Annotated in this window: 39 protein-coding genes and 1 tRNA gene; 15 read left to right on the top strand and 25 right to left on the bottom strand. The window is 58.1% G+C overall.

The features are described 5' to 3' along the window. The first annotated feature begins 793 nt into the window (after nucleotides 1–793). On the top strand, nucleotides 794–1,213 hold the full coding sequence (locus tag D7X94_RS12935; RefSeq protein ID WP_147401732.1) for a phage tail tape measure protein: 420 nt from the start codon (nucleotides 794–796) through the stop codon (nucleotides 1,211–1,213). A gap of 157 nt (nucleotides 1,214–1,370) precedes the next feature. Here the strand turns inward: D7X94_RS12935 and D7X94_RS12930 are convergent, their stop codons facing one another. From D7X94_RS12930 to D7X94_RS12900, 7 genes are all read right to left on the bottom strand, one after another. Next, complete coding sequence (locus tag D7X94_RS12930) at nucleotides 1,371–1,784, bottom strand: hypothetical protein (RefSeq protein ID WP_120428097.1); 414 nt, start codon at nucleotides 1,782–1,784, stop codon at nucleotides 1,371–1,373. Between the two features lie 130 nt (nucleotides 1,785–1,914). Then, nucleotides 1,915–5,415 carry a helicase-exonuclease AddAB subunit AddA gene (gene addA, locus D7X94_RS12925; protein WP_158591022.1) on the bottom strand — a complete coding sequence of 1,167 codons (3,501 nt, stop codon included), beginning with the start codon at nucleotides 5,413–5,415 and terminating at the stop codon, nucleotides 1,915–1,917. Nucleotides 5,416–6,034: 619 nt separating this feature from the next. Next, nucleotides 6,035–6,823, bottom strand: coding sequence for a flavodoxin family protein (locus D7X94_RS12920; RefSeq protein ID WP_120428095.1), 789 nt, complete (start codon nucleotides 6,821–6,823; stop codon nucleotides 6,035–6,037). Nucleotides 6,824–6,830: 7 nt separating this feature from the next. Further along, nucleotides 6,831–7,256, bottom strand: coding sequence for an aspartate carbamoyltransferase regulatory subunit (locus D7X94_RS12915; RefSeq protein WP_120428094.1), 426 nt, complete (start codon nucleotides 7,254–7,256; stop codon nucleotides 6,831–6,833). Continuing rightward, the gene (pyrB, locus tag D7X94_RS12910) at nucleotides 7,250–8,197 is read right to left on the bottom strand and encodes an aspartate carbamoyltransferase (RefSeq protein WP_120428102.1); all 948 of its coding nucleotides are present in this window, start codon (nucleotides 8,195–8,197) and stop codon (nucleotides 7,250–7,252) included. The genes D7X94_RS12915 and pyrB overlap by 7 nt, the downstream gene beginning before the upstream one ends. Before the next feature lie 75 nt (nucleotides 8,198–8,272). Then, on the bottom strand, nucleotides 8,273–9,022 hold the full coding sequence (locus tag D7X94_RS12905) for a YebC/PmpR family DNA-binding transcriptional regulator (protein WP_120428093.1): 750 nt from the start codon (nucleotides 9,020–9,022) through the stop codon (nucleotides 8,273–8,275). 139 nt (nucleotides 9,023–9,161) lie between these two features. Further along, nucleotides 9,162–9,749, bottom strand: coding sequence for a flavodoxin family protein (locus tag D7X94_RS12900; protein ID WP_158591021.1), 588 nt, complete (start codon nucleotides 9,747–9,749; stop codon nucleotides 9,162–9,164). Between the two features lie 417 nt (nucleotides 9,750–10,166). On the opposite strand from D7X94_RS12900, the gene recJ reads away from it, so the two are divergent. The 7 genes from recJ to D7X94_RS12865 all read left to right on the top strand — a co-directional run bounded on the left by recJ (nucleotide 10,167) and on the right by D7X94_RS12865 (nucleotide 19,228). Then, the gene (recJ, locus tag D7X94_RS12895) at nucleotides 10,167–12,215 is read left to right on the top strand and encodes a single-stranded-DNA-specific exonuclease RecJ (RefSeq protein WP_158591020.1); all 2,049 of its coding nucleotides are present in this window, start codon (nucleotides 10,167–10,169) and stop codon (nucleotides 12,213–12,215) included. 41 nt (nucleotides 12,216–12,256) lie between these two features. Then, complete coding sequence (locus D7X94_RS12890) at nucleotides 12,257–14,470, top strand: RelA/SpoT family protein (RefSeq protein ID WP_120428090.1); 2,214 nt, start codon at nucleotides 12,257–12,259, stop codon at nucleotides 14,468–14,470. A 173-nt stretch (nucleotides 14,471–14,643) separates the two neighbouring features. Further along, complete coding sequence (locus D7X94_RS19545) at nucleotides 14,644–14,775, top strand: hypothetical protein (protein ID WP_279221789.1); 132 nt, start codon at nucleotides 14,644–14,646, stop codon at nucleotides 14,773–14,775. Nucleotides 14,776–15,003: 228 nt separating this feature from the next. After that, nucleotides 15,004–15,657 (top strand): CPBP family intramembrane glutamic endopeptidase, encoded by a 654-nt coding sequence (locus D7X94_RS12880; RefSeq protein WP_120428088.1) that lies wholly within the window; start codon nucleotides 15,004–15,006, stop codon nucleotides 15,655–15,657. Between the two features lie 617 nt (nucleotides 15,658–16,274). Then, nucleotides 16,275–17,750 carry a coproporphyrinogen dehydrogenase HemZ gene (gene hemZ, locus D7X94_RS12875; RefSeq protein WP_120428087.1) on the top strand — a complete coding sequence of 492 codons (1,476 nt, stop codon included), beginning with the start codon at nucleotides 16,275–16,277 and terminating at the stop codon, nucleotides 17,748–17,750. Next, complete coding sequence (locus D7X94_RS12870; protein WP_120428086.1) at nucleotides 17,722–18,675, top strand: uridine kinase family protein; 954 nt, start codon at nucleotides 17,722–17,724, stop codon at nucleotides 18,673–18,675. The genes hemZ and D7X94_RS12870 overlap by 29 nt, the downstream gene beginning before the upstream one ends. A gap of 127 nt (nucleotides 18,676–18,802) precedes the next feature. Then, complete coding sequence (locus D7X94_RS12865) at nucleotides 18,803–19,228, top strand: zinc ribbon domain-containing protein (protein WP_199715115.1); 426 nt, start codon at nucleotides 18,803–18,805, stop codon at nucleotides 19,226–19,228. A 178-nt stretch (nucleotides 19,229–19,406) separates the two neighbouring features. On the opposite strand, the gene glgA is transcribed toward D7X94_RS12865, so the two are convergent. From glgA to D7X94_RS12815, 10 genes are all read right to left on the bottom strand, one after another. Next, nucleotides 19,407–20,834 (bottom strand): glycogen synthase GlgA, encoded by a 1,428-nt coding sequence (glgA, locus tag D7X94_RS12860; RefSeq protein ID WP_120428085.1) that lies wholly within the window; start codon nucleotides 20,832–20,834, stop codon nucleotides 19,407–19,409. Between the two features lie 39 nt (nucleotides 20,835–20,873). Continuing rightward, entirely contained in the window at nucleotides 20,874–21,989 is a 1,116-nt protein-coding gene (glgD, locus tag D7X94_RS12855) for a glucose-1-phosphate adenylyltransferase subunit GlgD (RefSeq protein ID WP_243111312.1), read from the bottom strand. A gap of 212 nt (nucleotides 21,990–22,201) precedes the next feature. Then, nucleotides 22,202–23,416, bottom strand: a complete 1,215-nt coding sequence (locus D7X94_RS12850; RefSeq protein WP_120428084.1) for a glucose-1-phosphate adenylyltransferase — start codon at nucleotides 23,414–23,416, stop codon at nucleotides 22,202–22,204. A 286-nt stretch (nucleotides 23,417–23,702) separates the two neighbouring features. Then, entirely contained in the window at nucleotides 23,703–25,820 is a 2,118-nt protein-coding gene (gene glgB / locus D7X94_RS12845; protein WP_330558217.1) for a 1,4-alpha-glucan branching protein GlgB, read from the bottom strand. A 217-nt stretch (nucleotides 25,821–26,037) separates the two neighbouring features. Further along, nucleotides 26,038–26,979 carry a sugar phosphate nucleotidyltransferase gene (locus tag D7X94_RS12840; protein ID WP_120428083.1) on the bottom strand — a complete coding sequence of 314 codons (942 nt, stop codon included), beginning with the start codon at nucleotides 26,977–26,979 and terminating at the stop codon, nucleotides 26,038–26,040. A 182-nt stretch (nucleotides 26,980–27,161) separates the two neighbouring features. Then, nucleotides 27,162–28,439, bottom strand: coding sequence for an LCP family protein (locus tag D7X94_RS12835; protein ID WP_158591019.1), 1,278 nt, complete (start codon nucleotides 28,437–28,439; stop codon nucleotides 27,162–27,164). A 50-nt stretch (nucleotides 28,440–28,489) separates the two neighbouring features. Continuing rightward, nucleotides 28,490–29,680 (bottom strand): LCP family protein, encoded by a 1,191-nt coding sequence (locus D7X94_RS12830; protein ID WP_120428081.1) that lies wholly within the window; start codon nucleotides 29,678–29,680, stop codon nucleotides 28,490–28,492. A gap of 31 nt (nucleotides 29,681–29,711) precedes the next feature. Next, nucleotides 29,712–30,146 (bottom strand): GtrA family protein, encoded by a 435-nt coding sequence (locus D7X94_RS12825; RefSeq protein ID WP_120428080.1) that lies wholly within the window; start codon nucleotides 30,144–30,146, stop codon nucleotides 29,712–29,714. 114 nt (nucleotides 30,147–30,260) lie between these two features. Beyond that, nucleotides 30,261–30,749, bottom strand: a complete 489-nt coding sequence (locus tag D7X94_RS12820; RefSeq protein WP_120428079.1) for a hypothetical protein — start codon at nucleotides 30,747–30,749, stop codon at nucleotides 30,261–30,263. Nucleotides 30,750–30,920: 171 nt separating this feature from the next. Continuing rightward, nucleotides 30,921–32,276, bottom strand: a complete 1,356-nt coding sequence (locus tag D7X94_RS12815; protein ID WP_120428078.1) for an MATE family efflux transporter — start codon at nucleotides 32,274–32,276, stop codon at nucleotides 30,921–30,923. Between the two features lie 148 nt (nucleotides 32,277–32,424). On the opposite strand from D7X94_RS12815, the gene D7X94_RS12810 reads away from it, so the two are divergent. Together D7X94_RS12810 and D7X94_RS12805 are read left to right on the top strand one after the other, a co-directional pair. After that, nucleotides 32,425–33,027: a TetR/AcrR family transcriptional regulator gene (locus tag D7X94_RS12810; RefSeq protein WP_120428077.1), complete on the top strand. Its 603-nt coding sequence runs from the start codon at nucleotides 32,425–32,427 to the stop codon at nucleotides 33,025–33,027. Between the two features lie 39 nt (nucleotides 33,028–33,066). Next, nucleotides 33,067–33,651, top strand: a complete 585-nt coding sequence (locus tag D7X94_RS12805) for an MBL fold metallo-hydrolase (protein ID WP_158591018.1) — start codon at nucleotides 33,067–33,069, stop codon at nucleotides 33,649–33,651. 317 nt (nucleotides 33,652–33,968) lie between these two features. On the opposite strand, the gene D7X94_RS12800 is transcribed toward D7X94_RS12805, so the two are convergent. From D7X94_RS12800 to D7X94_RS12760, 7 genes are all read right to left on the bottom strand, one after another. Next, nucleotides 33,969–34,571, bottom strand: coding sequence for an ABC transporter ATP-binding protein (locus D7X94_RS12800; protein ID WP_120428075.1), 603 nt, complete (start codon nucleotides 34,569–34,571; stop codon nucleotides 33,969–33,971). After that, on the bottom strand, nucleotides 34,561–35,490 hold the full coding sequence (locus D7X94_RS12795) for an ABC transporter ATP-binding protein (protein WP_120428074.1): 930 nt from the start codon (nucleotides 35,488–35,490) through the stop codon (nucleotides 34,561–34,563). Before D7X94_RS12795 ends, D7X94_RS12800 begins: the two co-directional genes overlap by 11 nt. Nucleotides 35,491–35,509: 19 nt before the next feature. Further along, nucleotides 35,510–36,286, bottom strand: coding sequence for an ABC transporter permease (locus D7X94_RS12790; RefSeq protein WP_120428099.1), 777 nt, complete (start codon nucleotides 36,284–36,286; stop codon nucleotides 35,510–35,512). Nucleotides 36,287–36,330: 44 nt separating this feature from the next. Then, entirely contained in the window at nucleotides 36,331–37,326 is a 996-nt protein-coding gene (locus D7X94_RS12785; RefSeq protein ID WP_120428073.1) for an ABC transporter permease, read from the bottom strand. A 29-nt stretch (nucleotides 37,327–37,355) separates the two neighbouring features. After that, entirely contained in the window at nucleotides 37,356–38,978 is a 1,623-nt protein-coding gene (locus tag D7X94_RS12780) for an ABC transporter substrate-binding protein (protein ID WP_120428072.1), read from the bottom strand. A gap of 824 nt (nucleotides 38,979–39,802) precedes the next feature. After that, nucleotides 39,803–40,216, bottom strand: coding sequence for a DUF3842 family protein (locus D7X94_RS12765; RefSeq protein WP_120428069.1), 414 nt, complete (start codon nucleotides 40,214–40,216; stop codon nucleotides 39,803–39,805). 91 nt (nucleotides 40,217–40,307) lie between these two features. After that, nucleotides 40,308–41,225 (bottom strand): diguanylate cyclase, encoded by a 918-nt coding sequence (locus D7X94_RS12760; RefSeq protein WP_120428068.1) that lies wholly within the window; start codon nucleotides 41,223–41,225, stop codon nucleotides 40,308–40,310. A 687-nt stretch (nucleotides 41,226–41,912) separates the two neighbouring features. On the opposite strand from D7X94_RS12760, the gene scfA reads away from it, so the two are divergent. The 5 genes from scfA (at nucleotide 41,913) to D7X94_RS12730 (ending at nucleotide 46,403) form a co-directional block, all read left to right on the top strand. After that, nucleotides 41,913–42,062: a six-cysteine ranthipeptide SCIFF gene (scfA, locus tag D7X94_RS12750; protein WP_120428067.1), complete on the top strand. Its 150-nt coding sequence runs from the start codon at nucleotides 41,913–41,915 to the stop codon at nucleotides 42,060–42,062. Nucleotides 42,063–42,483: 421 nt separating this feature from the next. Next, a complete protein-coding gene (scfB, locus tag D7X94_RS12745; RefSeq protein ID WP_120428066.1) occupies nucleotides 42,484–43,860 on the top strand; it encodes a thioether cross-link-forming SCIFF peptide maturase in 1,377 nt (458 codons plus the stop codon). A gap of 280 nt (nucleotides 43,861–44,140) precedes the next feature. After that, nucleotides 44,141–44,914: a hypothetical protein gene (locus D7X94_RS12740; protein WP_120428065.1), complete on the top strand. Its 774-nt coding sequence runs from the start codon at nucleotides 44,141–44,143 to the stop codon at nucleotides 44,912–44,914. Then, nucleotides 44,911–46,257 (top strand): amino acid decarboxylase, encoded by a 1,347-nt coding sequence (locus D7X94_RS12735; RefSeq protein ID WP_120428064.1) that lies wholly within the window; start codon nucleotides 44,911–44,913, stop codon nucleotides 46,255–46,257. Before D7X94_RS12740 ends, D7X94_RS12735 begins: the two co-directional genes overlap by 4 nt. 70 nt (nucleotides 46,258–46,327) lie before the next feature. Then, nucleotides 46,328–46,403: transfer RNA gene (locus D7X94_RS12730), tRNA-Thr, on the top strand. A 158-nt stretch (nucleotides 46,404–46,561) separates the two neighbouring features. On the opposite strand, the gene D7X94_RS12725 is transcribed toward D7X94_RS12730, so the two are convergent. Then, the coding region (locus D7X94_RS12725; protein WP_147401731.1) for a tyrosine-type recombinase/integrase at nucleotides 46,562–46,951 on the bottom strand (390 nt) is incomplete at its 5' end.

The raw sequence follows: 46,951 nt of genomic DNA, 5'->3' as shown, positions 1-46,951 counted from the left end.
AGAAAACTCATGAGACACAACGAAGCCGGGCTTTCTCCTTGCGCACCCTTGGCGTTGTGTCCATTATAGCATTCCTCCGCCCTCTTTGGAATATAAAAAGCAAATTAATTCTGAAAAATTCACGGAAATTCTTTCTATTTCTCTGGAAACCATGCTATAATGTACGCAAGGCATACATTGCGGAGAAGCCCTGAGATGCGAAGCATCTCTCTTTTCCGGCGGAAAAGCATCAGACTTCTCCAAGCAGATTTATGCTATAATATCCGCAGAATATTTCAGTAAAGCCGGATTTGCGCGGCAAAGCAATAAATCGCGCAGGCGATTCGGCAACACGCAAAACAAATTTTTTACAGGTTTTGAGAGTCATACGGAGTGGCCTCCGGCCGCCAGGGTCTCACCCTGGACTGGACCAAACTTTTTGAAAAAAGTTTGGATCAAAAACTTTTAACCCTGGTTGGCTTTTGCGCACTCAGCTGACCAGCGTAAAAGTTTTGTAGACTTCGCGTAGCGAATGTTTTACTTTTCTCAAAAGTGGCGGGGTGTGGAGCAGCGCTCCACGAATTTGCCGTAGCCTCCGATCTATGGCGGCGGAGGCCACACAGTATTACTCTAGAAAAGTATACTTTTTAAGACCTTGGGGACGCTGTCCCCAAACCCCTGCGGCCTTTAAAAAGGCCGGCGAAACTTTTACCCACTCCTCGCTTCGCCCGTCGTGAACGTTTTCAGTGTTTTAGCTTAGCTAGCCAGCGTAAAAGGTTTGTCCACTTTTTCAAAAGTACCGTAGCCGCGTCCTTTGCGGCGGAGGGCATTTCTGCGGTGCAGAAAACCACCGGCCTTCGGATTCGCCCTGTGGGACACCTTCGGCTATGACCTGCAGGAATCTGCCCGGACGGCCAACGCCTTAATGAAAAATTTCGGCCTTTCCGCAGACGAATTTGCGAGTGGGCTGATCAGCGGTTCCGAAGCCGGTGTTTTTTCGATTGACAAGGTGGGCGACGCGGTAAAGAAATTTAACCTGCGCGTGATCGACGGCAGTAATACCACCACCGAAGGCTTTCAGGCCCTCGGCATGGACGCGGACACTATGGCGGCCCGGTTTGCCGCTGGCGGGGATTCGGCAAGGGTCCCAGTCAGGGGCCTCGACCTCGCCGCTGGTCACGTCATAGGCCATGTCTTGCAGGTCGCTGGAGATGCCCCAGATTTTGAATCTTGACATTGTTAGCATAAAACGTGGAGCGATTCCAAGAGTTTATGGTGTTGTAGCGGTAGTGACGGGCAAGGAAACCGGTCATGGCCTCCTGGCTGCGCTTGTTGACTTTTTGGTACAACATGGCGTTCCTCCTTTGAGCCCGGTGAGGGGCCGGATAATTTCAGAGGAACACCCGGCACTGTGAGATGCAAAAAAGGAGCCTACCTGGAATTGGCCTGCTCCTCTTTTGAAAATGTCTTTCGTTTGTATAGAATCCAAAGGTCAGCGGGATGCCACCGCAGCAGTCCGCTTGCTTTTGCTGGCCTTGGTCAAACTGGTGTACGGCCCCATTAGCAAGGAAACTGGGCTTCAGGCCTTCCTCAATCCACATGTCGATAGCCTCCGCCAAAGTCAAATTGGACGCCTGCGTCACAAACAGTCTGTTCTCGTAATCGTCCATGGCCTTGCGCATCATCCGCTCTGTCTCAGCCTTGCTCTCCGTACCGGCCCGCTCAATCTGCCTTGGCTTCCCGTCCTCGCCGGTTATAGTATCATTTTTCCGGTCCCTTTTTCTACAAACAGAACCCTTTGCCATAATAAAGCCTTCCTTTCGGATATGGAAAACGGCACCGTCTGCGGTGGCTGGGTGGACGAGCACACAGCCGGACGGGAACTTTGAGCTGGGCTCCTCCGCCCGGCGATGGTGGGTTCCGGTCCCCAGGGCCTCACCTAACGTATTCTTTTCCGCTGCTCTCGCTTAGCCAGGTGGAATAGAGGATCATCTCTCCCACAGGGAGGCCGGTGACCTCCTCCATGGCAAAGGCGTATAAACGGATCTGCACCCCATACCGCTGCCAAAGCTCCTCCACATCCTCCACCCGGTCGGTTTTGAAATCGATGATGTGCAGCCGGCCCTCTTCCAGAAAGGTGCAGTCCACGGCCCCCTGCAAAACCACCGGCTCTCCCCGGGCCTCTGTGCCGGGCTGGGCCATCTCCGCCGGAATCGCCGCCGTAAAGCGCCGCTCCTTCACCACCTCTTCCGAGGCCAGCACCCGCCGGCCCAGCTGCCCCCGAAAAAAGGCCCGCACCCGTTTCACATCCACGGCGTCTGCCTGCTCCGGGGTAAGATACCGCAGCTCTTTGAGCCGCCGGATCTCTCCCTCCGGGTCTCGGGCAGCGGCGGGGAAGTCCGCGAACTGCATAAACTCGTGGAGGGCGATTCCCCGCTGGGCGGGAGTCATGCCCTTTTCCCCCAGCCAGGCGGGCTTTGACAGGTTCAGTTCTCGGCTTCCCCCTTGCTTTGCCGCCAATTTAGAGGCAGACACCTTCGCGGGCACGTCCAGGCTCTCCTCATGGGGGTAGACAAAGCCCGTCCGGGCCTTCACCTTCTCATAGAGATCCCGGTCTGGCGGGCAGGCAGGCTTCTCCTCCTGCTCCACCTGGATTTCTCCCGGCTCATAGCGGCTCAGTCCGATCACCCAGGGGGTGTAGTCCTCCCGCTCCACAGCGGCGTCTGACGCCCCGCCCGCCCGGCGCAGAGCCTCGCCGTCCGGATGGCGCAGGGCGCACATCATTAGCCATTCCCCGGCATTTTTCGCCTTGCGCACAGAAAAGGCCCCTGGTTTTCCACCGCCCAGTCCCATGGCGGCTTTCTCCAGCACAGCATCCATATCCCGGCCGGAGGACACCAGGATCAGCTTCTCCTTGGCCCGGGTCATGGCCACATACAGCACCCGCAGCTCTTCGGCCCCGGCAGACCGGGCGGATTCCAAGGCAATGGCCTCCCTGGCGGTGGTGGTATACCTGGCCCCGCTTTTCGGGTCCTTCAGCTTGACCCCCAGGCCCAGCTCCGGGTGAAGAAGCACGTCGCCGGTCTGGTCCCCGACGAAATTCCGGCCGCAGCCAGCCACAATGCACACCGGGAACTGCAGGCCCTTGGACTTGTGGATGCTCATAATGCTCACTCCGCCCCTGCCCTCCGGCTGGAGCTCGGCCCCCTGTAAGTCAGAGCCGCTGTCCCGCAGCCGGTCCAGAAAGCGCACAAAGCCCGAGAGTCCATGATAGCCGGAGCTCTCGTATTCCTGGGCGTACCGCTGCAATAGCAGGAGGTTTTCCAACCTACCGGAGCCATCCTCCATGGCCAGTACCATATCCATATAGCCTGTGCGGCCATACAGGGCCGTGAGAAAGGCGTCGGCGGGCATGGTGGCGGCTAGATCCCGCAGGCGGCGCAGTTCCTCCAGCACCCGGGCGCAGCGGGGGTCTGTCTCGCCCGCCCGGTTCAAAGAGGTATAGACGGAAACCTCCTTTTCCTCCGCCCGCAAACCGGCGGCGTCCCCGGCGGAAAAGCCGCAAAGGGGACTCATGAGCACCGCCAGCAGGGGGATGTCCTGGTTTGGGTTGTCGATCACCCGCAGCAGCGAGAGCATGGTCTGCACCTCCGCCGCGGCGAAAAAGCCCCCGCTCACTGTGGCCCGGGCAGGAATGCCCAGCCGCTTCAGCTCCTGGGCGTACACATGGGCGTATTTGTTGGCGCTTCTCAGCAGAATGCAGAAGTCCCCGTACCCGGCGGGGCGCTCGGTCTCGCCCTCGCTGACGGTGAACCCGCCCTCCACCATGGCCCGGATCCGCCCGGCGATGTAGGCCGCCTCCGCCGTCTCCGCCGGGACGCTGCCCCGAGAGATAAACTGAACTTCGGTTTCGCAGCCGGGCTTCTCCCGGTAATCCGCGCCGCAGACCAGCCGCTCCTCCCCGGTGTAGTCAATGTCCCCGGCCTCCCGGCTCATCAGCTGGGAAAAGACGAAATTCACCGCGCCGGTCACCTCCCGGCGAGAGCGGAAGTTCCTGTCCAGAACAATGCAGGCGGGGTAATGGTCCAGGGCCCGGTCATATTTCTCAAACGCCCGGCGACACCGGAGGAAGATCTCCGGCATGGCCCGGCGGAAGCCGTAGATGCTCTGCTTTACGTCTCCCACCATGAAGAGGTTCCGGCCCTGATCCGACACCGCCCGGAAGATGGAGTCCTGCACCTCGTTGATGTCCTGATACTCGTCGATCATAATCTCGTCGAACCGGGCGGCCACCTCACGGGCGGCCTCTGTGGGATTCCCCTCCCCGTCCAGGAACAGCTGGATGGCGTAGTGCTCTAGGTCGCTGTAGTCCAGGAAGCTCTTGTCCCGCTTCTTCTGCTGGTAGCGCCCGGCAAAATCCAAGGTCAGTTCCCCCAGGCTCCGGAGGAGAGGAGCGGCGGACTCCAGCTCCCGGAGGCTCTCCGCCCGGGAAACCCTCAGCAGCCGGGAGAGGCCCTCCAGGGCCTTTTTGACCTCCTTACGGCAGTTTTCCAGGCGGAGGGCCAGGGGATCCTCCTTGGCCCCGGCGGGAAGTCGCTTGGTCCGCCTGGCCGGGGCGAAAGTTTTTTGCAGCAGGGCGGCGGTGTCCCAGTCCCCCTCTTTAGCGGCGGAGGCCAGGGCAAGGCAGGCCTGCCGGTCCGTCTGGAGCACGGGGGCATAGCTCTCACCGATCTCCCCGGCCCCCTCGCAGAGGCCCAGCCCGCCCCCCAGAAGCCCGGCGCAGTACTCCGCCGCCTCCCCAGCATATTCCAGAACCACCCGCTCCCAAGGGGACGCGTCCCCGGCGGAGGCCATTGCCACCTTTTCCGCCAGCCACTTCTCCGGGAAGGGATGGCTCTGCATGAACCGGTACAGGGCAAGGGCCATCTGCATCAGCCGGTGGTCGTCCCGCTCGGCGGCAAAGGCGTCCGCCAGCTCTCGGGCCGCGCCGCCGCTGTCGAAGAGCCGGGACATGGCCTCCTCCAGGGCCTCGTTCATCATCTCCTCCTCCCGCTTGTCCGAAAGGATCTTGAACTCCGGGGAGAGGCCCAGCAGGTGGAAGAACTCCCGCACCATCTCCGCGCAGAAGCTGTCCACTGTGCCGATATGGGCCTGGCGCAGCAGGATGCTCTGGCGGCGCAGAAGCGAGTCCCTGGGATTCTGACGCAGCATTTCGAAAAGCCGGGCCTCCAGCCGGGCGCGCATTTCCGCCGCCGCCGCCTTGGTGAACGTGACGATGAGCAGCCGGTTGGCGGGGGTGGGGTCCTCCCGGCAGGTGAGCCGTTCTACCGCCCGCTGGACCAGCACCGCCGTCTTTCCCGAGCCCGCCGCAGCCGCCACCAGCACCGTCCCCCGTCGGGACTCCACCGCGTCCCGCTGGCTCTGGGTCCACTCCACAAAACCGCCCCCTTGGAATTTGCCTCCACAAGGTCGTGGGGTTTCACCCCACACCCCACAAACTTTTTGAAAAAAGTTTGATCAAAAACTTTTACCCACTCCTCGCTTTGCTCGTCGTGAACGTCTTACGGTTTTCGCAAAGCTACAACACATTACGCGGTCAAGGGGCGTTAGGCCCCTTGTGGGGTTTGGGGCAAAGCCCCAAGGTCTTGCCCTTGACCTTAACACCTGAGAAAACAACGCAGGAAGATAGGGAAACAGTCCAGTGGACTGTTTCCCGTAAGAAACCCACGTATGGGGTTTCTTATCCCGACTGCGGAGCAGGCGGGACAATCCCTTGGAAACCGGAACCAGCCAGCGGCTTCCCATCCCGGCTTTCGCCTTCTGCCGTCCCCGCGTGTGAATAGTCAGCCCAACGCACTCCGCCTGGGGCGCGTTTCAAAAAGTACAATATTTTTTAACGCGCCCCAACCCCGGTGCGCGCTCAGCACCCAGCTTGGCAGAGTTTTGCTTTGCAAAACGGAAAGATAGACCGAGCCGTGCGAGTGTCTATCTTTTTGACACCATGACGAAGCCCAGCTTTATCCTATCACCATTCTTGGCGTTATGTGCCGCAGATCTACTTCCTATACGTAACCACCATGGACTTCGCCAGCTTTTTCCCCAAGAGAAAGATCAGCCGCCCAAACAGCTTTCTGGCGGGGGTCAGGGGAATCCCCGGCGCGTAGCTCATGCCCAGGTATTGGGGCCAGAAGCGGTTGTCCTCCGTGGGATACTCCCCGCCGCTGTTCCCCGCGCACATGGCCTGGAACAGGTTGAAGGGGATCAAAACCCCAAAGCCGGGAACGTGCATCTTCCCGGACCGCAGGTCGCGGTAAAATCGTTCTGTGACGGCATGCGTCTTTCCCAGGTCCTTCTCCGTGGGCCGGTAGGCGTTCCAGCTCAGCGCCGCCACGGGCAGCTGGTAGCATCGGTTGAAGCCCCACCCGGAAAGTACGGCGGCCAGAGCCTTTGTGGCGCCCCTGGCGCCGATGCCCCCGGTGGTGCTGATGACGAGGGCTTTCTTTGTGAAATACCTGGGCCGGTGGAGCAGGAACGCCATATGGTCCGTGAGGTTCTTCAGAATGCCCGGCAGATGCCCCTGATAGCACGGCACGGAAAAAATCACCCCGTCGCACTCCTCCAGCAAATCCATCACCGGTTGGATGGCCTCGTGATGGGGGCAGGTCCCAGGGCCTTTGCGAAAGCAGCTGCTGCACCCTGTACAGAAGGGAAGGCCAAGCTGGGAGAGCTGTACCTCCCGGAACAGAATGGCCGGGTCCAGGGCCTTCAGCATCTCCTTGGCCTTTTCTGTGAGCAGCCAGGTGTTTCCCTTGCGGGGTCCGCCGTTGACGATCAGGATTTTCACGGGGCCCTCACCCCTCCTCGCTGAGGAGCTGTTCGCAGTACTGGCAGCGGTAGCGGTGCTTCTCTCCGTCGCAGAGGTAGAAAATCTGGTCCACGTCCTCCACGCTGGTGATGCACCGGGGGTTCTTGCAGCTGACGATGTTCACCAGCCGCTGGGGCAGCTGGGGGCGCTTCTTCTCCAGGAGCTTCCCGTCCCGGATCACGCACACCGTGGCGTGGTCGTCGATGAAGCCCAGCACGTCCAGGTCCACGTCCATCACGCCCTCGATCTTGATGATGTCCTTGCGCCCGAACTTGCTGCTGCGGGCGTTGCGGATGATGGCCACGCAGGTGTCCAGCCTGTGGAGCTCCAAGAGCTCGTATACCCGCATACCCCGCCCGGCGGTGATGTGATCGATGACAATGCCGTTCTCGATGCTGTCGATGTTCAGCATGGTTCTCCCTCCTTCTCCAGAATGTCCGGCTCCAGGCCCAGCAGAGACAGAATCAGCGCCATGCGCACGAAAACCCCGCCCCTGGCCTGCTGGAAGTACAGGGCCCTGGGGTCCTGGTCCACCTGCTGGTCGATCTCGTTCACCCGGGGAAGGGGGTGGAGCACCGCCAGGTCCGCCTTGCCCATGCGCAGCTTCTCCGGGGTGAGGATGTAGGAGTCCTTCAGCCGCACGTAGTCCTCCTCGTTGAAGAACCGCTCCCGCTGGACCCGGGTCATGTACAGCACGTCCAGTTCCGGCATAACTTCCTCCATCCGCCGGACTTCGGTGAAGGGATGCCCCGACGGTCCCAGCACCTCCTTGAGGATGTACCCCGGCGTCCGCAGCTCCTCCGGAGAGATGAGCACAAACCGGATGCCCTCGTACCGTACCAGGGACTTGATGAGGGAGTGGACCGTGCGGCCGAATTTCAGGTCCCCGCACAGGCCGATGGTCAGGTCTCCCACTTTCCCCCGGCAACGCCGGATGGTGAAGAGATCCGTCAGGGTCTGGGTGGGGTGCTGGTGGCCCCCGTCTCCTGCGTTCACCACGGGAATCCGGGAGTACCGGGCCGCCACAAAGGGCGCGCCCTCTTTGAAGTGCCGCATGGCGGCGATGTCCGCGTAGCCGGAGATCATGCGGATGGTGTCCGCCACGCTCTCGCCCTTTGCCGCCGAGCTGCTCTGGGCGCTGGAGAAGCCCAGCACCTGCCCCCCCAGCCGGAGCATGGCCGATTCAAAGCTCAGCCGGGTCCGGGTGCTGGGCTCGAAAAACAGGGTGGCCAGGATTTTCCCCGCGCACCGGTGGGCGTATTCCGAAGGCTTGTCCATGATTGTCTCCGCCAGCCCCAAGAGCCGGTCTGTCTCCTCCCTGGTGAAATCCAGTGGATCGATTAAATGCCGCATCGCGCCGCCGCCTTTCTCAAAAAATTCCGCCGCAAAAGGCCGTGGGCAAACCAATTACCCACGGCCTCCCCGCCGTCAATCTTCCTCGTCCTCATCCTCCGGGGCGTCCCAGTTGTGCCAGACGTTTTGCACGTCGTCGTTGTCCTCCAGGAGGTCCAGCATCTTCTGCATTTTGACCACAGTTTCCTCATCAGAAATGGCTGTGTAGGTGTCGGGCACCATCTCCACCTCGGCGGAGACAAACTCGTAGCCCTTCTGCTCCAGATCCTCCCGGACCCCGCTGAAGTCGCCGGGCTCGGTGGTGATCTCGAACACGTCCTCATCCGCCGCGAAGTCGGAGGCGCCGGCCTCCAGGGCGTCGGCCATCACCGTATCCTCGTCTAGGCCCTCGCGCTCCACCACGATGACGCCCTTCTCCTTGAACATAAAAGAGACGCAGCCCGTGGTGCCCAGGTTTCCGCCGTATTTGTCAAAGGCGTGGCGCACGTCTGCTGCGGTGCGGTTGCGGTTGTCCGTAAGGGTCTCCACGATCACCGCCACCCCGCAGGGACCGTAGCCCTCGTAGGTGATGTTCTCATAGCTGTCAGCATTGCCCTCGCCTGCGGCTCGCTTGATAATGCGCTCGATGTTGTCGTTGGGCACGTTGGCCGCCTTGGCCTTGGCGATGCAGTCCTTCAGGCGGGAGTTGGCCGCCGGGTCCGCGCTGCCCCCCTCTTTCACCGCCACCGCCAGTTCCCGACCAATCTTGGTAAAGACCTTAGCCTTGGCGCCGTCGGCCTTCTCCTTTTTCCGCTTGATATTGTTCCATTTTGAATGTCCAGACATAGTAAAACCGCCTTACTGTATAGTATCTGATCTATATCTATCATAAATCTGCTTGGAGTTTTCCGGTACTTTCGAGCAACAAAAGACGAGCCTTACAGGCAAGAGGGAAACTCCGAATGTACGCTCTGCGTACATTATATCACATTTCTCCCAGGATTTCAAGAGCCAGGGCCCGGGCTTTTTGCTGGGCGGTTCCCAGGTTTTCCCGGCCCCGGTCCGTGCCCGCCCAGACCGCGCAGCCCCGCAGGGTGGTATTCATCACGCTGAAGGCCCGCTCCAACTGATAGGCGCAGACCTCCACGGGGAAATCCTCCTCTCGTCCCATAGAGAGCAGCAGCGCCGCTTCCCGGTGCTTTTTGACGGGGGGCCGTTTCCCCAGGGAAAACCTGGCCTCAAAATACCGCTGGGTGCGGTCCAGCAGGGCCTTCATGGGGGCGGGGAACGAGGCGTTGTACACCGGGGCGGCCACTATCAGCAGGTCGGACCGGCGCAGGGCCTTGTCGAAGCCGTCCAGGTCCGGGAACTGACAGGCCTCCTTTTTGGCGCAGGCTCCGCAGCCTGTGCAGGGGTGGGGATTCATGGCGTACAGGTCCATCTCCTCCACCAGCCAGTCCTTGCAGTCCCGGAAAACCTCCAGAAAGCTCCCCAGAAGCATCCGGGTGGAGCCGTGGCTGTGGGGGGACCCGAACAGCACCAGCGCGTGTTTTTTGCGATCCAATATGTTCATTATTGCCTCCTTGCGGACCGGTTCCGACTCTGTTTTTATATACTTTTTGAGAGATCGCGTGCGTAGCCCCTTGCCTTTCATAAGGTGTATTCTTCCTGGAGTTTTCGAGGACCAGGGGACCGATTGTCCCCCAAATAAGCGCTCTGCGTACATTATATCATGTTCTGCGAAGATGTCAAATAGAAAGGCCGGCGCGGCACAGGACGCCTTCCGAAAAAACCGGGCAAAATATCCTGGTTCTCTTGCAAGTTTCCCAAAACCATGGTAAAATATATTGTTATATAGTCAATGAGCTTGAAAGTAGTCTTTTCAAGATTACAGATAAAGGCAACAACTTTATCTGCTTGTGATTTTGATACGTTTGAAGTGTTTGACTATAAACCCATTGGATATCTGGGATCTCAAGGTGGATATATTGTGAATATAAAGTTATGGGATCTACCGCCCTTGGATAAAGAGGCTGCGGTAAATCTGGCGAAGGACTGCGGTATCCCGCCTCTGCTGGCGGCGCTTTTTATGGTTCGGGGTTTTTCTGATCAAGAAGGGGTCTCCCGCCTGCTGAGCCGGGAACGGCTCTCGGACCCCTATCAGATGAAGGATATGGACCGGGCTGTGGCGCGGATTCGCCGCGCCCTGGAAGATTTTGAGAAAATCGCCATATATGGGGACTACGACGCGGACGGGGTCACTGCCACCGCCATCCTCTACACCTATCTGCGGGGCAAAAATGCCGACGTCTCCTTCTACATCCCCCAGCGGGACGGAGAGGGATACGGCATGAACCTCTCTGCGGTGGACACCCTGGCACGGGAAGGCGTGGAGCTGATCATTACCGTGGACAATGGGATCTCCGCCAACCAGGAAATCGCCTACGCCAAGAGCCTGGGAATTGATGTGGTGGTCACGGACCACCATCAGCCCCATGAGGAAATTCCAGAAGCCGCCGCCGTGGTGGACGCCCATCAGATGGACGACCAGAGTCCTTTCCGGGAGCTCTCCGGGGCCGGGGTCGCCCTGAAGCTGCTCATCGCCCTGGAGGACGGAAACGCGGAAGCCATCCTGGCTCAATATGCCGATCTGGCCGCTGTGGGCACGGTGGGGGACTCCGTCCCCCTGCTGGGAGAAAACCGCCAGATCGTACTGGCGGGCCTGGAGCAGATCAACCAGCGCCGGCGTCCCGGCCTGGACGCCATTCTGGACTTAAACGGCGATGGGGCCACCTCTACCAAGCTGGCCTTTTCCGCCGTACCCTGTATCAACGCCACCGGCCGCATGGGCGCCCCGGAACGGGCGGTCCGGCTGCTCACCTATGAGGACAGCCAGAACGCCCTGGCCCTGGCGGAGGAGCTGCGGGGGGACAACCGGCGGCGGAAGGCCGTGGAGGCCCAGCTCACCGCCCAAGCCTGCCAAATCGTGGAGGAAAACCCTGGACTGGCCGCAGAACGGATCCTGGTCGTGGCCGGGGAGAACTGGCACCATGGGGTTGTGGGCATTGTGGCCTCCCGCCTTACCGAACGCTATGGCAAGCCCTGTTTTGTGCTCTCCTGCGAGGGGGACTCCGCCCGGGGCAGCGGCCGCAGCGTGGAGGGCTTTTCCCTGTTCCAGGCGGTGAGCGCCTGCAAGGATCTGTTGGAACGGTACGGCGGACATCCCATGGCGGCCGGCGTCACTCTGCCGGTGGAGAATATTCCGGAATTTGCCCGCGGGTTGAACCGGTTCGCTCAGCTGAACTGCCCAGAGATGCCTGCCCTCACTCTTCGGCTGGACTGCTCCCTGAAACCCGCTGCCATCAATCTGGAAACCCTGGCCGCGCTGGAGCCTTTGGAGCCCTTCGGCGCGGGGAACGCCCAGCCCCTCTTCGCCATCTGCGGCGTGGAGCTGAAGGGGGTGCGCCCGGTAGGCAGCGCGGGGATTCACTCCCGCCTTCTCTGCCGGCGGGACGGCCGCAGCTTTCAATGCGTACTGTTCGGGGTGGGGCCGGGAGATTTTCCCTATCCCCTGGGGGCCCGGATTGACTTGGCCGTAAATTTACAGCTGAACACCTATCGGGGAGAAAACAGCGTGGAAATTTTAGTGCGGGACGTGAAGCTCAGCGGGCTGGATCAGAGGGCCTGTCTGAAGAGCCTGCGGATCTATGAAAAATTTCTCCGCCAAGAGCCCCTCTCCCCCCAGGAGGCCCAGGAGCTCTCTCCCACCCGGGAACAGCTGGCGGTTTTGTATAAGACCCTGCCTTTAAAGCCCGGTCCGGCTTTGGGCGCGGAATTGCTGCTAAGCAGCTTAGCCCCCCAGGGCTTTACCCTGGGAAGGCTGCTGTTCAGCCTGGACCTGCTGCGTCAGGCGGAGCTGATCCAGGGCGGGGTGCGGGGGAATTTCATCTCTGCCGGCCGGATCCCCGTTGAAAGCAAGGTGGATATTTTCGCAAGCCCCATGCTTGCCCAGCTGAAAGACCTGCAAAAAGCGGTATAGGCAGCCTGAGGCCCGCCGTTTTGAAAAAGGAGGAGTATTGTATGCCAGCGGTAAGACAGATCAGCACCTATGAGGAGCTACAGCAGATTATCAAGGAGAGCGGGAAGGAATTCGACCGGGTGTTGATCGGGCAGGCTTACCGGCTGGCCGAGCGGATGCACCGGGAGCAGAAGCGCAGCTCCGGCGAACCCTATATCATCCATCCCCTGTCCGTGGCGGCGGTTCTGGTGGATCTGGGCATGGACACCCAGTCCGTGGTGGCCGGCCTGCTCCATGACGTGGTGGAGGACACAGAGTACACCCTGGAGGAGATCGTGCAGGAATTCGGCCAGGAGGTGGCCCTGCTCATTGACGGGGTCACCAAGCTGGACAAGATTCCCTTTTCCTCCCGGGAGGAGGAGCAGGCGGAAAACCTGCGGAAAATGCTGATGGCCATGGCCCAGGACATCCGGGTCATCATTATCAAGTTCGCGGACCGGATGCACAACCTCTCCACCCTGGAATTCATGTCTCCCCAAAAACAGCGGGACAAGGCCCGGGAATGCCTGGAAGTCTACGCCCCCATCGCCCATCGGTTAGGTATGCGCACTGTGAAGGAGACTATGGAGGACGTGTCCCTGAAATATCTGGACCCCGCCGCCTATCAGGAAATCGAAGATTACCTCACCTCCCGCAGCACTACTCGCAGCCAATTCATCCTGGGGCTCAAGGACCAGCTCCGGGAGCGGCTGGAATCCGCCGTGCCCCAGGTCTATATTGAGGGCCGGGTGAAAAGCATCTACAGCATCTATCGGAAAATGTTCATCCAGGGCAAGGAGTTCGAGGAGATCTACGACGTGTTCGCCATGCGGGTGATCGTGGACACCATCGAGGACTGCTACAACGTTCTGGGCGTGGTCCATGACATGTTTACCCCCTTGCCAAACCGCTTCAAGGACTATATCTCTACCCCGAAACCCAACATGTATCAATCCCTGCATACCACGGTCATTACCAAAGCCGGGGTGCCGTTTGAGGTACAGATTCGCACCTGGGAGATGCACCAGACAGCCGAATACGGCATTGCGGCCCACTGGAAATACAAGATCGGCATGTCCGCCAAGCAGGCCGACAACCGCTCGCTGGACGAGCGCCTCTCCTGGATCCGCCAGATGCTGGAGAACCAGGCGGACACCGAGGATATCACCGATCTGGTCCACTCTATCAAAAGCGACCTGATTCCCGAGGAGGTGTTTGTGTTCACCCCCAAGGGGGACGTGGTGAACCTGCCCCAGGGCAGCAGCGTCATCGACTTTGCCTATGCCATCCACAGCGCCGTGGGCAACCGGATGGTGGGCGCCAAGGTGGACAAGAAGATCGTGCCCTTGGACTATAAAGTAAAGACCGGGGAGATCATCGAAATCCTCACCAGCAAGGAGACCCGGGGGCCCAACCGGGACTGGCTGACCATGGTGCGCACCAGCGAGGCCCGCAGCAAGATCCGGGCCTGGTTTAAAAAGGAGCGTAGGGAAGAGAACATTGTAGAGGGCAGGGCTGAGCTGGAGAGGGAGCTCCGCCGCAGCAGCATTCCCATAACTCCGGAGCTGATGAACTATATGGTGGAGAGCATCGGCAAGCGCCACAACTGCTCCACCGCCGACGATCTGTACGCGGCCATCGGCTATGGCGGGGTACAGATCTGGAAGGTGATGCCCCGGATTCGGGAGGAGCACCAGCGCATGGTAAAGGCCGCCGCTCCCCAGCCCTTCAACCAGGACCTTCCCCCTCTGGTACAGAACACCCCCGCGCCTTCTAAGAAGGTGGCCAGCGGGGTGCTGGTGGATGGGATGGACAACTGTCTGATCAAGCTCTCCCGCTGCTGCAATCCCCTGCCAGGGGACGACATCATCGGCTTTATCACCCGGGGCTTCGGCGTTTCCATCCATAAGCGGAGCTGCCGCAACGTTCCCCAGGACCTGTCCGACTGTGCCGAACCGGAGCGCTGGGTAAATGCTCACTGGGAGGGCGATGTCAAGGATGATTTTAAGTCCACCCTGCATATTGTAGCAGTGGACCGGGGCGGGCTGTTGTTCGACGTGACCCAGCAGCTCTCCAACATGAACATTTTTATCCACTCCCTGAACTGCCGCCAGGAGAAAGGAGGCCCCAACGCGGTGATTTCCGCCACAATCTCTATCAACGGCCTGCAGCAGCTTCAAAACATTATTGACCGGCTGTCCCGGATCAAAGGGGTTCTGTCTATTGACCGCACATGACGCCCAGCTTGACATGTATTGATGGGCAAAATAGCGCGGTCAAGGGGCATTAGGCCCCTTGTGGGGAGGGCCTTGCCGAATATGCACCCGGAGGCCTTCTATCGCTTGCAAATTCACATTCCTTGTTTAGAAGTAATACTATTGATTTTATTTTTCGAAGGAGAAACATGCTGATGAAAACACCTATTGATTTAGAAAAAATGAAAGATCAACCATGCAACTCGTTTGAAAAGGCTTTTGTGTTTTTTATGGATAGGCTGGAAGATTATTATAATAAGCAAGGTGAATGGAAAAGAACGAATTAAGAAGGAGTTGTCCGGTTGGGATGTGAAAGCCAAGAAACAAATTATCAATATTTTGATTGCAAGATTGAGCACGACGCTTCAAGGGTTCGACCCAGCAGATTTACTTGATTTGATATAGTGTTAATTAGACATCATACACTGTTCTGTAAGGGAGGAAGTTACAAGAGTATTTTCAAGGGGAACATAAAAGCAAATTGGGAGAAAAATTTTACGCCAGGGGGTGGTCCTGTGGATTCGGTCAATGTGAAGCCCGGCGGTGTGTTTTTGTGGGCAGGGGGCTATTTCGGCATCCTGCTGCTCTGCGCCTTTCTGGACGTGGCAGTATGGCGGAAGCTCTTTCCCGGCCAGGCGCATATTCTCAGTTTGGCGACGGAAACCGTTAGCTTTCTGGGTTTTGTCCTTTTGCTGGGCCGGAGCGGGTTTCCCCTCCGGCCGTTGGAGGGATTCAGCCTTTGGGGCGCGGCGCTGGCCCTGTTCTGCGCAGGATTCTTCTTTCTGGCGCTGGACAAAGGCCTGGACCCTTTGCTGGACCGGCTGTTCCCCCAGAGCAGCCAGGGCTATGAGGAGAGCCTCTCCGGCCTGCGGGCCCATCCTGTGACAGGGATGCTTCGGGTATGCCTTCTGGCCCCGGCCATGGAGGAGCTTCTCACCCGGGGGATTCTCCTGGGTGGGCTGCGGGAGGCATGGGGCTGGCCTCTGGCGCTGGCGGTATCCGCCGGGGTGTTTGCCCTGCTGCACTTCAATCTGGTGCAAACCCTCTCCGCCCTGGTGTGCGGGCTGGTCCTGGGCCTGCTCTATCTCTGCACCGGGTCGCTGTTGTGCTGCTTCCTGGCCCACGCGGCGTATAATCTGATCTCCATGTTTTTTTGTATGGGCGCGTAGCACATGACGCCAAGCATGGCGAAAGGATAGAGCTGGGTTTCGCGGTAGTGTCAAAAAAATAAACACTCGCGCAGCTCGGTTTATCTTTCCGTTTTGCTTCGCAAAACTCTGCTGGGCTGAGTGCGCATACACACAGAGCTGGCTTTCTCCGGAACTAGGAAACTTTTTTCTCAGTTGCAAAAGAGATCCATCTCGCCGTGCGAGATGAACTCTCCGTTTCCTCTTGCCGATGTTTTGCAAAGCAACAGTTAATCGAGTGAAACGAGGATTAACTGTTATTCACCACTTCAAAAAATGCGCTTCTCTGGTGTTAAGGTCAAGGGCAAGACCGTGGAGCTCAAGAGTTCGCATAGCGAACTCTCCCACACCACGCCAGGGGCCTAGACGCCTGAGACTTGGCTATGCCAAGTCTTGGACCGCGTAATGCGTTGTGGCTATGCGAAAACTGTAAAACCTTCACGACGAATGAAATGAGGAGTGGGTAAAAGTTTTTGATCAAACTTTTTGAAAAAAGTTTGTGGGGTGTGGGGGCGACAATCGCCGGTGGCGATTTCCCGTCGCCGACCGAGGCGGCAGCCGAGACAACCCCATGACCTTAAGAGAAAGGGGTGTTTCTCATGCTTCTCACGCTGACCGGTCACAGCTTCCGCTTTGAGTGCGAAAACCTGTGCCGGGTGTTCTTCCCCTATAGCCCCGTGCGGGTGCCCGAGGAGCCCGAAGAGCCCGCGCCAGGCGAGTCCTGGGCCGAGACGCGGGTGGTTCAGGAGCCCTCCGGCGGCTGGTGCTATACGGTCCGGGCCAGCGACGGGCGGGATGTGGCGGAGCGTCAAACGACCTCCCCCGAGCTGGCCGAGTATCCTCTAACCCGCCTGTTATACGAGGTTCTCTCTGGACTGACCGGAATTTCCCCTGCCTGGGGAATGCTCACCGGCGTGCACCCGGTGAAGCTCCTGCGGCAGCATGTGGAGCGGTTGGGGTTTGAGTCCGGGGCAGAGGACTACCAATCCAAATGGCTGGTAAGCCCCGCCCGCGTGGACCTGGCGAAGCGGGTGCTCTCTGCCCAAAAAGAGGCGGTGGACTGCCTGTCTCCCCAGAGCTTCAGCCTCTATGTGGGGATCCCCTTCTGTCCCACCCGCTGCGCCTATTGCTCCTTCATCTCCCAGGACATGCAGAACGCCAAAAAGCTGGTGGAGCCCTATCTCCGGCTGCTCCACCAGGAGCTGGAGCGCACCGCCCAGATCGCGGAGGAACTGGACCTGGAGCTGGTTTCCGTCTATGTGGGCGGCGGCACGCCCACCACTCTTTCCCCTGAACAGCTGGAGGCCTTGTGCGGGAAGATCACCTCCCTCTTCTCCTTCGGCCGTTGCCGGGAGTTCACTGTGGAGGCGGGCAGGCCGGACTCCATTACCCCGGAAAAACTCCTGGCGCTGAAGGACGCGGGGGTCACCCGGATCAGCATCAACCCCCAGACCATGTCCGACCGGGTGCTGGAAAACATCGGCCGCCGCCACACCGCCCGGGACGTGGAGGAGGCCTTCGCCCTGGCCCAGAGCCTGGGCTTTGAGGACATCAACGCGGATCTGATCGTGGGCCTGCCGGGAGACGATTTTCCGGGCTTCCAGGAGACCTTGGACCGGGTGCTGGGCCTGGGGCCCTCCAGCGTTACGGTTCACTCCCTAGCCCTGAAGCGCAGTGCCGCTATGGTCACCGAAGAGGCTGACCTCAGCCTGCACAAGCGCCCCCGGGAAACCGCCGCCATGGTGGACCACTCCATCCGCCGCCTGACCGGGGCGGGCTTCGAGCCCTATTATCTCTACCGCCAGACCCGCATGGCCGGAAACCTGGAGAATACCGGCTGGGCAAAACCCGGGTGCGTCTGCCGCTATAATATCTACACCATGGACGAGAGCGGCTCTGTTATCGCCTGCGGCGCGGGCGGGACCAGCAAACTCAAGGATCCCTATTCCAGCAATCTGAAACGGGTGTTCAACTTTAAATTTCCCTTTGAATACATCTCCCGCCATCAAGAAATTTTGGAGAGAAAGGACCAGGTGAAAGAAATCTATGAGCAATTTTGCCAGCGGCTACATTAAGTACATCAACCATCTGGAACAGATCAACGACGCGGCCATCAGCCATCCCGCCCGGATGATCCAGGAGGTGGAGGGCTCATACCGGGAGCATCTGCGGAACATCGCCCGGAACATCACAGAACGCCCTTCGCCGGTACGGATCGTCATGCTCTCCGGCCCCAGCAGCAGCGGCAAAACCACCACCGCCCACCTGCTGCGGGACTATCTGGGAGACTTTGGCGTGCGGGCGGTGATTATCTCCCTGGATGACTTCTATCTGGGCCGAGACCGGGCCCCCCGCCTGCCTGACGGCAGCTTCGACTACGAGACCGTGGCCGCCCTGGACGGGGACCGGATCCGCCAAACCCTCCAGAGCGTGGTGGGCTCCGGGGAGTTCACTGTGCCCCAGTACAGCTTCACCCTGGGCCGCCCGGACGGCCCGGACAGGGAATACAAGCTCTCCCAGGAGGACATCGCCATTGTGGAGGGCATCCACGGCCTGAACCCGGTGTTCACCAGGGACCTGCCCGAGGACGCCTGCATGACCCTCTATGTGAGCGTGAAGCAGCAGATCAAGGACGTGAACGGGGAGGTGATCTCTCCCTGGGACCTTCGGCTGGTGCGGCGAATCGTCCGGGACATCCAGTTCCGCAATTCTCCCGCCGAAAATACCCTGGCCATGTGGCCCCAGGTGGTGGAGGGGGAGAACCGTTACATCCGCCCCTACCGCATCAGCGCCGACTACACGGTGAACTCCATCCATATCTATGAGCCCTGCGTTCTGCGCACAGTGGCCATCCCCTTGCTGCGGGCCATTGCCGCCGACAGCCTGCACTATAAGAAGGCCCGGGACCTGGAGTCCCGGCTGATGCGTTTTGAGCCGGTCAGCCCGGACCTGGTCCCCAAGAATTCTATGCTGCGGGAATTTTTAGGCGGGAAAGACTAAGAACCTGGAATTTAAAGAATTCTTAAACATTTCGAAAGAGAATTCCGCTTTACTTTCCCTTGCGCACTTGCTATAATAAAAACAGCCAGAGGGAAATTCCCTCGAAACATAAAAAGGAGGACTTAACATGGGCATTTTCGACGATGTAGTTGTCAACGCGAAATCCGCTGCGGAAGCTGTAGGCCGCAAAGCCGGCCAGTTGGTAGACGTTTCCAAGCTGCGCATCGGCGCGGCGGAAGTAAACGCGGAAATTACCAAGCGTTACGAGGCTCTTGGCCAGTATGTATACGAGAACTGCCGCAGCTCTCTGGTAGCCGACCCGGAGGCCTTTGGAAAGATCACGGAAATTGACGAGCTGAAGGCCCAGGCCGCCGCCATTGCCAAGGAGCTGAACGACAAGCAGAACAAGCTGGCCTGTCCCTCCTGCGGCAAACAGTGCAGCAACACCGACACTTTCTGTAGCTGTTGCGGCGCAAAACTGGTTGTAGAAGAGGCGGCCGCCGAACCTCAGCCTGAAGCGCCTGAGAACCACGAGGAGCCTCCCCAGGAGTAAGGGGCAGCGTTCTTCGCCCGTGGACGGGCATCATCAGAAAAATCAACACAGCAAAAAGGGAACCGGCTGACTCATTCTGAAATCAGCCGGTTCCCTCTTTCTATTCATTACAGTTAGCACGGTTCAAAAACGGCGGGTTTTTCGCATCCCGTTCAGCTGGCCGCCGGCATGCTTTTTCTCAGTTCTCCATAATCTGCTTATAGAGCTTGATATACTCGCCGGCCGATTTGCCCCAGCTGTTGTCGCACTCCATGGCCCGGTCTACCAGCACGCCCCAGCCCTTTTTATCAGAGTTGTAGGCGTAAATGGCCCGGTGCAGGCTGTGGAGCATATCTCCCGTGTTATAGGTCATAAAGGTGAATCCGTTGCCCTGACCGTCGCCGCTGTCTGTGATGGAATCCTTCAGTCCGCCGGTTTCCCGCACCACCGGAATGGTGCCATACCGCAGGGCGATCATCTGGGACAGGCCGCAGGGCTCGGACTTGCTGGGCATCAGGAAGATATCCGCCCCGGCGTAGATTTTCCGGGACAGCTCGGGCACAAAGCCCAGGCACAGCACAAACCGGCCGGGATACTTCTCCTGCATCCACTTAAAGTAATTTTCATACTCCAAATCGCCGCTTCCCAAAATGACAATCTGAGCGTTGGAATACTCCATCACATTGTCTACCGCCTCTTTCACCAGATCCAGGCCTTTGTGGGACACCAGACGAGTCACCATGCCGACCACCGGCACGTCCGGGTCCACCTCGATGCACAGCCGCTCCTGGAGCTTCTGCTTATTCACAGCTTTGCCGGCCTTGTCCGCCTTGCTATAATTGGCAAAGAGGTCCTTATCTGTCTCCGGGTCATAGTTCACCGTGTCGATGCCGTTCAAAATGCCGGACAGCTTCCAGGAGCGCTCCCGCAGAATGGGGTCCAGCTTGTGAGAGAACCAGGGGTCCAGAATCTCCTGGGCATAGGTGGGGCTCACAGTAGAGACCCAGTTGGCGCACTCGATGGCGCCTTTCATCAGATTCACGTCCTTGTTGAACTCCAAGAGCTGGCTCTCATAGGACGGGATGCCGAACACGTCCTCCAGAATATCCTTGCCATACTGGCCCTGATACTGGATATTGTGGATAGTGAAGAGGGTCTTGATCCCGGAATACCACTCGTTGTTGGCATAGAAGAGCCGGTAATAAACCGGAACCAACGCGCACTGCCAGTCGTTGGCGTGAATCACATCCGGTTTATAGTCGATATAGGGCAGCATCTCCAGAATCGCCCGGGAGAAGAAGGCAAACCGCTCCGCGTCGTCGAAGTGGCCGTACAGGCTGCCCCGCTTAAAGTAATACTGGTTGTCGATGAGGTAATAGGTCACGCTGCCGATCTTCGCCTCGAAAATTCCGCAATACTGTCTCCGCCAAGCCACCGGCACCGAAATGCTGGTGATAAACTTCATCTGATCCCGCAGCTCCTGGGACACGTTGTCATACAGGGGGATGACAACCCGGCACCCCACCATGCGGGCGCGCAGGGCCTGTGGCAAAGATCCGGACACATCCGCCAGGCCGCCGGTGGCGGAAAACGGAAGCGCTTCGCTGGCACAGTACAAAATCTTCATGATAGTTTTCCTTTCTGTATCTGCCTCGAAAAGAGGTTCTTATACCTTGCTGCCCTTGCTCACATAGACCGGATAGCTCTGGTAGCCAGCCATGGTGCGGTTCATCTCAAACTCCACATCCTTGTCCGCCACCACATAGTCCAGCTTTGTTCCCTCGCCGATGACGCAGTCCTGCATAATCACGCAGTTCTTCAGCTTGGCGCCCTTCTTCACCTTGACGCCTCGGAACAGAACGCAGTTTTCCACCTCGCCGTCGATCACGCAACCGTCGGCTACAATAGAATTGCTCACAGAGGAACCCAGGCCGTATTTGGCGGGCATATCGTCCCGCACCTTGGTATAGACAGGACGGTCCTGGGGGAACAGCTGGCCGCGGATCTTGGGGTCCATCAGGGCCATATTGGCGTCGAAATAGTCTTTGAAAGACGTAATCGTATAGGCGGCGCTGGTGCACTCATAGGCGTATACCTTCAGCTCCTTCAGGTTGCGCTGCACCAGATCCCGGTCGAAATCGTACAGGTTGCGGCTCATGCAGTCCTCCACCATGTCTATCAGCTTCTGGCGGCGCATGATGCACTTTCCAAAGCCGTAGTTGCAGTTGGTGTCGCTGCCCCGCTTAATCAGCATGTCCCGCACAAAGCCCTCCGGGTCCACGGTGTACACCACATTTTTGTCCGTGTCGGGAGAAGTGCCGTGGCGGTAGATAATCGTAATGTCCGCGTTCTTCTCTGTATGGAAGCGGAACACGTCCCGATAGTCAATGTTGGAGACGGTGTCGCAGTTGGAAATAAGCACATACTCTTCCTTTGAATTCTTCAAAAACCGGTGGATGGATGCCAGACTAGACACCATGCCGTCGGTACGGGCAGTTTCCGCGCCAAAGGGCGGCAGCAGATACAGCCCCTCTCTCTTGCGGGACAGGTTCCAGGTCTTGCCGGAGCCCAGATGGTCCATCAAAGACTGGTAGTTCTCTTCCGTAATCACGCCCACCTTGTTGACGCCGGAATTCACCAGATTAGAGAGGGCGAAATCCACCAGGCGGTAGCGCCCGCCATAGGGGATAGAGGCCATCACCCGATTTTCCGTCAGTTCTCTTACACGCTCCTCGTGCACATAGGCAAAGAGGATGCCGATTACATCATTGCCGCGCATCATATAGACCAGCTCCCTTTCATTTGGGTTAATTTATTGAACCTGTATTCACAACCTGCACGTACCGTCTGAACGGTCTTTTTCGCCCCATTCGTTGTTAAATTTGTTTGCCATACAGCTAGTATATCTGCACAAATTTGCCTAGAATGGCGCAAAGAATCCTCGCTCATCCGGCAATTTCGCCTATAAATGCAGGTTCTTGGGGTACACCACTTTCAGTTTTTCCCCACATCCTCGGCGTCCAGCATCTCCTTGGGAGCCACGCTGCCGCCCGGGGGAACCTTGCAGCCGGGGCCGACCACCGCCACGCCCCATTCATCCTTGTTTTCCACATTTTCGGGCCGCTGGCCGATCACCGCTCCCGCGCCCACCACGGCGTTTTCCGCCACGATGGCATACTGCACCCGGGCGCCCTCTTCAATGCGGGCGCCGGGCATGATGATGGAGGAATGGACCTCCGCGCTGGGAGCTACGTACACGCCGGCAAAGAGGATGGAGAATTCCAGGTCGCCGTACACGTTGCATCCCTCGGCAATGGTGGAATTCTGCACATGGGCGCCCTTGGCAATATAGTGGGGCGGCATCACGGGATTGCGGGAATAGATGCGCCAGTCGGGATCGCTCAGGTCCAGGGGGACGTTGGGGTCCAGCAGGTCCATATTGGACTCCCACAGGCTGTCGATGGTGCCCACGTCCTTCCAGTAGCCCTCAAAGCGATAGGCGAACATCTTCTCTCCGGAATTCAGCATGGCGGGCAGAACATTTTTGCCAAAGTCATTGGAGCTCTTGGGGTCCTCCTCGTCGGCCAAAAGGAACTTGCGCAGCTTTTCCCAGGTAAACACATAGATGCCCATATTGGCCAGATCGTTCTTGGGCTTCTTGGGCTTCTCGTCGAATTCGTAGATGGAGTCATCGTCATTGGTGTTCAGAATTCCAAACCGGCTGGCCTCGGCCATGGGCACCTGCTGCACGGCAATGGTAACGGCGGCGTCCTTCTCCTTATGGAAAGCGATCATCTTAGAGTAGTCCATTTTATAGATATGGTCGCCGGAAAGCACCAGCACATATTCCGGGTTGTATCTCTCGATAAAGGGAATATTCTGGGTGATGGCGTTGGCGGTGCCCTTATACCAGTCTGTCTTTTTCCGCTTCTCATAGGGAGAGAGCACATGAACGCCCGCGTTCATATTGTCCAGGTCCCAGGGCTGGCCGGAACCGATGTACTCGTTCAGCTCCAGGGGCTGATACTGGGTGAGCACGCCCACCGTCTCAATTCCGGAATTCACGCAGTTGGAAAGGGGAAAGTCAATAATGCGGTACTTTCCTCCGAAGGGCACCGCAGGCTTGGCGATATCCTTTGTCAATACGCCCAAGCGGCTGCCCTGGCCGCCCGCAAGCAGCATGGCTACGACCTCTTGTTTGGGTAACATTGTACGTCCTCCTAATTACTATTTTTAATATATGGCAGAGCTTGCCGGCAAAACCCGAACGCCTCCCATTGCCGGGTAGGACTCTCTTGAGAATTCTTGAAACGTGCCCGCGCCGCGTCCCGGGGGATTCCTTCGGAAGCCGCCTGCCGCTGCGCAAACGCGCCACACGTCCGGTTTTTCGCACAAGCTCTTTGAAAGCTCCCATGAAAACAGCGCTGATTCCGCAAGTTCTTCTTATGGGACGCGTTCAGTCCAGGTGCTTCGCGCACGCCTTACGCGCGCGCCTTCAGGCCTCCGCCTGTGTTGAAGCCGCTTTGGCAGCCTGTGCCGAAGCCGCCTTAGAGGCTCCTGCCGTGGTCTGGGGCTTTTGCTCCTCTTTCTCCTTGGCCTTGGGTTTCACGGCGGGTTTTACGCACTCCAGGAAGAATACCGTGTTGGCCGGCAGAGTGAGTTCTATGCACTGCTCGCAGCCGTGCATGGACTCGTCAATGGTCTGGATGTTCTTTCCATTGGTCACGCCCTCGCCGCCGAATTCCTTGTTGTCAGAGGTGAACACCTCCGCCCATGTGCCCCAATAGGGCACGCCGATCCGATAGTGCTCCCGCTGCACCGGCACGAAATTGCACACGCACACCAGCTCGTGGCCGTCTATGGACTTGCGCCGGAAAGCAATGACGCTCTGGGTATAGTCGTCGTTGGAGATCCACTCAAAGCCGCCCCAGTCAAAGTCAATCTCCCACAGCTCCGGCCGGCTGAGGTAGAAATGGTTCACTGCCTTAAAGAAGTTCTGGGCGTCCTGGTGCTCCTTATATTGCAGCAGGCCCCATTCCAGCTCCTTCTCGAAGTTCCACTCGTTCTTCTGAGCGAACTCGGTTCCCATAAACTGGAGCTTCTTGCCGGGATGGCCCATCATATAGGTGACAAAGCAGCGCATTCCCGCCGCCTTCTGCTCGTCGGTGCCGGGCATCTTATTGATCAGCGAACCCTTGCCGTATACCACCTCATCATGGGAGATGGGCAGGATAAAGTTCTCAGAGAAAGCATAGAAGAAGGAGAAGGTGAGGGAGCTGTGGTTCCCGCTGCGGAACAGGGGATCCATGGACATATACCGAAGCATGTCGTTCATCCAGCCCATATTCCACTTGTAGTTGAAGCCCAGGCCGCCTATAAAGGTAGGCTTGGAAACCATGGGCCACGCGGTGCTTTCCTCGGCGATCATCATCGGGTCCTGTACCTCGGCGAACACAGCCTCGTTCAGGGCCTGAAGGAACGCCACGGCCTCCAGATTCTCCTTGCCGCCGTCCTTGTTGGGGATCCACTCCCCGTCCCGGCGATTATAGTCCAGGTACAGCATGGAGGCCACCGCATCCACCCGCAGGCCGTCCACATGATATTCCTTCAGCCAGAACACCGCGCTGGAGATCAGAAAGCTCATGACCTCCGGCCGGCCATAGTCAAAAACCAGCGTGCCCCACTCCTTATGCTCTCCCTTACGGGGATCCTCATACTCATAGCAAGGGGTGCCGTCAAACTTGGCCAGGCCCGCCGCGTCCCTGGGGAAATGGGCGGGAACCCAGTCCATAATTACGCCGATGCCGGCCTCGTGGCAGCGGTCTACAAAGCGCATAAAGTCTACCGGCTGGCCATAGCGGGAAGTAGGGGCAAAATATCCCATCACCTGATAGCCCCAGGAGCCGTCATAGGGATATTCTGTGAGAGGCATAAACTCAATGTGGGTGAATCCCATATCCTTGACATAAGGGATCAGCTCGTCCCCCAGCTTGTCATAGGAAAACACGCTGCCGTCGGCGTATTTCCGCCAGGAGCCCGCATGTACCTCATATATGTTTACAGGCAGGTTATAATGCTTCTTCTGCTGCTTTTTCTTTTGCCAGGCAGAATCCTTCCACTGATACCCTTCCAGCTCATACCAGCGGGAGGCTGTGCCCGGGCGGGTTTCCGTATGGCGGGCAAAGGGGTCCGCCTTGTAGGTATCCTCTCCTCCGGCGGTCTTTACATAGAACTTGTACATTTCGAAGGGCTGAAATTCAAAATCGGTGTAGCCCTCCCAAACGCTGTCGTCCACCTTTTTCAGGGGATACTTGGCGTTATCCCAATTGCAAAAATTTCCTACCAGGGAAACAGCCCTGGCATGAGGGGCCCAGACTCTTGCCACCATGCATTTTTTACCGTTGCGGGTGGCCTTGTGCACGCCCATATATTCATATACGCGGCGGTTTTTCCCACTGTGGAACAGATAGAGGGGAACCTGCGAAGGATCCAGCTTGGTCTCTGTAACCTCCATTTTTTCGGTGCCGGGCTTTTCTGTGTTCATGGCTGCTATCACTTTCCTTTCCTGGGCGGAAATTGTGCCGTTATTCCAGAACCGCCCGAATAGTTTCAAAATCTATCCTTATTATCATACCATACTTTGGGAAAATTTCAAGTGCTTTTTGGTGATTTCTAGGGAAGATTTAATGAAAAAGCTCTAATCTTTGTAAACTCTAACAAGGTTTGCTCAAATTCTCTGTCTATAGTCACAGAATCCAAAAAAGCGCGCTTTTTTGGGCGGGGGCTGAGACAGTCAAAAAAGCTCCCCACAAAGGGGAGCTTTTAACATTTCATTCCCAAACCGGCGAGGGATACTCTCCCTTTGCGGTCATTTCTGCCAGGGCATCCACCACGGACTGCCGGTCCACCTTATAGGTAACGCCGTACCATCTGTCTCGAGTCTCCAACACATGCACCTGCGCCCGGCCATCCTGCACCATAGCATCCACAGCAAAAGGCAGATAGAACTCTGCTTTCAGCGGATTCTCAGGCAGGGTCTCTTGAAAGAACCGGATGAACTCCACCTCCATCTCCTTCGTAGTCCCAGGGACAAACCCCCAGATAGACATAGAGACTGGCGTATCCGGCGGCAGGATGGTCCAGGTCTTTCCCTCATCCTCGGTATACCCGATCTTCCCCTCTGGCAGCTTGGCGATCTTTGTGCGCTCGGTCACGCTTTGGAGCATGCCATCCTCCACCTGGCACACGCCCCGGGACACTGTGCCGTGGTCGGAAACCGTGTTGCGTACCTGGTAGCCTACCATGGCCAGATCCATCTTTCCGGCGGTCCCGGGTCTGCTGAGAAAATCATAGATTTTCTGGTAGGCCTCCCGGCCATAGAAATCATCGGCGTTGATCACAGCGTAAGGCGCGTCTCCCCAGACCTCCGCCACCTTCCGGGCGCCGGTTAAAGCCGCGTGGCCGGTCCCCCAAGGTTTTTCCCGGCCCTGGGGGACGGCTCTGCCCGCCGGAATATCGTCCACGCGCTGAAAGGCGAACTCCACCTGCATGTGCTTCTCCACAGGAGCGGTGATTTCCCGGCGGAACGCCTCTTCCATCTCCTCCTTGATTACACAAACCGCTCTGCGGAACCCGGCCCGCCAGGCGTCGTAGAGGGAATAGTCGATGATTCTTTCGCCCTTGGGGCCCACAGGCTCAATCTGTTTCAGGCCGCCTCCGCCGTAGCGGCTGCCCAGGCCCGCCGCAATAATCACCAGTACAGGTTCGTTCATGTTTCTGCCTCCTCGTTTGATTTCATATCAGCCCGCAACGCTGTCCCGATTTTTGCACAGGTTTGCCCTTCGGGCAAACCTGGATCCCGCCATCCCTCAAGGGGATGGCGACGGATTTCCCGGTCCATGGCCCCGGGGCCGGACCGGTGAAATTCGGCAAAAATCGGTCCGCCAAGCCCGCCCTATTCTCCGTATATAAACCGGTGCAGATTTTCTACCACCAGCTCCGTGTCGAACCGGATTACCGCCAGGCCATCCTCATTTTCAGCGTCATAGGCCCCTTCCGCCTCGCCTGGCAGGGTAATGCTTTCCATCTGGATGCCTCCCAGGGCAAAAGGCACAAGGCTCGCCATATCCACCAGCCCCAAAGATGTCTCACAATTGGGCATTACCCCATGGGCAATAACAGGATAGCTGAACACCGTGCGGCTTTTCGCCCGGTCTACCAACCCCATCAGGACCTTATGCTGGCGGCCGGTGCGGGCGTCGTCGTTTCCCAGGTAGCGGATGCGGGAATAGGCCACCGCCTGAGCTCCGGTCAGCATCACCTTGCCTCCTGTGTATTCTCCATCTATCATATTATGCGTGCCGTCTGTGGCCGTGAAATAGTCGCTCATCTTAATAGGAGCCTTGGCCCCTTCCCGTTCGGCCTCCTGACTCAGGTTCCAGAGGTTGGCGTTCACCTCCCGCATCTCTTCCCCGGTGAGCTCCATCTCCACCCCGCCAAAGGCGTCCACAATTCCCGCCATATTGAAGAAATTTACGGTGACATAGTCCTCAATATCCAGCTGGAAATTCTGATTCAGGGTTCGCACCGCAAGTTCCGGCCCCCCATAGGCATAGGCGTGGGTTAGCTTATCATAGCCGTAATCCTCAATATAGACCTCGGCGTCCCGCATAAAGGATGCCATTTTCAGGGTGTGGCTTCTGCTGTCAATGGTAAGCACCATCACCGCGTCCGAGCGGCCTATATTCTCCCCGTCCCGAGAATCTACCCCAAACAGGGCGATATTTTTTACCCCCGCCGTCCGTGCTGAAGGGTTTACTGCCAGATCTCCATCTAAGCTGCTCACCTTGAGTCCCATGAACATATAGACAAAGAGTCCGGCTATTACCACCGCCAACAGCAGAAAGACCAGTCCAATTTTCTTCCCAAGTCCCATCCTCCGCCGGGACGGCGCCTTTCGTTCGCGGGCAGGCTTCCGCCTTATATCCTCCCGGTCCGCCCTGCGGCGCTGCTCTGAGGAATAGCTGGAAATGTCCTCAAACTCTCTGGGCAGCTCATAATAATAGTTATCCTGAAGCGCTTCCCGGCGGGGCCTTTTCTCTGCGCTTTCTCGCCCGGACCGTCCCCTCGGTTCTTCCCTGGAAGCATGGGCGGCTTTTCCGCGAGCCGGGGCCCTGTGCCGGGGCGGAGGCTGGCTATGCCTGCCCCCAGACCTGTTTTCTCTTTGTCCCATTCCATTTCCCTTTATCATTTTTCAAGATTGGTTTATATCTTTTCTAAGAATTATTCCTCTCCCGAGCTCCCCTCTTCCGGTTGGGGAGAGGCTCCGCTGCCATTATACTCGTTCCAATAGGGCGACCCCTCCTCAAAGATGAAAGCGCTGATGCGCTTAGAGGCCTGGGTCAGGTCGTAGACCAGATCATATTTGACGTCATGCAAATCCGTCTCATACTGGGCGTCCGGCACCGAAATGCTCTTAATGGTCATATCCGTGGCCAGAATGGGCAGCATTCCCATAATATCGTCTAGCTCCAGGTTCGTCTCGCAATAGGGCATAAGTTTTTTCACCAGGGTGGGATAGTCCGTCACGCTCAAAAGCTTCACCCGGTGGATCAGTCCCGTGAGCACCTTCTGCTGGCGTTCTACCCGGCCGAAATCATCCCCGATATTCCGGATCCGGCCATAGGATACCGCCTGGTTTCCATTCAGAAGATAGGTGTCCGTATCCCCAGTGGCGTACATATAGTCGCTCTCCACAATATTGGGATAATTCTGCTCCTCATACACGCCGTTGGCCTGATCAATGCCCTTCTGGCGCTCCACCTCCGCGCTGAGATTGGAGAGGTTCAGGTTGATCTCCTCGATCTCGGCGGCGGTCACCTCCATCTCCACCCCGCCGAAAGCATCCACAATCGCCGCCATATTGACAAAGTTAATCGTCACATAGTCCTCGATGCGCAGGCCGAAATTCTGGTTCAGGGTGCGGATGGCCAGCTCCGGTCCGCCGGTGGTGTAGGCCGCGTTGAGCTTGGTGTTCCAGTCCACATGCCCGGAGGCAAAGCTCTCCCCCTCGATGTTCACCAGGCTGTCCCGGAGGATGGAGGTCATCTTGATGGACCCGTGGCGGTTGTCCACGGTGAGGATCATGTTTACATCAGACTGGCCCTCGAACTCGCTGTTGCGGGAATCCAGGCCAAAGAGCGCGATGTTTTTGATGCTGGTATCCACCACGGCCTCTTCATGGAAGCCCAGCTCCGCAGGGTCCTTGGTAATGGTATTGGTGGTCAGCTCGCCGATCAAATCCGTAGATATGTAGATCAGCCCGGCGCCGAACAGAATCATTACCACACACAAAAAAGCCGCGACGCATTGCAGCACCAAACGGCCCCGGCGGTTTTTCCGGCGCTTTTTTTGCTCCACGGCGGAATAGCTGGAAACATCCTCAAAGCCCTGCCTGCTTGTCCTTTTTGCCATGCCGCTCCTCCATCCAAAAAAGAATAAAATCTTAGCGGGACTCTCGTTTCTGATCCTGGCCTGTGCTGGATCTAAACACAAAGAGCTTGCTGAAAATGTAGTTCGCGATTACCACAATCACGCTGGAAACCACCTTAACGGCCTTGTCATTTAGGGACAGCAGATCCACGCCCAAATACATGCACAGCAGATCCATCACCAGGGACACGCCCCGGGCCCCAAAGAATTTTGTCATTTCCACGGCGATGCCTTTTGCCCCCCGGACCTTGCTCTCGAAAACCCAGCGGCGATTGGTCACATAGGCAAACAGGATGGACAGCACCTGGGCAAAAAAGGCGGCAGCCATGTAGTGCACATGGAGCACGTCCGTCAAAAGCCAGTAGCTGCCCCAGTTCACCAGGGTGGTAAGCACGCCGAAGAACAGGTAAGAGATCAGCTCCCGATACTTTTTCAGCAGTTCCCGCACAGTTTCAGCCCCCTATAACAAATCCTCTAATGGGTTAGTATACCGCAAATTTCCCCAAAATGCAAGACCACCCTTTCAGATTCCCAGAAAGGGCCTGTAAATTTTATATGAATTTTACTGGGACAAGCGCCCTGTCAGCCTGGGATAGGGCCGTTTTCTCTTGAAAAACTCATACACCGAGCAGCCCTTATCCACCAGAGTGACCACCGCGCCCTCCCGATACCGGGGCGGACGGAGCGTCAGGGGAAACATGTGGGTGCGAATGATGTCCGCCTCAATGCCGGTGAGGTCCAGCTCCTTTGCCGCGTTGCGCCAGGCAATCTCCGGGTGCCGGGACCAATGGCCCCTGTGGGCGGGGTCACCGTCTTGAGCGTCATAAAAGAAATAGTCATGAAAGAGCGCCCCCCGGGCCATCTCCCGCATATGAAAGGCGCAGCCCAGAAGCGCCGCCACCCGGCAGCTGTAATAGGCCACCGCCACGCTATGCAGCAGACGGCAGGTATTTCCGTGCTGGGGATATCCAGCCATGCTGCCCAAATTGGAGACTTCCGTCAGCTCCCGGTAGCAGTTCCAAAACGCCTCCGCGTTCCACCGACTTGCCATTCCATTTCCTCCTAAAAGTATGCTTTTTGAAAAAAGCAACGTTGCGCTTTTATCTTTCAAAAAATATAATACCCTAAATTCTTCGTTCCGTCAAGAGAAACCCCAGCAGAGCATTCTCAAAGAAGCGCGGCAGGCTTATCGCATCTCCGCGTTCACGATACGGGCTCTACTCTATGCCTCGGCGGCGACCGGGGCCAAGGGCTTCTCCAGAGACTGCCTGGCCCAGACCAGGCACAAAATCACGCCGGCTGCCGTGGAGATCACGTCGGTGACAACCCCGGCGAACACCAGTCCCGGCAGCCCGGCCAGAGCCTCCATGGCGAACAGCACCGGCACGTAGACGATCCCCTTGCTCAGCAGGGAGGTCACCGTGGCATAGCTCACCTTGCCGGTGCCCTGGAGGTAGGCGGAGCACAGCTGGTAGATCCCGCCCACAGGGGCCCCCAGCAGAGTCAGCATCATGAACTTTCCGGTCTCCAGAATCTGGGGGTCGTCCAGGAACGCCGTCACGAAGGTCTCCCGGCCCAGCAGGAAGACCCCACCCAGCACCGTGCTGAGAATGGTGGTGGCCACCCCAGTCTCCAGAATGATCCGGCGCATCCGTCCTCTGTCGCCCGTGCCGTAGGTGTAGGAGATCACGGGCTGCATCCCCATGCAGACGCCCATTACGATCATGCCCACCAGCATCCCGGCCTTGCTGGCCACGCCGTTGGCCGCGACAGCAATGTTGCCGTACTTCACCAGCAGCTGGTTTGAGAACATGGAGGAGACGCACATCAGCACCGTGCCCCCGGCCATAGGCACTCCCAGGCTGACCACCCGCAGGGACACATCCTTTTTTAGAGTGAGGTACTTGGGCGAGATGGTGAAGCCGTCGGATTTTTTCACATGCAGAAAAACGAGAACGCTGGTGACCACGTTGCCGATCACCGTGGCCCAGGCCGCGCCCGCTATGCCCATCTGGAACACGGAGATGAACAGCGGGTCCAGGAGGATGTTGGTGAAGGTGCCCGCCAGGGCGATGAGCATGGTCTTTGCGGAGGAGCCGTCGGCGCGAATCGCGTTGCCCAGGCCGCCGCCGAACATGGTGAAGGGAACGCCCAGCAGGATGATGGAGAGATAGGTCCGGGCAAAGCCTGCGGTCTCCTCATTGGCGCCCATCAGGGAGAGCAGCGGGTCCATGAAGAGAAACATCGCTATGGCCAGCGCCACGCCGGTGATCACCGAGGCCCAGGCGCAGAAGGAGCTGTAGTATTTCGCCTTTTCTCGGTCTCCCTGGCCCAGGGCGATGGCGATGGCCGTACAGCCGCCCGCGCCGAAGAGGGTGCCCACGCCCTGGAAGATGTTGAAGGCCGGGCCGGAGAGGGACAGGGCCGCCACCTGCATGGCGTTGCCGCCCTGCCCGATAAAGAACACGTCCGCCATGTTGTAGAGCACCTGGACGATCATCACCACGATGGTGGGCAGTCCCATGGTGAACAGCAGCTTCCAAACCGGGGCTTCCCGCATCATTTTCTCGTTTTTCATCTTGGCTTCTCCTTTCGCCGCCGCGCCGGAATTTTATGATTCCGGCACTTGTCTTTTTGTTATGAGTATAGTATAATACCGACAGGTGTTGGCTTCAACCATCAATACAACAATAAGTATTGTGATATTAAAGCAGAGGAGAATCCCTATGAACAAGCCCAACAACAAGCGCTCCCGGGACACGGACGAGGCCATCATCCGCGCGGCCTTTCAATGCATGGTCATGAGGGGGAAGCCGGTCAGCAAGATCACCGTGCGGGAAATCTGCGAGACGGCGGGGATCAACCGCTCCACCTTCTACGCCCACTATATGGACGTGTACGACCTCTTTGAGAAGGTGGAGATCCACATGGCGGAGATGTGCCAAGAGCGGATCCGAAACGCGTTTATACTGGGCAGGGGCTTTCAGATGGCGGTGGAGGGCGTTTTCCAGTTTGTGGAGGAATACAAGGAGTTTTACCTGTTGTACTTGCACGAGATGAGCCAGGCCTCCCATCTGATTGAGATGATGAACGCCCCCTTCCAGGAGGAGATCAAAAAGATCCGGGAGGCGGACATGGGGTATGGCGTCCCTGGGGAGGCTGCTTACCACTTCACCTTTTTCACGGCGGGCATGACCTCCCTGCTGGCCGCTTGGCTGCTGGGAAACTGCAAAGAGACCCCCCACGAGCTCTACGAAATTCTTCTGCGGGAATACGGCCCCAACTCCCTGCTGAACACCTGGTCCGGGGGACAGGTGTTTCCCGAGTGAGCTTCCGGACGGCAGATCGGATGTTATAGAGGTGATTTTGTGATAAGAAAGTTGAAATATGGCAATACAAACACATTCTTCATCCGAGGAACAGGCGGTGGCTTGCTGATTGATACTGACCTTGCCGGAACGTTGCCCGCATTTTATAGGGCAATAAAGGAACACAATATTAAAACCCGCGATATTTCTTATGTTCTGGCAACGCACTACCATCCCGACCATATGGGCTTAATAAGCGAGCTAATGGGGCAAGGAATCAAACTTTTGCTGATGGATACGCAGAAGGCCCATGTTCATTTCGCGGACGAGATTTTCAGAAGGGACAAGCGGTTACAGTATGAGCCCATCCATGTCGGAAATTCCGTCAGTATCAACAGGAATAACAACCGGGAATTTCTTGAAAACATAGGCATTGCGGGAGAAATCGTATCCACCCCAAGCCATAGCGCGGACAGCATATCCTTGATTTTGGATAATGGAACTTGTTTTGTGGGAGATTTAGAACCGATCGAATACCTTGATGCCTATGACGGGAATGAAAAATTGGAAAGCGATTGGAAATGCATTATGAGCTATCACCCTAAAATCATCTACTACGCTCACGCAAACGAAAAAGTATTATGAGGAACAAATCCCGGCTTATGAATAGTTCATTCACCATAGGGCTTGAAAGACGTTTTCAAGTTAATTGGCTGTATCGTATAAAAGGGCAGGGCAAACCATTGCGGTCTGTCCTGCCCCGGCTTCTCATACTTTCTGATAGTCAGCGGTTACGCACACGATCAGCTAGATAAAGTATACTTTTTTATAAGAATGTGGTTTTACACACTTGTCTTTTAGTAAAGTATAGAAACCGGCTGGGAAAAAGGAACTGTCTTTTCCCAACCGGTTTTCGTTTGGCCGTTTTATAATGCCGGAAGGCCCTGCCCAGGAGGATACGGCTATACGGATAGATCCAGGATCCTGGACGCGATCCTTCCTGCAAGGCGTCGGTTATGCGTTATGGCGATCAGGCCCAGGCTTCGCTTCTCAGCCTCTTCCAAAACCACGTTCCAGATCTGCGCCTGGGTAATCCCATCCAGCATGGCGCTGATCTCGTCGCAGATGAGATAGTCCCCGCCGCTCGTCAGCGCCCGGGCCACGCAAAAGCGCTGGAGCTCCCCGCCGGAGAGCTCCCTGGGAAAACGAGCAAGCCACGCTCGCTGGATGCCCAGCGCCTCCAGGAGATCTTCCCGAAGCGGCCCGCTCTCTTCCAGGACCCGCCTCAAGCGCCATCGGGGGTTGACCGCTTTTTCCGGGTGCTGGCAGATCAGCTGTACGGGACAGGCTCCCTTTTTCGGCAGGGGGATTTCGTCCAGCAGGACCTGCCCATTGATTGGCTCCAGATACCCGGCCAGAAGCATGGCCAGGGTGGTTTTGCCATATCCGCTTGGGGCGAACACCGCCAGCCGTTCCCCCTTGCCGATCTTCAGGCACTGGTCTTTCAAGATCCACGGCTGGTTGCGCCCATAGCGGAAATCCACGTTTTTGGCTTCAAGCGCCATGAAAGCACCTCGCTTCTCCCCCTCGGATTTCAAGCATAGGGGGAACCTGTTTTTCGCATTGCTCTGTCTTGTAAGGGCAGCGCGGGGCGAAGAGACAGCCCTCCGGAAGGTTGCCCGCATAGGGCTGGAAACCCGGTATCGGCTCGAATCCGTTTTGGGGCAGGGCCTTCCATAAGGCCTTGGAATAGGGATGCCGCAAGGCCTCGGGTCCCGCCTTGAAGTCGGAGGCGGGGGCTGTCTCCACTGTGGTCCCGGCGTAAAACACGGCCACCCGGTCCGCAAACTCAACCGCCAGGTCAATGTCGTGGGTGATGAGAATAACGCTCTTCCCCTCGTCCGCCATCTCCCGGAACATTCGAAGAGCCTCCAAGGCCTGTTCTATGCTCATGCCAGGCGTAGGCTCGTCCGCGATGATAAGCCGCGCGCCGGTGACCAGGGCGGTGGACACCAGCACCCGCCTTGCCATGCCGCCGGAGAGCTGGAAGGGGTAGAGCCGCTCTACAGAGGCCGGAAGCTGGAGCCGTTCAAACAGCATTCTCCTTTTTTTTGTGGGCTTATAGTACCCGTCGGTCTGGGGGCCCACTTTCATCAGAGGGTCAAGATAGGCCACGGACTGGGGAACCAGGGCGATCTCCCTGCCCCGAATCCACTTTTGCCGCTCTGGCGTAAGCGCCTCCCCTTTATATTGGAGATCCCCCCGCACCGCCGCGTTGGGGGGAAGGATGCCCAGAATGGCAGAGGCCAGCAGGCTTTTCCCAGAGCCAGAGGAACCCGCGATAGCGACGATTTCTCCGGGGTATACCGTCAAATGCAGGTCAGAGATGACTCGCAGGTCCGTCTGCTCCAGGCCGCGGCCATACATGCGGAAAGAAACGGATATGTTCCGCATTTCAAGCAGGGCTTTTCTTGTCTGTTCCATGCTGTATTCCTTTCTGCAATTACTCCTGGGCGCTGTAGGGATCCAGAAGCGTTTTCAGGTGCTCTCCCGCCTTGTCCACCAGCAGCACAATCGATACCAGCGTCAGGCCCGGCAGCACCGCCATCCACCACATCCCCGCAGAGAGGTAGCGCATACTCTCCGCCAAAATGATGCCGATGGCCGGTTGCTCCGGGGGCAGTCCGAACCCCAGAAAGGAGATGGAGGCCTCATGGAGGATCGCGTGGGGGAACATTAAAACCAGCCCCACAACGAACTGGGGGGCCAGGTGGGGGAGAAGATGATAGAGCATGATCCAGCCGCTGGACTTTCCTAGCCTACGGGACACAGCCACATACTGCTGGGAGCGCAGCTGTAAAACCTCACCTCTGATCAGCCGGGCCAGGCTGCACCAATGGGTGGCGGCAATGCCGGCCAGCAAACCGTTCAGCCCCCGCCCCAGGGCAAAGGAGATCAATAGAATCAAGATTGTGTGAGGGACGCCCATCACCAGATCAATGAGCCAGTTGAGCACAGCGTCCACCCCTCTGGAGCCGGCAGCGGAGGCAGCGCCCACCAGCACGGCGATCACGGCGCTGATGGCGGAAGCGGCCAGGCCGATGGTCATGCTCACGGACAGGCCTTTCAGCGTGCGTAGAAAGAGGTCCCGGCCCAGAGCGTCTGTGCCAAAGGGGTGCCGGAGGCTGGGGGGGAGCTTGGCGTTCAGAAAGCTCCCCGCCGCCGCTTCCTCCGGAATCAGGATGCCGCAGGCGTAGATGACGGCCAGCACAAGGACCATTGCCGCCGTGAGGACCACAAGTTTTGTCCGGCGGTTCGCCTGTTTCACTTTCCCACCTCCCGGATTTGGGGGTCGACGGCCCCATAGAGCAGATTGGCGATTAGATTCCCCGCGCAGACGAACAGGGCGGAGAACAGCGTTATGCCCAGCAGCAGGGGGACATCTCCCTGCAATCCGGCAGCGGACACGGCGCTGCCCAGCCCCGGATAGCTGAACACGTTTTCCGCCAGAACCGAGCCGCCGAACAGCTCCGCGAAGGAGGCGAACTGTAAGGTCAGCGCGGGAAGCAGGATATTCCGCAGGCCGTGACGGCGGAGTATGGTGAAGGGCCCCTCGCCCCTGGCCTTCGCGAAGAGCACATACTCGCTGTTCAGCACATCAACCAGCTTCTGGCGGGTATGCAGGGCAATATTGGCAAAGGATAGGAAGCTCAGGGTAAAGGCGGGCAGGGCCAAATGGTGGAGCTTTTGCCAAAGGGTGACCTCCCGGCTGAGCACGCCCACCGGAGAGGAAAAGCCAATGGGGAACCATTTCAGCCACACGGAAAACACCAGCAGGAACACGAGCCCCAGCCAGAACGTGGGCACAGAGCTGAGGACATAACAGGCTTTTTTTAGGAGCCTGTCCGGCAGGCGGCCCTGATACATGCCCATCACGCAGCCCAGCGCGAAGCCGGTGATTCCGGCCAAGACCCAGGCGCAGAGCATGAGGGCCAGGGAGTTGACAAAGCGTTCGCCGATGATATCCGCAACCGGCCTGCGGAAGATGGCGGACTCTCCCAGATTCCCCCGCAGAACCTGGGAGAGCCAGGTGAGATACCGTTCCGCCGGAGGCTCGTGGACCCCCCAGTAGCTCTCGATTTCAGCGCGCTGTTCCGGGGATACCGCTGTCCCCAGCCCCAGAATGTACTGCTGCACCGGGTCCACCGGAGAGGCGCTTACAAGGGTAAAGGAGATGACGCTCACGGCAAGCAGCAGCGAGAGAATTTTTATGCCATAGCCCACAAAGACTCTGGCCAGCCGTTTTAAAGTTCCTTTCATGGTTACACCCCGTTTCCTTCCCCAATCCCTCATGCTGTCCAGGCCCATTCCTGGAGATTCTGGATCAGCGGCAGGCCGTGGCCATGGCCGTGGAGGGGCTGTTCCCCAATGGAGAGGCCCTCCCGGATATAGGTCACATGGTCCAGGTTGACGATCCAGACCCAGGGGCACTCCCCTTGCATGGCTGTGCCGGTCGTACCGTCCCACTGGACTTTTTTCCAGCTTTCGTTGGCCTCTTCCGGGGTAAGGGCTTCCATGGCGGCGCGGAGATAGCTGTCGGTGGTTTCGCTCTGGTATCCCTCTGGGTTGTAGAAGTCGTCCAGCAGAGCGCCCTCGGAGCGGTATAGATAGTAGGTTTCGTTGGGGATGGAGGACCCCCAGCCCATCATGACCGCGTCGGAGAACATGCGCCGGGCAAGCTCGTCCCAGCTGACGCCCTCCACGTTGATTTTGATGCCAACGGCTTCCACCTGCTGGGCGGCGGCCATGGCCACAGCCTGGCGGACGGAATCGCCGGAGGGATAGACGCAGGTAAACTCCGCCTTCAGACCGTCTTTTTCCACAATGCCGTCGCCGTCCGTATCAGACCACCCGGCGTCTGCCAAAAGCCTTCTGGCGTAATCCGGGTCTGTGTCGATCTTAACTTGAGGGTTATTCCAGGGCATTCCGTCGTTTTCTGAATAAGCGGGCCGGGCAAAGCCGTTCAGCGCCACATCGGCCACCTGCTGGCGGTCGATAGCATAGGCGGCCGCCTGGCGGATTTCCAGGTTGCAGGTGACGTTATTGCCCACGGGGTTGCCGCTTTCGGTGGTTTTGCCCTCATCGGGAAGGACCGGCAGGGTAAAGCCCCGGTTGTCCGCAGAGGAGATGGCCTCAACGCGGTAGCCCTCCACCTGTGTGGAGCCAAGGGTCGCTGAGGAGTACGCAACGTCCACCTCGCCGGCCTGGACCGCCGCCAGGGCCGCGTCCTCGGACATAAAGACTACGGCTACGTTTTTGATGGCAGGCGCGCCGCCGTAATAGTCCTCGTTGGCGGTGAAGAGGATCTGCTCCTGGGGCTTCCACTCCACAAACTTGTAGGGGCCGGAGCCAATCGGGCTTCGCCCGTACTCTTCTCCATAGGCGTGCTCTGGCACAATGCCCACAGAGGCCAGGGTGTTGAGAAAGATGGAGGTGGGCTGGGAGAGGGTGATCTCAACCGTGGCTCCGTCCTTTGCCACGGCGCTCTCCATATAGGTGAGGTCAACAGAGCCCCGCGCCGCCTTTGCGGTTTCCAGGGTAAAGGCCACGTCGGAGGCGGTGACCTTCTCTCCGTCGGTAAAGAAGGCGTTGTCCCGGATGGTGAATGTCCAGACGAGGCCATCCGGAGACAGCTCATAGCCAGTGGCCAGATCGTTTTCAAAGGTCAGCTGGGATGTATACTTCACCAGTGTGCTCTGGACGATGGGCGCGTTTCCATGCCCCCAGCCCTGGGTGGGGTCCAGGGTTTCCGGCTCGGAACCAATGGCGATTACCACGCTGTCCCGTTCCTTGGGGGCGTTGGTGTTTGCAGAGCCGGAAGGGCCCGCGCCCTCTGGAATATTCCCGCAGGCGGTCATTGCTGCCGCCATAAGTATGGCAAGAAATTGTACAAGTAAATTTTTTCGCTTCATGTGTACGTTTTCCTTTCGAAAATGATACTTTCTGAGAGTATGTTTTGGCCTCTGGCAGCTGGGGGGGGTCACCCCTCGTCCCCCACCACCTTTAAAAAGGTGGACGAAACTTTTACCCTGGACAGTTTTGACCGGTCCAGCTGGTCTTAAGCTGGCGCGGGTGTGGGGCGCGGAGCCCCACGGTCTTGCCCTTAACACCTGAGAAGCGCATTTTTGGTGGTGAATTGACGGGCGAAGCCCGGCAAGAGGCCCCTTTTTGCAAGTGAAAAAGGGGCCGGGTCCCGGAGTAAGCCAGCTCTGGGCGCAGTATCCCAGCCCAAAATTCCCATCCGGCTGTGTGCCTGTCGCCAAGCTGCCCCGCGCGCCGTTCCTCCCATATAATATAAACTCTCAGAAAGTATGGGCTTTGAGAGCTTTTTACAGGATCGTCTGTCTTAAACTTAAAGTCCGGCAGATACTGTTTTTTAGATGCATTTGCTATAAAGGAGATACCGCGAGGCGCTTCCGGGCCAGGGGGAGGGCTTAACGGCAAAAAGAAAAAGGAAAGCATGCCATGTTTCCCATTCATGAGAAACCGCATACCTTCCTGGTATGAATTCTGCCCCTGCAATTCTTTTCGCAACCTGCCCTGGGCGCCTGTGTTTCTGGTTGCCAAATGCCGGGAGCATTCTTGCCCCCTGTCCGGCTTCCTGCCGGATAATTCTCATATAGAATACCTCTTTTGGAGAAGAATGTCAAGATCGAAACACAAAACCGGCGGATTTATCAAAAAGCGGCGGGTTGGAACAAACTCCATATAGCGGTTCTTGACCGGTTCCCGACAATCACTGCCCAGAGAATAGAGCTCTCAGCTCCTCCAAAACGCCGGCGATCAGGTTGGAGAGGGTCAAGTCGGGCACGCCGATGATAATGTTGTCACAGTGGTTCACGGGAATCAGGATGCGCTTTGCGGGGCTTTGTCCCACAGCCGCAGCCATCCGGGGGGTGATTTCCCCCAGCAAGGAATCCGCAATGACAATGCCTACCGGCCCGATGATTACGTCCGCCTTGCGGCTGCATACCACAACGGCGTTCTCTCCCGTGGCAGCCTGGTCGGCCCCTGCTTTCAGCATGGCAGAGGCGGCGGAGCTGTTGGCGCCCACGGCGGTCACGGTTGCTTGGGGCCAGGCCCCTTTGACGGCTGAGACGACCTGGCGCCCGATGCCGCCGCCTTGGGCGTCAATGACAAGAATATTCATGAATCGTTACCTCGCTCCATCCAGAATCCTTCCGCTTTCCCAGAGCCTTGTCCGCTTTGTGGGCAAGGGCCGGGACGGTGGGGAAGAGCCGTTATTTTTCCCACATCTGCTTCATTTGCTCATCGGCCCAGACAATTCTGTTGCGGCCGTGCTTTTTCGCGTCATACAGCATAGTGTCCGCAATTTTTAGATAGAATTCATAGGAGTTTTTCTCTTCTGGAACGATGGTAACGCCCCCCACGCTGATGGTAACCCATTGGGAAACAGAGGGATCATGGGGAATATGAAGGTCCTCTACAGCCTGACGGAGTTTTTTCCAGTGGCCAAAGACCTCTTTCGCGCAGCCGCCCAGAATGACGGCCACAAACTCCTCCCCCCCATAGCGGGCCAGAAAATCTGTGCTGCGCTGTAGATGAGAGGCGGCTGTTTTGGCCACAGAGGCGATCACCTTGTCCCCGGCGGGATGGCCAAAGGTGTCGTTATACACTTTGAAGCGGTCAATATCAAATATGCAGATGGAAAAGGGAACATGCAGGCGGATCGCCTCGCCCCATTTTGTGAGGCTGTGCTGTTCATACCTGCGCCTGTTGGCGATTCCCGTCAATTGATCGGTCATGGACTGCAATTCGATCTGCCTGCGGTATTGGTACAGCTTGATATGCGTGTTGACCCTTGCTTTGATAATCAGGGGGTTGAAGGGCTTCGTGATGTAATCCACAGCGCCCAGGATCAGTCCGCGCTGCTCATTTACCACATCGGAAAGGCTTGTAATCAAAATCACGGGAATGCTCCGCGTGATGATTTCTTCCTGCAATTTTTTCAGCAGCGTAAAGCCATCCATCCCTGGCATCACCACATCCAGCAGGATCAGGGAGAAGTCCCCGTTGCTGGCAAGACGAAGCCCGTCCTCCGCCGTCTGGGCAATGGTAATGTCGTACATATCGGCTAAAATAATCTTTAAGTGAGCTGCCTGCACGACGCTGTCGTCAACAATCAGAATTTTTTCCATGATGGCACTCTCCTCGTCAAATTCGGTTTCCCCGGCAACATATTTTTCCTTCCGCTGAACCGGCTTGGCGGGAGGCCTTTCTTAAAACGTTGTTAAAACAGAAGGAAAACTGTGCTGTCTTTATCCGGCCAAGGGAGGTGCGCATATCCCTTACGCCGCAAACACCCCTGATCCACCCGGGTCATGCTATAATATGGGCGTTTTTTGCGGAGGGTGATAGAAGAGCCGCCGCCTCGCCGCGCCCGCGCTGTCCCGAAAGTGGCAGCAGAACATCGTTTCATCCGGATGGGAAATCCAGAAGCGAAAATAGGGAAGCCACAACCCCCATCGGATGGGCCAGCATGGCGAGAGGATTGAACTTCAGATGGTCGAAAATCGCCGGGAAAATAATTCGGGTTTTCGTGTCATCCAGAACGATCACTTCCCTCCAAAAACAGCCCGGCATTTATATCTTGTATCACATATTATACACCATTTTTTTCCTGTTGACAATACTCTTTGTGAAATGGGGAGTATCCTAAAAGAGGAGTTAACAAAAGAGCTTCGATAGGCAACCAGTAAAAGTTCGGTTGTGTCACCTGCCAGTTCGGCCGGATCGGCCTCCGCCAGAGTTGACAAACCTTTTCGCCTATGGTACAATATAAAAAATCAACGCCCGGACTTCGGGCGTTCCGGGAGGGATATGCAATGGAACTGATTAAGACGCTGAAAACCCGCAATCTGTGTGAGAGCGCCAAAAAGGGCGGCTGCGGCGAGTGCCAGACCTCCTGCCAGTCTGCCTGCAAAACCAGCTGCGGTATCGCGAACCAGCAGTGTGAAAACAAAGCCAAGAAATAAGCTGGGCGTTTGTTTGGGTGCCGCCGGATTGGGCGGCACTTTTTCGTTCCGGCAAGGTTGTGGAGTTGTCTCGGCTGCCCCCGGCGAGGGGTAGCGGGTTCCGGTTTCCAGGGAAACCCCCGGTGAGGGTTTCCCTCTGAAAGTCTCCACTGGAGACTTTCATTCACCCTTCCTGCGCTATTTTTCTCAGGTGTTTAAGGGCAAGGTCGTGGAGCTCTGCTCCACACCTCGCAACCTTTGAAAAGGTTGACGAAACTTTTACGGTTGTTAGGTTAGCGTGTCAAACAACATAAAACCTTCACGACGAATGAAATGAGGAGTGACATTACGCGGGCAAGGGGCGTTAGGCCCCTTGTGGGGTGTGGGGTGAAACCCCACGACCTTACCGGCGGCAAAAAATTTCCGATTGCGGGGGATTGCTATGGTACATCAGTTTCAGCGGGGCGGATACAATATCGTGGTAGACGTCTGTTCAGGAGCCATCCATGTGGTGGATGAGGCGGCCTATGACATGATCGCCCTCTACAAAGAAAAGCCCCGGGAGGAGGCCGTCTCCCTCCTCCTGGAAAAATACCGGGACCGCCCGGAGCTCACCCGGCGGGAGCTGGAAGAATGCTGGGAGGCTATCGGGGAGCTGGAGAAATCCGGCCAGCTCTTCACCCCGGACAGCTTCGAGCCCCTGGCAGGGGAGTTCAAGGCCCGCAGCGGGAATGTGGTAAAGGCCCTGTGCCTCCACGTGGCCCACACCTGCAACCTGAACTGCGCCTACTGCTTCGCCTCCCAGGGGAAATTCCACGGGGAGCGGGCCCTGATGAGCTTCGAGGTGGGCAAGCGTGCCCTGGACTTCCTCATGGAGAACTCCGGGACCCGGCGGAACCTGGAGGTGGACTTCTTCGGCGGCGAACCCCTGATGAACTGGGACGTGGTCAAGGAGCTGGTGGCCTACGCCCGGTCCGTGGAGAAGGAGGCCGGGAAGAACTTCCGCTTCACTCTGACCACCAACGGGATGCTCATAGACCGGGACGTGATCGACTTCGCCAACCGGGAAATGTCCAACGTGGTGCTCAGCCTGGACGGCCGCCGGGAGGTCCACGACCGCTACCGGGTGGACTACCAGGGCCGGGGCAGCTACGACCGGATCGTGCCCAAGTTCCAGGAGCTGGTGCGGGCCCGTGGCAACAAAAACTACTACATGCGGGGCACCTTCACCCACGAGAACCCGGACTTCCTCCGGGACATTGAGGCCATGCTGGACCTGGGCTTCACGGAGCTCTCGATGGAGCCGGTGGTCTGCGCCCCCGGGGACCCCGCCGCCCTCACCGAGGAGGACCTGCCGGTGGTGCTGGAGCAGTACGAGAAGCTGGCGGAGAAGATGCTGGAGCGCCGCCGGGAGGGCAGGCCCTTCACCTTCTACCACTACATGATCGACCTGGAGGACGGACCCTGCATCTACAAGCGGATTTCCGGCTGCGGGTCGGGCACGGAGTACATGGCGGTGACCCCCTGGGGGGACCTGTACCCCTGCCACCAGTTTGTGGGGGACGAGAAGTTCCGGCTGGGGGACGTGTTCCAGGGGGTGACGAACCCCCAGGCCCAGGCGGAGTTCCGGGACTGCAACGTGTACGCCCGGCCGGACTGCAAGGACTGCTGGGCGAAGCTCTACTGCTCCGGGGGCTGCGCGGCCAACGCCTACCACGCCACCGGCTCTGTGAACGGAATCTACCGCTACGGCTGTGAGCTCTTCCGGGCCCGGATGGAGTGCGCCATCATGCTGAAAGCCGCCGAGGCGGATATGTGACGGGATTTTTTTGAAGTAATACGGTGTGGCCTTCGGGGGCACAGAAACGCCGACTACGGCAAGGTCGTGGAGCTCTGCTCCACACCTCGCCAGGGGCCTAACGCCTCTTGACCGCGTAACGCAGTATAGTTGGTTTTATCGCAATCAGCTAACCAGGGTAAAGTTTTCGTCCACCTTTTTCAAAAGGTGGTGGGGGTGGAGGGGGCGAAGCCCCTCCCTGCCAGAGGCCAAAACATCGTCCACAAAAAACCGGCGAAATACTGAATCGGAGGGTGCAGCAATGGAGAGATTCAAAGACTTGGGGCGGTATCAGAAGGCCTTGCTGATTGGCATGGCGCTGATGGTGCTGGGGTTCACCGCGGCGTTTTTCGTGACGGTCTCCCGGGTGGGGTTTCCATACATGGACGCGATCTTTGTGCCCGGCCAGGAGGGGGACGCCACGGTGTATTCCGGACGCCTCCAGTGGTGGCGGCAGGCGCGGTTTACCGTGTCGGCGGACAAGACCGTAGTCTTTGAGTGCGGCGGGAAAACCTATGGCCCCTATACGGCCAGGGAGGACCCCACGGCGGTCCCCAAAGACGCGGACGGGGCGGAAAATATGACCGGCGTGGAGCTTCGCGCGGGGGATGAGATCGTGTTTCGCGGGGGCGTGGAGAATTCGCCGGGCCTGGGCTTGCTCCTGACCAATGAGGACGGAACCTCGGCGACCTTTACGGTTACCTATACCACCAGCGACGGCTTCACCAGGGACGAAAACGGGGAGATCGTTGACCCCACAGAGCCCTACGTGGGCGCGATCCTGGAGCTGATGGCCGGACCCGAGCTCGTCCGCAAGGGCCACTGGTCCCTGTGGCTTGTGGGGGTGCTGGTCTGCGTGTTCAACGGGTGGTCCATGCTGTTCGCGGACGAGCTCTTCCGCTGGGGGTTGATGTTCACCATCCGCAACGTAGACAAAGTGGAGCCAACGGATCTGGAAATCGCGGGGCGGTATGTGAGCTGGACCGCGCTGGCGGGTCTAGCGCTGTACCTTTTTGTGATGGCGCTGTCCCTATGAACACGCCAATCTGTGATTTTGTGAGGGAATACGTGGAGAAGGGCCCCCTGCGGCTGCACATGCCCGGGCACAAGGGCGCGGCCTTTCTGGGCTGCGAGCCCCTGGACCTCACCGAGGTGGGGGGCGCGGACTCCCTCTGCGCCCCCGGCGGGATCATCCGGGAGAGCGAGAAGAACGCCGCCGCCCTCTTCGGCGCGGGGGACACCCTCTACTCCACGGAGGGCTCCTCCCAGTGCATCCGGGCCATGGTGTATTTGGCGCGCCTGGCCTGGAGCTCTCGCCGGGAAGGGGGCCGTCCCCTCATCATCGCGGGCCGCAACGCCCACAAATCCTTCCTCAGCGCGGCCGCCCTGCTGGACGTAGACGTCCACTGGCTTTTTCCGGAGAATCCCGACTACAGTCTGTGCCGCTGCCAGATCTCTCCCGCCGCGCTGGAAGCCGCCCTCCGGGAGCGCCCCCGCGCCGCCGGGGTCTACCTCACCAGCCCAGATTACCTGGGGAACCAGGCGGACCTGCTGGCCCTTTCCGCCGTGACCGACCGCTATTCTGCGCCGCTGCTGGTGGACAATGCTCATGGGGCCTACCTGGCCTTTCTGGACCCCTCCCGGCACCCCATAGCTCTGGGGGCGGACCTGTGCTGTGACAGCGCCCACAAGACCTTGCCCGTGCTCACCGGCGGGGCCTACCTGCACCTGTCCTCCGCCGCGCCAGCCGCTTTTTTCACCCACGCCAGGGAGGCCATGGCTTTGTTCGGGTCGACTAGCCCGTCCTACCTGATTTTGCAGTCTTTGGATTTGGCGAACCGGTATCTTGGCGATGGCTATGCCGGGAAGCTCCAGGACGCGGTGAACACCCTGGGCGCTTTCAAGGCGCGTTTGGCTCTCAAAGGTTGGGGCATGATAGACGGTGAGCCCCTCAAGCTCACCCTGGACGCCAAGTCCTGGGGCTATACCGGCGGGGAGCTGGGAGCGTGCCTGGAGGCCCAGGGGATTGTGCCGGAATATGCGGACCCGGACTGGCTGGTGCTGATGCCTGTACCAGAGAATTTGCCGGAAACGCTAGAACGCCTGGAAGCCGTCCTCTCCGGGGTGGAACGGCGGGAGCCCCTTGCCACCCGTCCGCCGGTTCTGCGGCGGACGGAGGCCTGCCTGACGGTGCGGGACGCCCTGCTCTCGCCCAAGCGCCGGGTGGGGCTGGAAGAGGCCGGGGGGAAAATCCTGGCCTCGCTGGCGGCCTCCTGCCCTCCGGCAGTTTCTCCCGCAATGCCCGGCGAAAGGCTGGGAAGCAACGCCCTGGAAATCTACCGCTATTATGGCGTGGATGAACTGTGGGTGGCAGAATAGGAAAGCGGTTCTCTAAAATTGCCCCTTGACGGTGAGGAAAGAATAGAGTATAATAAAAAGGTATTGTGGTGCTGGATTAGCTCATTCGGTAGAGCACATCACTCGTAATGATGAGGTGGTCGGTTCGATTCCGACATCCAGCTCCAACGAAACTCCTAGAAGTTACTGGACTTCTGGGAGTTTTCCTTTTTATCACCGTCTCGGGGCTTTCGCCAGAAGTACATACAAAAGGACATACGCCCTCAAAATATCGATTACTTTATCACGCTAAAAAGGCCGGGGATTTGCCCCCGGTCTTTTGCTTTTATCTGCCATTTCCCACCGCTTCCAGGGCCTGCCGGAAAATATCCCCTGTCCGCTTCACGCTTTCTTCATCGGCATGGGTGTACATTCTCAGGGTCGTGGACTTGTCCGCATGGCCCAGCTTTTCACTCACTGAGGCAACGTCGGCACCATTAGTAATGGCTACGCTTGCAAAGCTGTGCCGGAGCTTGTGCGGGTGTAACCCTGGCACGTTGTACCGTTTAGAAAAGTCTTTCATATACCTAGTGGGGCTTTGTGGGTGCATGGGCTGGGGAGTACCCTCTTGATTGAAAACAAAAGGTGACAGCCCGCCCGCCGCTTGTTCCTGCCTGAGCTGCCGCAAGAGCGCCACGACCCCGGGCGCTATGTCCACTGCGCGGCTCTTGCCGCT

It is taken from the genome of Acutalibacter sp. 1XD8-33 (assembly GCF_003612555.1).
In the GTDB taxonomy this organism is placed as follows: domain Bacteria; phylum Bacillota; class Clostridia; order Oscillospirales; family Acutalibacteraceae; genus Acutalibacter.
This window is presented reverse-complemented; position numbering and strand designations above follow the sequence as displayed.

Bases quoted from the DNA above. Each gene is read 5' to 3' on its own strand.
- D7X94_RS12865 (WP_199715115.1), top strand. From the start codon at position 18,803: ATGGGCATTTTCGACGATGTAGTTGTCAACGCGAAATCCGCTGCGGAA.
- D7X94_RS12785 (WP_120428073.1), bottom strand. From the start codon at position 37,326: ATGAAAGGAACTTTAAAACGGCTGGCCAGAGTCTTTGTGGGCTATGGC.
- D7X94_RS12815 (WP_120428078.1), bottom strand. From the start codon at position 32,276: ATGAAAAACGAGAAAATGATGCGGGAAGCCCCGGTTTGGAAGCTGCTG.
- D7X94_RS12740 (WP_120428065.1), top strand. From the start codon at position 44,141: ATGGAGAGATTCAAAGACTTGGGGCGGTATCAGAAGGCCTTGCTGATT.
- D7X94_RS12840 (WP_120428083.1), bottom strand. From the start codon at position 26,979: ATGAACGAACCTGTACTGGTGATTATTGCGGCGGGCCTGGGCAGCCGC.
- D7X94_RS12820 (WP_120428079.1), bottom strand. From the start codon at position 30,749: ATGGCAAGTCGGTGGAACGCGGAGGCGTTTTGGAACTGCTACCGGGAG.
- D7X94_RS12790 (WP_120428099.1), bottom strand. From the start codon at position 36,286: ATGGTCCTTGTGCTGGCCGTCATCTACGCCTGCGGCATCCTGATTCCG.
- D7X94_RS12850 (WP_120428084.1), bottom strand. From the start codon at position 23,416: ATGTTACCCAAACAAGAGGTCGTAGCCATGCTGCTTGCGGGCGGCCAG.
- pyrB (WP_120428102.1), bottom strand. From the start codon at position 8,197: ATGCGGCATTTAATCGATCCACTGGATTTCACCAGGGAGGAGACAGAC.
- D7X94_RS12890 (WP_120428090.1), top strand. From the start codon at position 12,257: ATGCCAGCGGTAAGACAGATCAGCACCTATGAGGAGCTACAGCAGATT.
- glgA (WP_120428085.1), bottom strand. From the start codon at position 20,834: ATGAAGATTTTGTACTGTGCCAGCGAAGCGCTTCCGTTTTCCGCCACC.
- D7X94_RS12915 (WP_120428094.1), bottom strand. From the start codon at position 7,256: ATGCTGAACATCGACAGCATCGAGAACGGCATTGTCATCGATCACATC.
- D7X94_RS19545 (WP_279221789.1), top strand. From the start codon at position 14,644: ATGAAAACACCTATTGATTTAGAAAAAATGAAAGATCAACCATGCAAC.
- D7X94_RS12870 (WP_120428086.1), top strand. From the start codon at position 17,722: ATGAGCAATTTTGCCAGCGGCTACATTAAGTACATCAACCATCTGGAA.
- D7X94_RS12800 (WP_120428075.1), bottom strand. From the start codon at position 34,571: ATGGCGCTTGAAGCCAAAAACGTGGATTTCCGCTATGGGCGCAACCAG.
- D7X94_RS12795 (WP_120428074.1), bottom strand. From the start codon at position 35,490: ATGGAACAGACAAGAAAAGCCCTGCTTGAAATGCGGAACATATCCGTT.
- D7X94_RS12930 (WP_120428097.1), bottom strand. From the start codon at position 1,784: ATGGCAAAGGGTTCTGTTTGTAGAAAAAGGGACCGGAAAAATGATACT.
- D7X94_RS12760 (WP_120428068.1), bottom strand. From the start codon at position 41,225: ATGGAAAAAATTCTGATTGTTGACGACAGCGTCGTGCAGGCAGCTCAC.
- D7X94_RS12830 (WP_120428081.1), bottom strand. From the start codon at position 29,680: ATGGCAAAAAGGACAAGCAGGCAGGGCTTTGAGGATGTTTCCAGCTAT.
- glgD (WP_243111312.1), bottom strand. From the start codon at position 21,989: ATGATGCGCGGCAATGATGTAATCGGCATCCTCTTTGCCTATGTGCAC.
- D7X94_RS12765 (WP_120428069.1), bottom strand. From the start codon at position 40,216: ATGAATATTCTTGTCATTGACGCCCAAGGCGGCGGCATCGGGCGCCAG.
- D7X94_RS12900 (WP_158591021.1), bottom strand. From the start codon at position 9,749: ATGAACATATTGGATCGCAAAAAACACGCGCTGGTGCTGTTCGGGTCC.
- D7X94_RS12810 (WP_120428077.1), top strand. From the start codon at position 32,425: ATGAACAAGCCCAACAACAAGCGCTCCCGGGACACGGACGAGGCCATC.
- D7X94_RS12835 (WP_158591019.1), bottom strand. From the start codon at position 28,439: ATGGGACAAAGAGAAAACAGGTCTGGGGGCAGGCATAGCCAGCCTCCG.
- D7X94_RS12905 (WP_120428093.1), bottom strand. From the start codon at position 9,022: ATGTCTGGACATTCAAAATGGAACAATATCAAGCGGAAAAAGGAGAAG.
- D7X94_RS12780 (WP_120428072.1), bottom strand. From the start codon at position 38,978: ATGAAGCGAAAAAATTTACTTGTACAATTTCTTGCCATACTTATGGCG.
- D7X94_RS12735 (WP_120428064.1), top strand. From the start codon at position 44,911: ATGAACACGCCAATCTGTGATTTTGTGAGGGAATACGTGGAGAAGGGC.
- hemZ (WP_120428087.1), top strand. From the start codon at position 16,275: ATGCTTCTCACGCTGACCGGTCACAGCTTCCGCTTTGAGTGCGAAAAC.
- scfB (WP_120428066.1), top strand. From the start codon at position 42,484: ATGGTACATCAGTTTCAGCGGGGCGGATACAATATCGTGGTAGACGTC.
- scfA (WP_120428067.1), top strand. From the start codon at position 41,913: ATGGAACTGATTAAGACGCTGAAAACCCGCAATCTGTGTGAGAGCGCC.